Raw genomic sequence first — 54,994 nt, forward strand, 5'->3', positions numbered from 1 at the left:
TTCAGGCGAGCCTGCTCTTGCCGCATTCGGCTGCAGTGGCTACATGTCGGCAACAATCGGAGACCGGTATGTACGCCCTCATTCAAACCATTCTTATGGCGCTGAATATCTACTGGTGGATCATTATCGCCTCGGCCGTCTTTTCCTGGCTCTATGCCTTCAATGTCGTCAACCCGCGCAATCAGTTCGTCGGCACGATCGGCAATGCGCTCTACCGTCTTACCGAGCCGGCCCTGCGGCCCATACGCCGCTTTATACCCGACCTCGGCGGCATCGACATCTCGCCGATCATTCTCCTGCTGATCCTGTTCTTCCTGGAGCAGTTCATCATCTACACTATAGCCCCGGCTCTGCTCGGCTGATTGTGAGGGCACCGTTCCGGCTTCGCAGCGACGGCATCGATCTGTTTGTGCGGCTGACGCCGAAATCCTCGCTCGACAGGCTTGAGGGCGTGGAAGAAACCGCCGACGGCCGCAGTCATCTCAAGGTCCGCGTGCGCGCTGTGCCCGAGAAGGGTCTCGCCAACGCGGCGCTCATCGGGCTTGTCGCCAAGGCGCTCGGAACACCAACGTCGGCGATATCCGTTGTCGCCGGTGACACCGCGCGGCTGAAGACCCTGCATATCGCCGGCGATCCGGCCGTGTTGATTGACCGGATCGCGGGTCTGCCGACACGCTAGCGCCGTCGTCGTTTGAGCGATAATCTGCGAAGCCATTGCGATGGGGATGTCCGCATGCGCTTGCTGATCTTGATCCTTGCCGCAGTCGGTTTTTGCAGCGTCGCCCGGGCGGGCGACATTTCGAGCGCCTATACCGATCTCGACTGGAAGACGGACTGCGCCACTTACGCCCAGGCGGAGGAGGGCGAGGGCGACTGGTCCGACCTCGTCTGCTCGGGCTATCGCGGCTATCCGGTGATGATCGCCTATGACGATGCGCGGGAATCGCTTTACTACGGCTTTCCGGCCGCCGACATGACGGCGGTTTGGGAGAGCTTCGTCGGTTTCAATTCCGGCGGTCCAAGGATCGAATGGCGCATCGAGACCGATGGCGATATCGCCGTGCCCTTTGCCACCATCCATCGCCGTTCCGTCGCCAGCGCCGATGGGTCGGACAAGAAGATCGAGGTGCTGGTGGTCTCGAAAGTCGGCCAGCCGGAGGAGAAGCAGGGCTGCACGGTCGGGCTGGTGCTGGCCAGCGGCGTTCCGGACGCCAACGCGGCGGCGCAGAAGCTGGCGGACGAAAAGGTGCGCGCCTTCACCTGCGGCAAGGACCAGCGCGTGACGATCGGCGCGGTTCCGGCGTTCGGCCGGGTGGACAATTGAGACGGTGTGGCGCCTTCCCTTGAGGGGAGGAATCGCGCCGCTCCCGCAAAAAATCTGTCCACACCCCGAAAACCTCTCCCATACTTCTGCCCAATCGAAACGGAGGATGGGATGGGGACCTGGGAAGCAGATTGGAGCCGCGATGTGCTGGAGCGCATCGCGGCGCTGCTTTTCGTTCTCGCCGATCTCGCCGACCTTGCCGCCTGTGCGCCTTACCGCCGCCGCCGGCAGGTGCTCGAAATCCTGAGCCATGGCGAGGCCGTGGCCCGCCCCTTCGTCATCGCTCTGGCGACCGGAGCGCCGATGCCGGCAGATGGGCCAGCGGAAGCACCGGAAACGGCCGGCGATGCTGTGCGTCTCGCCGGGAGTTTGCGGGCGCTGGCGCTTGCGCTGTGTGTATTGTTGGCGCGGCGGTCGGCGCTTCGCCGAGCGGCCCATCCGCGGGCCGGATGGCACGGGCCTGCCAGGCCGGAAGGCCGTCAGACGTTGTCGTTCGCGCCTGACACCTCATGAAGTCAATCTGGCTGGCGTCGCATTCATGCCTGACAAACAACGGCTTTCCAGAACCTGGCGCACGAAAAACGCGCCGCCGGGAACGCGGGACTGTGCCATTGCCAGCGGCAAAAGGCAGAAAAGGCGCGGTCTACTTGCCCTTGGCCCGCTCGATTGCCTCGACGATCATCTTCTTGGCATAGGTGGCATCGTGCCAACCGGCAATCTTGACCCATTTGCCGGGTTCAAGATCCTTGTAGTGCTCGAAGAAGTGCGTGACCTGGTCCAGTGTGATTTGCGGCAGGTCGGTGTAGTTGAACACCTTCTCGTAACGCTTGGTGAGATGCGGCGACGGGACGGCGATGACCTTCTCGTCCTGGCCGGCATTGTCTTCCATGATGAGAACGCCGATGGGCCGCACATTGACGATGCAGCCGGGGATCAGCTCTCGCGTGTTGCACACCAGCACGTCGATCGGATCACCATCGCCGGACAGGGTGTGCGGCACGAAGCCGTAATTGCCGGGATAGCGCATTGGCGTGTGCAGGAAACGATCGACGAAGAGCGCGCCGGCGGCCTTGTCCATCTCATACTTGATCGGCTCGCCGCCGACAGGAACTTCAACAATGACGTTGACGTCGTCGGGCGGGTTCTTCCCGATGGCTATCGCTTCGATGCGCATGGCTTGCTCCCTCTCTTGTGCAATCGATAGAGGGACAAATGCTGCGGTGCAATGCGGCGAAAGCGCCACCGGTCACCGGCTTGTCTATTCCCAGACGAAAGCGATCTTCTTCAAGGCCCTCTGCTCGAAGATCTCGACCCCCTCGGCGATATCGCGGCCGCCGGCGCCGGTGTAGAAGGCCAGCGCGTTGGCGTTGTCCTCGAGCGCCCATACAACCATGCCCCGCAGGCCGTTATCGGCAAGCGCCCGGCGCGCGGCGGCGAAAAGCCTGCTGCCGAGGCCGATGCCCTGATATTCGGGGCGCAAATAGAGCTCGTAGATCTCGCCCTGCTGCCTGAGTTCGCGGGCGCGGTTGCGGCCTATGGTGGCATAGCCGGCAATGTTGCCGCCGATCTCGACGACCAGAACGGTGGCGGCGCGGCGTATCGCGTTCGCCCACCAGTCGGCGCCCCGGCGGTTGATCATGGAAGACAGCGCCCGGTGCGGAATGATGCCGGCATAGGCGCCGCGCCAGGCCTCCATGTGCACGTCGGCGATCTCCCGCGCGTCACGCGGTTCGGCCTTCCTGATGTCGATCGTCAACGTGTTCATGATTTGTTAACCATAGCCCGACGTTGCGCGCTTGCAAAGAGTCCGGCGTCAATTCGCACAGGGCTATGGGTAGAGATGGCGACGCGCTGCGGCGGAACGCTGCGCAACGCCTTATCGCCGGAGACTAGAGGCTAGATTTCGACCAGATGGTCGTCGAGCTCGTTGGTATCGCCCGGCGATACGGGAAAATGCTCCGCCAGCACCGAACCGACCGTTGCAACTGCCGTGACGAACCCATCGGCCAGACGGTCGCCGCGGGCGTGAGCGATGAGGTCGCGCACGACACCGTCCCAGACATGCTGGCCGACGCGGCCGTCAATCCCATTGTCGGCCACGACCTCGGCGTAGCGCTCGGCCAGCGAGACGAAGATGAGCACGCCGGTGCGCGCGCTCGTGAGATGGACGTTGCGGGCAAGAAACTGCTTGACCGCGTTGGCATGCGCCGCCTGATAGCGGAGCCGCCGCGGCACGAGGTGGATCCTGAGACCTGGGAAAGCCCATAGGAGCGCAAAGACGCACAGGATCGCCAGGCCTTGGGCCGAAACGAAATACGGCAGCCGCACCGACAGCCACCAGGCCTCGATGCCAATCGTCAGCAACAGGGAAACGATCAGCATGGCAAGAGTTGCGGTGAAAGCGGCCGGATAGAAATAATTGTCGCTGGCGCGCGCCACGACGCAGTAGATTTCGCCGTCGGTCTGTTGCTCGGCCGCCCGGATAGCGGCGGTGATGCGCGCATGCTCTTCGGCGGTGATCGGACGTGTCGCCATCGTTCACCAGCTCCCCGAAGATCCGCCGCCGCCGGACGAGCCGCCACCGCCCGAAAAGCCGCCGCCTCCACCACCCGAAGACCAGCCGCCGCCGCCGGACGACCAACCACCGCCGCCTGTGGTCCACGAGCCACCGGAAGAGGAGCGCTTTCTATTGGTGTCGAAGGTCATGCCCAGCCACCTGTACCGGCCCGGTGCGATCTTCGTGCCCAGGATCGGCGGCAGGATGGCCATGGCGAAGCTGCCGAAGAAAATGGTGAGCCAGATGGCGATGAAAATGAAGAAGATGATGGCATCGGGATCGATGGATGTGTCGGGGTTGCGCTTGCCGCGCGCCTCCAGCTCCTCCGGATTGCCTTCCAGCACCATGATCATGTCATCAACGGCCTTCGATATACCGCCGGAGAAGTCACCGGCGCGGAATGCCGGCACCATGTCGTTTTCGATGATCAGCTTCGTATGCAGGTCGGTCAGCGTGCCTTCCAGGCCGTAGCCGACCTCGATGCGCATCTTGCGGTCGTTCTTCGCGACCAGAAGCAGCGCCCCATTGTCCTCGCCCGCCTGGCCGAGACCCCAGTCACGGAACAGGCGGTTGGCGTAGGGCTCGATCTCTTCGCCGTTCAGGCTGTCGACAGTGGCGACGACAATCTGGTCGGATCCTTTCTTTTCGAAGTCGGCCAGCTTCTGGGTAAGCAGTACCTCGGTGGCGGCGTCGATAATGCCGGCATTGTCGACGACCCGCCCTGTCAGCTTCGGCAGGTCCTGCGCGAATGCGACGAGCGGAAAAAGGAGGCAAGCCAGCGCGAACGCCATCAGCCGAATGCCGACGGGCATCCTTCTCCTGCTATGAAGCAAGGGCGAAAATCGCCAGTCGAAGCTATCCGGCATGACTGTCACGCATGCACGCGAATACTCAACCGCCCTGCTTGGCGCCGGTGCCGAAATCGACCTTCGGCGTCTCCATCTTGTCCTGCTCGATCGTGAAGGTCTGGAACGGCTGGTTGCCGCGGAACCACAACGTCGCCCAGATCACCGAGGGGAAGGTCCGCAGGGTCAGATTGTAGTCGCGGACCGCCTGGATGTAGTCGCGGCGCGCAACGGCGATGCGGTTCTCGGTGCCTTCGAGCTGCGCCTGCAGCGCAAGGAAGTTCTGGTTGGCCTTGAGGTCGGGATAGTTCTCGGTGATGGCGAGCAGGCGCGACAGCGCGCTGGTCAGGCCGGATTGGCTGTCCTGGAACTTTTTGAAGGCCTCGGGGTCCGAAAGTGTCTCCGGCGTCACCGTCACCTGCGTTGCCTTGGCGCGCGCTTCGACCACGGCCTGTAGCGTGTCCTGCTCATGCGACGCGTATCCCTTCACCGTCTCGACGAGATTGGGAATGAGATCGGCGCGGCGCTGATACTGGTTCAGCACTTCGCTCCAGGCCGCCTTGGCGTTTTCCTCGGCGGTCGGAATGGTGTTGTAGCCGCAACCGGCGAGCAGCGGCAGCAGAACCGCCAGTGTCAGGAACGACAAAAGACTGCGAAGCGACGGAAGCGAAGAATGACGCGCGGCGAGCATGACTGTTTTCCTCGTGGACTGTAGTGCGAAGCTTTAGCACAAACCACGCGCAAGGAAATGACCCCCGTTGCATCCGGTAGAGCCCACGTGACAGACGCCCGCAACCCTCTACACTGGTTCTTTCAATGAGGATTCGTGATGGCTGGACGCAGCGACGATGAACGGGAATCGCGCCGCATTCTCGAGCGCATTCAGCGCGAGACCGATCCTGGCGGCTCGCTTCTGGGCAAGGCGGCGAAGGGTGCGCACAATCATGTCGCCGCCGCCGATGTCGACCCTGCCGACAAAATAGAATATTGGGGAACGCGCATTGGCAGAGCCCTCGGACTCCTGCTCGCGGTCGCCATGCTGGCGTGGCTGGTCTATTTTATTTTCAACCGGGGATAAGGCTTGAGAATGAGCGCCGAAACCACCGACGCCCCGCGCGCCGTCATTGTTGTTTCCAGTCATGTTGCGCGCGGGTCGGTCGGCAACCGCGCTGCCGTTTTCGCCCTGGAATGTCTCGGTTTTCCGGTATGGGCGGTACCCACGGTGATCCTGCCATGGCACCCCGGACATGGGCGGGCGACAAGGATCGTTCCGCCGGCGGAACAATTTACCGCTTTGATGGCCGACCTTGAACGCGCGCCATGGCTGGGTGAAGTCGGCGCAGTGCTTTCGGGTTACCTCGGCGACGCATCCCAGGCCGACGCCGTGGCGGGTCTGGTCCGGGCAGTGAAGACGAGGAACCCTGCATCCCTCTATATCTGCGATCCGGTCCTCGGAGATTCCGACGGACTTTATGTTCCCGAGCCGACGGCGATCGCGCTCCGCGACAGACTGATCCCGCTCGCCGATATTGCGACGCCGAACCGCTACGAACTGGAATGGCTGACGGGTGTGGAACTGCCGGATCTGAAATCCACCATCGCCGCCGCGCTTCACGCCGGACCACCGACGATGCTGGTCACGTCGGCGCAGTCGATGATGGCTGGCGGCACCGGCAATCTGCTGCTCGATTCCAGCCATGCGCTGCTTGCCGAACACCGGGTGATCGCGCAGCCGCCCAACGGGCTGGGTGACCTGACCGCCGCCATCTACCTGGCGCGTATCATGTCGGGCCAACCGCCGGCCAAGGCGCTGCAAACCACCACCGCCGCCGTGTACGAAATTCTCGCCCGCACCGCCAAGCGCGGCGGCGACGAACTGCAGCTTGAAACGGACGCTCAAAGCCTCTCGCATCCCATGGCCATGGTTCAACTCCGCCATCTGCTGCATCCAGGCCGCAACAAGCTGGCTTAGACTGGCAGGATGGGCATGGCTCCAACGCTGGCTGGTGTGGATGGCTGCAAGGCCGGATGGATAATGGTGCGCCATGAAGGCGACGATCCTCCCACGACTGCCGTGTTTCCCGTCTTCGCCGAATTGATCGCGACGCTGCCGGATGACGCCATCGTCGCGGTCGACATGCCGATCGGTCTTCCGGAAACCTGCGGACGCAGCGGGCGTGGACCCGAAATTCTGGTGCGCCCGCTTCTCGGCGCGCGGCAGTCGAGCGTCTTTGCCATTCCATCGCGCGCGGCAATCTACGCTGAGGCAGATGCCTTCACGGACATCGAAACCTGGTATGCCGCGCATCGGCGAGCAAGCCTCGTCGCCAGGGCGACCTCCGACCCGCCGCGCGGCGTATCCATTCAGGCTTTCGGTTTGTTCGCCAGGATCCGTGAGATCGACGCCCTGCTGATCGCCCGGCCGGACCTGCGGACCCGCATCTTCGAGTCCCACCCGGAAGTTGCGTTCTGGCGGCTCAATGGCGGCAGGGCGATGCAGTTGCCGAAGAAAATCAAAGGCGCCGTCAATCCTTCGGGGATGGAAGAGCGCAAGGCGCTGCTTGGCCGTTGTGGCTATGATCGCGCCTTTCTCGACATGCCGCCGCCACGTGGAGCTGGGACCGATGACTTCCTCGACGCCACGGCGATGGCTGCGATAGCGCGGCGCATCGCCGATGGCGACGCCGTTTCCTTTCCGGATCCGCCCATGAAGGACGGCCTTGGCGTTCCGATCGCCATCTGGGCGTGAGCACGGCTCGATGGTGTCGTCACCGCTTGTCCGGATCAAGGCCTGCACGATTCAGGATTGATCGGCACGCACTTTTCGCCTTAATAGCCGCCGATGCCTCATTTGCCCGAACACCTCCTCACCGGCTACCGCAATTTCATTACCGGTCGCTATGTCACAGAGGGCAGCCGCTACCGGTCGCTGGCCCGCGAGGGACAGACGCCGGAAAGCATGATCATTGCCTGCTGCGATTCCCGTTCGGCGCCCGAAGTCATCTTCGACGCCGGGCCGGGCGAATTGTTCGTCGTCCGCAATGTGGCCAACCTCGTGCCGCCCTATGCACCCGATGGCGAGTTCCATTCCACTTCAGCGGCGCTCGAGTTCGCGGTGCAGGTCCTCAAGGTCAAGAACATCGTCGTCATGGGCCATGGCCGCTGCGGCGGCATAAAGGCGGCGCTCGATCCGGCTTCATCCCCGCTGTCGCCCGGTGACTTCATCGGCAAATGGATGAGCCTGATCGGCCCGGCTGCCGAAACCGTTTCGGCATCGACGATGATGACGGCCGGCGAGCGTCATACCGCGCTCGAGCGTATCTCCATCCGCTATTCGATCGCCAATCTGCGGACGTTTCCCTGCATCTCGATCCTGGAAGGCAAGGGCCGGCTGGCGCTTCACGGCGCCTGGTTCGACATTTCCACCGGCGAATTGTGGGCAATGAACACGCAGACCGGCGATTTCGAAAAGCCGGAAATCGACTGACATCTTCTGTTCGGCGTCGAACCGTCATAGGCTGCGGCTATGGCTCCCGCGTTGCTGCGCCTCCTTTACCTGTCGATCGTGCTGCTTACGGCAGCAGGTCCGGTACGCGCGGATGACGCGGCGGTCATCGGCAAATGGTATGGCGCCCTGCTCACCGCCGATCGCGCGGTCCTTTCCGAGCTTCTTGCCGAGAACGCCCGTATCCGGCTCGACGATCTCGGCATCGAGCAGAGCAAGGACGAATTCATCGCTTCGATGGACGAATGGGAGGGCGCGGTCGCGGGCGCTGCGATACGGCACCGGATAGACAGCCAAGCGGCTGGCGTCACGACCGTGACCGCATGCTACGACTTCCCGGCCAACGACATCATGATGCAGGAAACTTTCACCATCGAAGGCGACCACGTCGCCGCAAGCACCCAGGCGACGGTCGCCGAAAACTGCGACAGCTTCTGATCGGTGAGGTTGCCGAGCGCGGTGCATCATCCTACATCGGTTGCGGCCCGCGATTGCCAAGCCCTGTCACTGAAAGTCCTCCCAATGTCCAAATCTCCCGACCTCGCCTCGCATCCGCTGACCGCATGGAACGGCCCGCTCGGCCTTCCCGATTTCGAACAGATAGGCGATGGCGATTTCGGTCCGGTTTTCGACATGGCCTTGAGAGCGCATGAGGCCGAGATCGAGCAGATCGCCAACAGCAAGGACAAGGCGACCGTCGAAAACACGCTGGCGGCGCTGGAACTAGGCGGCGAGGCGCTGGACCGCGTCTCCGCGATCTTCTGGTGCCGCGCCGGCGCGCACACCAATGAGACGATCCGGGCGCTGGAACGCGAAATCGCGCCGAAGATGTCACGGCATTTCTCCGCCATCTCGATGAACGAACAGCTCTTTGCCCGCATTGACGACCTGTATCAGCGCCGCGCCAGTCTCGGCCTCGACCCCGAAACCCTGCGTGTCCTTGAAAAGACCTGGAAGGGCTTCGTCCGGTCGGGCGCCAGACTGGATGCCGAGGGCAAGAAGCGGCTGGCGGCGATCAACGAGGCGCTTTCTTCGCTCGGCACGGCATTCGGCCAGAACCTGCTGGCCGACGAGAGCGAATGGGCGCTGTACCTCGACGAGGCCGACCTTGCCGGGGTGCCTGACTTCCTGAAAAGCGCCATGGCCGAGGCGGCCGAACTGCGCGGCCAGAAGGGCCGCTATGCGGTGACGCTGTCGCGGTCGATCTACGAGCCGTTTTCGTGTTTCTCGGAGCGGCGCGATCTGCGCGAGGCCGCCTGGCGCGCCTTCACCATGCGCGGCCAGAATGGCGGCGCCACCGACAACACCGCGGTCGTCCGCGACATGCTGGAACGTCGCGCGGAGAAGGCCAAGCTCTTGGGCTATGAAAGCTACGCGGCGCTCAAGCTCGACGACACCATGGCGAAGACGCCGAAAGCAGTCCACGCGCTGCTCGATCCCGTGTGGGAAAAGGCGCTCGGGAAGGCCCGTGGCGACCAGACGCAGATGGAAAAGCTGGCCGCCGACGCCGGCAGCAACGAAAAGTTTTCGGCCTGGGACTGGCGCTACTACCAGGAAAAACTGCGGGCGCAGAAATTTGCCTTCGATGACGCCGAACTGATGCCCTATCTGCAGCTCGACCGGATCATCGACGCCTGCTTCGATGTGGCTCACCGGTTGTTCGGCATCACGATCGAGGAAAAGAAGGGCATCCCGCTCTGGCATCCGGACGCGCGCGCCTTCGTCGTCAGGAACGCCGACGGCTCCGAGCGCGGGCTTTTCCTGGCGGACTATTTCGCCCGGCCCTCGAAACGGTCCGGCGCCTGGATGAGTTCGCTGCGATCCGGCTACAGGCTGGGCCAGGGCTCGACGCCGATCATCTACAACATCATGAATTTCGCCAAGCCGCCGGCCGGTGAGAGGGCGCTGCTCTCGGTCGACGAGGCGCGGACGCTGTTCCACGAATTCGGCCATGCCTTGCATGGGATGCTGACGGACGTCACCTGGCCTTCCGTTGCCGGCACCTCGGTCAGCCGCGATTTCGTCGAGTTGCCGTCACAGCTCTACGAACATTGGCTGACGGTTCCGGCGGTGCTGGAAAAGCACGCGCTGCACGTCAAGACAGGCAAGCCGATGCCGAAGGAACTCCTCGACAAGATGCTGGCGGCGCGCACCTTCGATGCCGGCTTCCTGACCGTGGAATTCACTTCGTCGGCGCTTATGGACATGGCCTACCACGCCAGGGCCGATGCCCCGGCCGAGCCGCTCGCCTTCGAGGCCGAGACTTTGCGCGAACTCGCCATGCCCGACACCATCGCCATGCGCCACCGCACCCCGCAATTCGGCCATGTCTTCGCCGGCGACGGCTATTCGGCCGGTTACTATTCCTACATGTGGTCGGAGGTGCTGGATGCCGATGCATTCTCGGCCTTCGAGGAAACCGGCGATCCGTTCAACCCGATGCTGGCCGAGAGGCTGCGCAAGAATATCTACGCAGCCGGCGGCTCGAAGGACCCCGAAGAACTGTACAAGGCGTTCCGCGGCAAGATGCCCTCGCCCGAGGCGATGCTGGTCAAGCGCGGTCTGGTTTAGCCTTTTTGATCTGACGATCACGCGAAACGGGCCGGGAAAGGCCCGTTTTAAATCAATCTGCCTACGTAAAATATTGCCCGCCGTTGGCGGTGAGCGTCGAACCGGTGATGAAACCAGCTTCCTCGGAAGCGAGGAACACGACGCAGCGTGCGATTTCCTCGGGCTCGCCGAGGCGGCCTATCGGAATCTGGGCGATGATGGATTCGCGCACCTTGTCCGGCACCGCCATCACCATGTCGGTGGCGATGTAGCCGGGGCAGATGACGTTGACGGTAATGCCGGCGCGCGCGCCTTCCTGCGCCAATGCCTTGGTGAAGCCGATGTCGCCGGCCTTGGAAGCCGAATAGTTCGCCTGCCCCATCTGACCCTTCTGGCCATTGATCGAGGAGATGGTGATGACACGACCGAACTTGCGGTCGCGCATGCCGCTCCACAGCGGATGGGTCATGTTGAACACGCCGGTGAGGTTGGTGTCGATCACCTCTTTCCACTGCTGCGGCGTCATCTTGTGGAACATCGCGTCGCGGGTGATGCCGGCATTGTTGACCAGCACGGAGACCTGACCGAGATCCGCCTCGACCCGGCTGATGCCGGCGGCGCATGCCTCATAGTCGGCGACAGACCATTTGTAGGTCTTGATGCCAGTCTCGGCGGTGAATTTCTGCGCCGCCTCGTCATTGCCGGCATAGTTCGCCGCAACGGAATAGCCGGCATTTTTAAGCGCGACCGAGATCGCGGCGCCGATGCCGCGCGACCCGCCCGTGACGATTGCTACCTTGGACATGAGTTCTCCCTCCCTCGTGGTAAGTCGGCAGTTGGCAATCGGCAATGGGCAGTCGTTTTCCGTTCTTTTCCGACTGCCGACTGCCTAATTCCGACTGCCGTTCAGTTCATCGCTTCCACACACATCGCCACGCCCATACCGCCGCCGATGCACAGCGTGGCGAGGCCCTTCTTCGCGCCGCGGCGCTTCATCTCATGCACCAGCGTGTTGAAGACGCGGGCGCCGGAGGCGCCGATCGGGTGGCCGATGGCGATTGCCCCGCCATTGACGTTGACGATATCGGGGTTCCAGCCCATGTCCTTGTTGACGGCGCAAGCCTGCGCGGCGAAGGCCTCGTTGGCTTCGACCAGATCGAGGTCGCCCACCGACCAGCCCGCCTTTTCCAGCGCCTTGCGCGAGGCGGGGATCGGCCCGGTCCCCATGATCGCCGGATCGACGCCGGCGGTCGCCCACGAGGCTATGCGCACCAGCGGGGTGATGCCGCGCCGCACCGCCTCGGCTTCCGTCATCAGCAGGGCGCCGGCGGCGCCGTCATTGATGCCGGAGGCGTTGCCGGCCGTCACCGTGCCGTCCTTGTCGAAGGCGGGCTTCAGCTTGGTCATGGCATCGATGGTTGCGCCATGGCGGATATATTCGTCCTGGTCGATGACCGTATCGCCCTTCCGGCCCTTGAGTGTCACGGCGACGATCTCGTCCTTGAACCGTCCGGCCTTCTGCGCCGCCTCCGCCTTGTTCTGCGAGGCAAGCGCGAACGCGTCCTGATCGTCGCGGGTGATCTGGAACTGCCTGGCGACATTCTCGGCGGTGTTGCCCATGTGATAGCCGTTGAAGGCATCCCACAGCCCGTCCTTGATCATTGTGTCGATCAACTTGGTGTCGCCCATCTTGATCCCGGCGCGCAGGTGCTGGGCATGCGGCGACAGCGACATGGATTCCTGCCCGCCGGCGACGATCATCCTGGCGTCGCCCGCTGCGATCTGCTGCATGCCAAGCGCGATGGCCCGCAGGCCCGAGCCACAGACCTGGTTGAGGCTCCAGGCGGTGGTCTCCTTCGGCAGGCCGGCGTTCATCGATGCCTGGCGCGCCGGGTTCTGGCCCTGCGCGGCCGTCAGCACCTGGCCGAGAATGACTTCGTCCACTTCATGCGGCTCGACCCCGGCCCGCGCCAGAAGCTCGCGGATCACCACCGCGCCGAGTTCATGGGCCGGTGTCGCGGCGAACGACCCGTTGAAAGAGCCGACGGGCGTTCGCGCGGCACTGGCTACGACGATGGCGTTGGAAGCGGGCATATTCTTCTCCAGACTTCTGTCAGTTTCTCGGACTTAACGAGACTTTGCCCGTTCCTGCCCGGCTGTCAAACCGGAAATGGAAGCTGTCCGGCGCCGGCGAGCCGGCCCCGAAAAAATGCTGCGCAGCATTTCGCAGCGCAGAAAACGCTGGAAAAATCCCGCACTGCACAAACCGCTTGGAATTGTGACGGCTTTGCGCATATCCTTTCCTGGATCGTTATATTAGCGACGGCTTACGCGCCGGTGTCCGGGGGAGGATTATGATGGCTGCGAAAGACGAACCGGTGGTGATCAAGAAATACGCCAACCGGCGTCTCTACAACACCGGGACCAGCACTTACGTCACCCTCGAAGACCTGGCCGAAATGGTCAAGAAGGGCGAGGAGTTCACCGTCCAGGACGCCAAGACCGGCGACGACATCACCCATCCGGTGCTGACGCAGATCATTTTCGAACTGGAGAACAAGGAAGGGCAGAACATGCTGCCGATCCCGTTCCTCCGCCAGCTCATTGCCTTCTACGGCGACCAGATGCAGATGATCGTGCCGAGTTTCCTCGAGCAGTCGATGGTCGCCTTCTCCAAGGAGCAGGAGCGGTTTCGCGAGCAGATGAAGTCGGCCATCGGCAAGACGCCGATGGACATGATGAAGATGGCAACGCCGATGAAGGCGCTGGAAGAACAGACGCGCCGCAATGTCGAGATGTTCCAGAACGCCATGCGCATGTTCACGCCGTTTCCGCCGGCCGGGAACACCAATGCCGCGCCCGATGCGCAGGAGCCGGAAGCGCCGGGGAAGGCCGACGATCTTCAGGAGCTGAAAGAGCAGATCGCCGCCATGCAGAAGAAACTGGACAAGATGTCCTGATGCCTGCGGGGCTGGCCTAGCCAGAACGACCAGCCCGGCCTACGCGAAAAGGTCCTTGTAGCGTTCCCTGAGCAGGTTCTTCTGTACCTTGCCCATCGTGTTGCGGGGCAGTTCATCGATGACGAAGATGCGCCGCGGCTGCTTGAAGCGGGCGAGCTGGTCGCGGATGGCGGCGAGTAGCGCCTTCTCTTCCACATGATTATCCCGACGCGCCTTGACGACGCCGACCACCGCCTCGCCGAGATCGGCATGCCGACCACCGCCGATTCCCCGACGCCCGGCAGAGCATCGAGGAGCAGTTCCACCTCTTTCGGATAGATGTTGTAGCCGCCAGAGATGATCAGGTCCTTGGCGCGGCCGACAGTGCGTTGGCAAAGAGGGCGGTCATGCGGATGAAACTGCGCATGGCTGAGCTCGCGCCCGTCCTTCAGCGCCAGGAACGCGCCTCGTACTGTTCATGGGGACGGAAAAGCGCGTCGTAAAGTGTATTGGCCATATTGGTGTTCCCGATTACTGCGCCTTTCAGCACCGAAGCGCGCCAGCCAACAAGCCCAATCGCTGTTCTGGCCTTTGCAGAGCGAGGCATACCCGCCTAGGTTAGCGTAAAATCCTGCGACTCAGCGGCAGCTTGAAGACTGAAAGCCAATAATGTCAGACCAAAAACGGGTTCCCGTCTTCGACGGCCACAACGATACGCTGCTTAAGCTTTACGCAAACCCGCAAGCCGACAAGGTCGGGCTTTTCGTCGATGGCGCGCCGGCCAGCTGGCACATCGACCTGCCGCGGGCACGCAAGGGCGGCCTGGCCGGCGGCATGTTTGCGATCTTCCCGCCGCCGCTGGAACAGCGCCGGGCCACGGCTTCCAGCGCGCTCAGCGTCGATGAACCCCTGCCGCCGGAACTGCCGCTGGAAGCGGCGCGCGGATTTACCTTCGCCATGGCCGCCATCCTGCTCGAATTGGACCGGGCAGGGGCGCTCAAAATCTGCCGCAGCGCCGCTGAGGTAAGCGCCGCGATGCACAACGATATGATGGCGGCGATCTTCCATATCGAAGGCGCGGAGGCGATCGACCCCAGGCTGGATGCGCTGGAAGTGCTGCACGCCGCCGGCCTGCGCTCGCTCGGCATCGTCTGGAGCCGGCCTAACGCCTTCGGCCAGGGCGTCCCCTTCCGCTATCCTTCCTCGCCCGATACCGGCGACGGGCTGACGGACGCCGGCAAGGCGCTGGTCAAGGCCTGCAACGAACTGAAAATCCTGATCGACCTGTCGCATCTCAATGAAAAGGGTTTCCGCGATGTGGCGGCGCTGACGGATGCGCCACTGGTGGCGACGCATTCCAACGTCCATGCCATCTGCGCCCATGCCCGCAATCTGACCGACTGGCAGCTCGGCGCGATCCGGGACACCGGCGGCATGGTCGGGCTGAACTTCGCCACCGGCTTCCTCAACCCGAAAGGTCCCGGCGCTGGCGGGGCAAACATCGAGATGATGGTTCGCCACATCGATGCCCTGCTAGAAGCGCTGGGCGAGGATGGTGTCGGCCTGGGCTCGGATTTCGATGGCGCCCCGATCCCACCGGAGATCGGCGACGCCGCCGGCCTGCCGCGGCTGATCGAGGCGTTCGCCAAGCACGGCTACGGCACTGCTCTGATCGAAAAGATCGCCTGGAAGAACTGGGTGAACATGCTGGAGCGCACGATCGGATAAGTCCAGCCTCGGGGCGGCCTGTCGTCTTGTGTCCGCGCTGTCGGCGTCAGCCTTTGCGCGGTTTCGCCGCCTTAGCTGAAGCCGCGGATTTGCCTGCAGGCTTCGTAGCCGCCTTTGCCCGTGCCGGCGACTTTTTGGAAGAAGCGATGGACTTCGTCTTTTCGGCATCGATCTCGGTGGCGGCCTGGTGCCAGTGGCGTTCGTGGGCGCCGTCGGGCCTGCCTTCATTTTCCCAGATCGCATGAGCGCGTTTGCGGATACGATCCTGCTTGTCGTCGAACATGGAACAACACCTCTCCGTTCAATGCAGAAATGCGATGACTGACAAAGGGGTTCCGGCGCGCCGCCGAAATGTTCGGCCGCGCCGGCTTGTCCTGATGTTGTAGCATGAACGGGGGCAACCATGAATGGCTGCAGCAGCACCGGACCCGTGACAGGTTCAGCACAAGGATTGGAGTAGCGGGCGGAGAGCGACGAACCGGAATGAGACTCAAATCTACGTTCGTCGCCCTCCCTATGTCCGAGGACTCGGCTTTCCTAGGCGGCCGGTTGCTCTCCCCGTGCGGTCCGGACCCATTGTTCGATGTCGGCAAGGTTTGCGGGCACCGGCAGCCCACACTGGGCAAGTTCCGTGTCCAGCTTGAGGGTAATGCCCTGCTTGCCCTGCGCCAAAGCGTCGGCGATGGGGCCGTTCGAAAGCTGGGTCTTGGCATTCTGAAGATCCGACGCCCCCTCGCACAGGTGGACGACGTTACCGCCTGCACTCCACCACACATGGTCCTCGCCGACGAGCTGTGTCACCACCTGGGACTCGACAACTGCCTGTTCCTGCGACAACGGCTTGAAGTCGATGCCGAGCGCGACCGCCGCGAGCGCGACGACAATGCCGGCAGCGCCTGCTATCCCCTTCTGCTGCTGGTTCATATCCTTGTTGGTGAAGATCAGGATGATCAGCGGCAGGAAAGCCAGAAGCGCAATAAAGGCTCCGAGCTGGTTCTGAATGAAGAACCTCACAGGCTCGTTCCTGGAAGCGGGATCGTGACGATTCGCGCTCTTCCAAAGCTGCGAGCCGATGATCGCGAGTAAGCCAATGACGGCGATGAACCCGAGAAGCGTCCACCATCGCCACTGCGGAAAGCCATGACTGGCGGCCAATTCGTCGAACGACGGCCGCAGCAGCCAGAAGATGGCGACCAATTCGAGCGCAATCGCGACCGCCCACAGCACCAAGGCGATGATCCGCGAACGCGTCGCCTGTGCCTTGGCCGCCGGGGCGGGCGTGAAAATCGGCGCCGAGGCCGGCTCGGCGGTTTCTTTGGTTGTCCTGGCCATGAATCCCTCTCTTCTGCTTGACGCTATTGACCGGCTGCGGAGTTTCCACCGAAGCGATCAGTCATCTCTACAATATTGGCGTCAGGGATGCGACAGCTAGCAGATGAGGAATGGAGTTCGAACTCGGAGCCAAGCCGACGACTGTCCGCTGGCCGGTCAGGCCGCAGCATGGGAGCCGTGAGCGAAGCGAACTGGTAGCGATAAGAAAACTGGCGGAGAGGGAGGGATTCGAACCCCCGATGGGCTTGCACCCATGCCGCATTTCGAGTGCGGTGCATTCGACCACTCTGCCACCTCTCCGGGGTCGCTGGTCCGCCGTTGCCGGCGCGGCGACTAGATAACGACTGCAAGGCTGGGACACAAGGCCTAATCTGGGCCCAATCTGCCGTTCCGGATCGCCGAACGGGCGCCTTGCCTTGACTCGGGCATGACCTTCGGTTAGGGACGGCGCGCAATCGGCGTGGGAAGCTTTCCGCGCCGCTTGTTTATTGAACCCGCAGACTGACAAAAAGACGGCCGGACCGCCCTTCTCCCCGTGAGACCAGCGATCCGCAAGGCCGACCGAACAGCGAAAGGCAAAAAATGTTCGCAGTCATCAAAACGGGCGGCAAGCAGTATCGCGTTGCCGCCAACGATCTCCTGAAGATCGAAAAAGTCGAAGGCCAGGTCGGCGATATCGTCGAAATCGGCCAGGTTCTGGCGCATGGCGAAGGCGACAACGTCACCTTTGGCGCGCCTTTCGTCAGCGGCGCGCTTGTCACCGCCGAAGTCGTCGAGCAGGGCAAGAATCGCACCGTCATCGCTTTCAAGAAGCGCCGCCGGCAGAATTCCCGCCGCAAGATCGGCCACCGCCAGCTTCTGACCACCGTCCGTATCTCCGAGATCCTGCTGGATGGCGCCAAGCCGTCGAAGAAGGCGGCGGCGAAGCCGGAAGCCAAGGCGGAGGCGAAGGCCGAGAAGACCGAAGCCGCCCCGAAGAAGGCAAAGGCCGCGGAAGCTGACGACAGCACCAAGGCCGCCGCCGCGGCGCCGCTGTTCAAGGCGCCGAAGGGCAAGGGCGACGATCTCACGGTCATCAAGGGCATCGGCCCGGTTGCCGCCAAGGATCTGAACGAGCAGGGCATCACCACTTTCGCCCAGCTTGCCAAGCTCACCGACGCCGACGCCGAGAAGATCGACGCGTCGATGCCGTTCAGCACCGACCAGATCAAGGATTGGCGCGAACAGGCCAGGGAACTGGCAAAATAATTTGTCAGCAACCCTGACCGACCGGACTTGAAACGGAACGCGAACGCGTTCATAAGCATCGCAGGCGCCCGAAGGGGCGCAAAGGAGCAATAAGATGGCACACAAGAAAGCTGGCGGTTCGTCGCGCAACGGTCGCGATTCCGAATCCAAGCGCCTTGGCGTGAAGAAGTTCGGCGGCGAAGCTGTTCGCGCCGGCAACATTATCGTGCGTCAACGCGGCACCAAGTGGCATCCGGGCACCAATGTCGGGCTTGGCAAGGACCACACCATTTTCGCGCTTGAAGCCGGCGCAGTCGCCTTTTCTAAGAAAGCCAACGGCCGAACCTACGTATCGGTTAACCCGATGCAGAAGGCCGCGGAGTAGCCGGTTCCGCACTACAACACCGGCGCCCCATCTCGGGAACCGGTGTCTGGCGCAGCCAGGAAAAGGATCAGGGGAGATGGGTGGCCATCTCCCTTTTTCTTTGCCTGGAGGACGTCAAATGGTTGCCGAAGCGGAAGACACGGAAGACGAAAGTTACGCGATAGACTGTCCCACGCTCGTCACCGAGCGGCTGGTGATGCGTGCGCCCTGCGAGGCCGACATCGCCGATCTGGTGCAGCTTGCCGACAACCGCCACGTTGCCGAAATGCTGGCGCGGATGCCGCATCCCTACGGTCCTGACGAGGCTCGCGCCTTCCTGGCGGCGGCGCAGGGACGCCGCTCCGGCGTCGCCTACGCGCTGACCCTCAAAAACAGCGGCGCCTTCATCGGCTGCGCAGGGCTCAACACCACAGATCGCGGGCTGGAACTCGGCTACTGGATCGGCGAGCCGTACTGGCGGCAGGGTTATGCGACCGAGGCCGCGCACGCGCTGGTCGATCTCGCCTTCACCCGCGCCAGCATACAGGTGCTGCATGCCTCGACGCGGGTGATCAATCCGTCGTCGCGGCGCGTCATCCACAAATGCGGTTTCCAGTATGCCGGTCAGGGCATGCTGAACTCCATCGTCGCCGGGCAGGTGCCGGTGGAGCGTTACAGGCTCGACCGCAAGACCTGGACGTCACTGCGCAACTGGGTGCATTTTTGAGCGGTATTACTGTGGCAGGGCTACGGAATAGGGATCGCCCCCTCATCCGGCCGCTTCGCGGCCACCTTCTCCCCGCTGGGAAGGTGGCAATCGCCATCGACCCCTACCTCTCCCCTCGGGGAGAGGGCTGCCGAGCGAAGCGGAGGCTGGGTGAGGGGCGCCCCGTATGCCAGGTCGCTTTACGGGTGCGTGGAGCGCTATCCCAGTTCCAACCACACCGGCATATGATCGGAGCCGACCGCCTTGCGATCAACCCAATAGCGCTTGAGCGAAGCGGCAAGCGAGGCGCTGGTGAAGATATAGTCGATGCGCTTGTGACGGCTGGCGTCCTCGGGGCGCAGCGGATCGACCCAGGTGACGAGATCGTCGCCGGTCGCATCGAGGCGGATGGCCGCGTCGACGGCGAGGTCGGCCGTCATCGGCATGCCGAATTCGTGGTCCGGCGTGCCGGCCAGCTCGATATATTCCGGCGCGCCATGCAGCATGTTGAAGTCGCCCGCCAGAACAAAAGCCTCCGGCGTTGGCGGTTCCGGCATGCCGATCTCCGACAGGCCGGAAATGCCGCCCCCTTCGAGCGGATAGCCAAGCACGCGCTCGCGCAGGAAGCGGATCTGCCGCGCACGTTCAAGCGGCCCGCGATGGTCGAGATGAATGGAATAGAAGCGAACATAGCCGAGCTGCGTTTCGACCAGCGCTTCCAGCGCGCCGCGCTGGAAATTCATCGCCTCGAAAGAGCGGCTGCGCGGGAGAAGCAGGTTGCGCGACAACTGGATCGGCGTCTTCGACAGGATCATGTTGCCGAACTGGAACGTTGTGGTGACGGCCCGGCCAGCCTTCAGATACGAACCCATATTGGCTTCGAAATTGGCGCCGTAGACAAAAAAGTAATCAGGCAGCGCTTCACCGAGCTCGGCGACCATGTCGCGGCCGCCATTGTTGGGATTGTTGCGGGAAACCTCCTGCAGCGCGATCACATCGGCGCCGCGCACCGCATCGGCGATGCGGGCGATATCGTAGCGCCCATCGAGGCCGATGCCGTACTGGATGTTGTAACTGACCACCCGCATTGCGATATCTCCACCAAAGCGGCGCCAAATCCGCCGTTTCCGCTCTCGCCCTGTGGCGCGCCATAGGATAGAGCACTTTCACGAAATCCTTAGCAGCGGCAACCGCACAGTCCGATGAAATTCCTCGACCAGGCCAAAGTGTATGTGAGATCCGGCGACGGCGGCGCCGGGTCGGTTTCGTTCCGGCGCGAGAAGTTCATCGAATTCGGCGGGCCGGATGGGGGCGATGGCGGCCGCGGTGGGGATGTCTGGCTCGAAGCGGTCGACGGGCTGAACACGCTGATCGACTACCGCTACCAGCAGCATTTCAAGGCAAAGACCGGCGTCCACGGCATGGGCCGCAACATGACCGGCGCCAAGGGCGCCGACGTGACGCTCAAGGTTCCGGCCGGCACGCAGGTCTTTGCCGAGGACAATGAGACGCTGATCTGTGACCTGACCGTTGTCGGTCAGCGCTTTCTGTTGGCCAAGGGCGGCAATGGCGGCTTCGGCAACCAGCATTTCAAGACCTCGACCAATCAGGCGCCGAGGCGGGCGAACCCCGGACTGCCGGGCGAGGAAATGAACATCTGGCTGCGGCTGAAGCTGATCGCCGATGCCGGGCTGGTCGGCCTGCCCAATGCCGGCAAGTCCACGTTCCTGGCGGCGGTGACGGCGGCCAAGCCGAAGATCGCCGACTATCCGTTCACGACGCTGCATCCCGGCCTCGGCGTCGCCCGCATCGACGCGCGCGAGTTTGTCATCGCCGACATTCCCGGCCTGATCGAGGGCGCGCATGAGGGCGTCGGCATCGGCGACCGCTTCCTCGGTCATGTCGAGCGCACGCGCGTACTTCTGCATCTGGTTTCAGCGCAGGAGGAAAATCCGGGCAAGGCCTACAAGACCGTGCGCGGCGAGCTGGAGGCCTACGGCCATGGCCTCGCCGACAAGGCCGAGATCGTGGCGCTCAGCCAGATCGATACGCTGGATGCCGACGAGCGCAAGAAGAAGATCGCATCGCTCAAACGCGCTTGTGGCAGGGCACCCATGCTGCTCTCCGCGGTGACCCGCGAGGGCGTCGAGGCGGTGTTGAGAGCGTTGATGGCGGTGGTCGAGGAAGCGAGGGTCGAGAAAGTGCCGGTCCAGGATGACCGGTGGGTGAAATAACCGTCATGGATACGCTGTCCGGGGCCCCCCTTTCCCTGCGAGCCTACCGCCGCATCACCGTCAAGATCGGTTCCGCGCTGCTGGTCGATCGGGCCAGCGGCCTGAAGCGCGACTGGCTGCGATCGCTGGCCATGGACGTTGGCGAACTCGCGGCCGGCGGCGCTGAAATCCTCGTCGTCTCGTCCGGCGCCATCGCGCTCGGCCGCACCATTCTCGGCCTCGGCAAGAAGGCGTTGAAGCTGGAGGAAAGCCAGGCGGCCGCGGCCGTCGGGCAGATCGCGCTCGCCGGCGCATGGTCGGACGCACTGGGCAGCCAAAAGCTCAAGTCCGGACAAATCCTGCTGACGCTCGGCGATACCGAGGAACGCCGCCGCTATTTGAATGCGCGCGCCACGATTTCGACCCTGCTGAAGATGAAGGCCGTGCCGGTCATCAACGAGAACGACACGGTCGCCACATCGGAAATCCGCTATGGCGACAACGACCGGCTGGCGGCCCGCGTCGCCACCATGATGGGCGCGGATCTGCTGGTGCTGCTTTCCGACATCGACGGTCTTTACACCGCCCCTCCGGCGCGCGACCCGGAAGCTAAATTCATCCCGGTCGTCGACCGCATCACGCCGGACATCGAGGCGATGGCGGGCGCCGCCGCTTCGGAACTGTCGCGCGGCGGCATGCGCACCAAGCTGGACGCCGGCAAGATCGCAACCGCCGCCGGCACGGCGATGATCATCACCGCCGGCACGCGGCTGTCGCCGCTGATGGCGATCGAGCGCGGCGAGCGCCACACCTGGTTCCGTCCCAGCGAGCAGCCGGTCAAGGGCTACAAGACCTGGATAGCCGGGCAACTCGAACCGGCGGGCCGGCTCACCGTCGATGCAGGCGCCGTGGGCGCGCTGTTGTCGGGCAAATCGCTGCTGCCGGCCGGCGTCAAGCTGGTCAGCGGCAGCTTCGGCCGCGGAGACACGGTGGCCATCCTGTCGCCCGAGGGCCGCGAGATCGCGCGCGGGCTGGTTGCCTACGACGCCGCCGATGCCGTAAGGATCGCAGGCTTGAAGACGGCCGAGATCGAAACCGTGCTCGGCTATGAGGCGCGCTCCGCAATGATCCACCGCGACGATCTCGTGGTGAACCCTGCCGGCCGTGCCGGACAGACAAGCGAAGGATGAGCCATGCTGAAACTGCATGAAAAATCCCCGAACGATACCGCGGCGCTTATGGCCGATCTCGGCCAGCGAGCCCGCGCCGCCGCGCGGCCACTGGCTGTCGCCACCACGCAATCCAAGAACACGGCGCTGGTCGCAATGGCTGACGCTCTGATGCGCAATCAGGCGGAAATCCTTCTGGCGAACGCCATCGACATGAAGAATGGCGAGGAGGCGGGCCTAGCCGGCTCGTTCCTGGACAGGCTGAAGCTCGATCCGGCGCGCATCCGCGCCATGGCGGATGGCGTGCGCGCCGTGGCGGCCCTGCCTGACCCCGTTGGCAACGTGATCGCGGCATGGGACCGGCCGAACGGGCTCCATATCGAGCGTGTGCGCACGCCGCTCGGCGTCATCGGCGTGATCTATGAAAGCCGTCCCAATGTGACGGCGGACGCCGGCGCGCTCTGCCTCAAGGCGGGAAACCCGGTGATCCTGCGCGGCGGCTCGGACTCGATCAATTCGTCCGCCGCCATTCATTCCTGCCTGGTGGAAGGGTTGAAAGCCGCCGGCATTCCCGAGGACGCGATCCAACTGGTGCCGGTGACCGACCGCGCCGCCGTCGGCGAAATGCTGAAGGGCCTTTCCGGCAATATCGACGTCATCGTGCCGCGCGGCGGCCGCAGCCTGGTCGAGCGCGTGCAGACCGAGGCGCGCGTCCCGGTGTTCGCCCATCTCGAAGGCATCTGCCATCTCTATATCGACAAATCCGCGAAGCTGGAGATGGCGAAGGAGATCGCCGTCAACGCCAAGATGCGCCGGACCGGCGTCTGCGGGGCGGCCGAGACACTGCTGGTCGACCGCGCCGTCGCCTCGACGCATCTGGTGCCGATCCTGGAGGCGCTGCGTGAAGCCGGCTGCGAGATCCATGCCGACGCCGAGGTGCTCAGGGCCTTTGCCGATGCAAGCCCGGCGACCGACGCCGACTGGATCACCGAATATCTCGACGCCATCATCGCGGTGAAGCTGGTAGACGGCGTCGGCGAAGCGATCGAGCACATCGAGACCTTCTCCTCGCATCACACCGAGGCGATCGTCGCCGAGGATGAAAACGCCGTGGAGCGCTTCTTCAACGAAATCGATTCGGCGATCCTGCTCGCCAATGCCTCGACGCAGTTCGCCGATGGCGGCGAGTTCGGCATGGGCGCCGAGATCGGCATCGCCACCGGCAAGATGCATGCGCGCGGACCGGTCGGCGTCGAGCAACTCACCTCGTTCAAGTACCGGGTGCGGGGCAGCGGGCAGGTGCGGGCGTAGTTGCCTGTCCGGCCTGTTGTGCTATATTGTGCACATGGGAACACAATCCGAGACCGTCACCGTTCGCCTCGACAGCGCGACCAAGTCCCGCCTCGAGGAACTGGCGCAGCACACACGGCGAACAAAGTCCTTCCTGGCCGGTGAGGCCATAGCCAACTATGTCGAGCGCGAACTTGCGATCGTCCAGGGCATCAAGCGGGGGCTGGCTGATATAGAGGCAGGCAGAACCGTTCCCCATGAAGAGGCAATGAAGCGCCTGCGTGCAACGATCGATCGCGTCCAAAAGCGTTGATGCCGCGCGTGGGCTGGTCGCGCGATGCGTTAGACGACCTCGACGAGGCGATCGCCCATATCGGATTCGATGCGCCCAAGTCGGCGCATCTGGTCCTCGACAGGATAGAGGCAGCTGTCGATCTCTTGGCTGAAACGCCGGCGGGCCGCATGGGGCGGGTAAGCGGAACCCATGAATGGCATGTTCGACAGACACCCTACATCATCGCCTACTCCCTGACGGATGAGACGCTCAATATCTTGCGCGTCATCCACGGTGCACGCGATTGGCCCGAAGGCGAGTGGCGGGCCGAATGATTTCTCATGACGTTCCTGATCACTACCTTCGCATGCCTTATGTCGAGAAGGGCATGCAGGTCGGTCTGTTCGGCGGTTCGTTCAACCCGCCGCATGCCGGTCACGCGCTGGTGGCCGAGATCGCGCTGCGCCGGCTGGCGCTCGACCAGCTCTGGTGGATGGTAACGCCCGGCAATCCGCTGAAATCGACGCGGGAACTGGCGCCGCTCGCGGAGCGTATCGAGGGATCGGAAAAAATCGCCGAGGATCCGCGCATCAAGGTCACGGCCTTCGAGGCGGCGCATCATGTTCGCTTCACCGCCGACACGCTCGAACTGGTGCGCGCGAAGAATCCCGGTGTAGAGTTCGTCTGGATCATGGGGGCGGATTCGCTGCGCGATTTCCATCGCTGGCAACGCTGGCGCCAGATCATGCTGACGTTTCCAATTGCCGTCATAGACCGACCGGGCGCGACATTGTCGTTCCTGTCCTCGGTGGTCGCCAAGACCTTCGACTATGCCCGGGTCGACGAGGGGGACGCTCCGCTGCTTGCTCGCATGAAAGCGCCGGCCTGGACCTTCATCCACGGGCCGCGCTCGTCGCTGTCCTCCACCGCCATCCGGCAAGCGGCAAAGACCTGAACTGCCGGACTAGGCTCCGGGTTTCATTTCCCGATAGACCACTTCCTGCTGCGGGAAGGGTATTGAGATACCTTCCATGTCGAACCGTTCCTTGGCGAGCTTGGTGAGGCTGAGCTTGGTGGCGAAGAAATCCGCCGCCGAGGTCCAGTATCGCAGCGTGATGCCGACCGAGCTGTCGCCCAGCGTCGACACGAAGGCACTGGCCGCTGGATCAGACCTCACCCGCTTGTCCGCCCTGGCCAGGTCAAGCAGCGTCTCCTGGGCGTGGTCGATGTTGTCGCTGTAGGCGATGCCGATGACGATGTCGTTGCGCCGAACGCCGTTGCGATTGAAGTTGCGCACCGGCGTGTTCCACAGCGTTGAATTGGGCGCCAGGATGTAGATGCCGTCCAGCGCCCGCAGCCGGGTGGCGAACAGGCCGATTTCCTCCACCGTTCCCGCCACCGAACCGATCTCGACATATTCGCCGATGCGGATCGGGCGCAGCGCCAGAAGCATGATGCCGGCGGCAATGTTCTGCAGCGTTCCCTGCAGGGCAAGGCCGATGGCAAGCCCGATGGCGCCGACCGCGGCGATGATCGACGCCGTCTGCACGCCGAACTGGCCGAGCACCATGATGAAAACGAGGATCAGGATCGCATAGCGGACCATCTTGGAAAAGAAGTGCCGCAAGGTGGCGTCGAAGCCGCTGATATGGCCGAGCCCGGCGAAAGTTGAGCGTTCGGCGACACCCGCGAGCAGATAGCCGGCAACCATGAGAACAATCGCACCGAGGGCGGAAAACGAATAGGAAACAATGAGCGTGCTCAGTTGAGCGAGGCCGGCTTGGATGGTGACAAGGGCACCTTGAGCATCGATAGCCATGGCGGCGGTCCAGTTAGTCGGTACTTGCATAACCCCGGCGTTTTGCCTCGGTTCCGAACTTTTCCTCCGCCCGGATGCGGGGACCGGAACGGAACGGCGCCATGGGCGTTGCTGGCACAGCGGAAGGTCCGTCTTGAAACTGCCATGCGACTCTGCCTATCTAGGTGACATCACCTGCGTCGCCTGGTGATTTGGTTGTTCTTGCTGCGAAAGGAAAGACACTGAGAACAGCACTGCGGAAGAAGGCCGACATCATGCCTTCGCCGGCCGGGATAAGCGTTGCCGATGCTTCGTCCCGCGCCATTGAAACAGTCCTTGCCAGTCTGGAAGACTCCAAGGCCGAAAACATCGTCTCGATCGACATTCAGGGAAAATCGACCCTCGGTGACTACATGGTCATCGCCTCGGGCCGGTCGCACCGCCATGTCGCGGCTGTCGCCGATCATCTTCTCAAGGCGCTCAAGGATGCCGGTCTCGGCACTGCGCGCGTCGAGGGGCTGGCCAGCGCGGATTGGGTGCTGATCGATTCCGGCGATATCATCGTCCACGTCTTCCGCCCGGAGGTCCGCGAATTCTACAACATCGAGAAGATGTGGCAGGCGCCGGATCTCGACGACGAGACGATCCACTAGTTCGTTCTCGGACGTGCTCGGGCTTCGGCCCGTTGAGGCAGGGATGAAGATTACCGTACATGCCGTGGGCCGCATGAAGACCGGCCCCGAGAGAGAGCTCGCCGATCGCTACTTCGAGCGTTTCGCCAGAAGCGGTCCCGGCATCGGGCTCGAATTTTCCAATATTGTCGAAATTCCGGAAAGCCGCGCGCAGACTGCAAGTGAGCGCCGGCGTGACGAGGGCAGGGCGTTGCAGTCGCATCTCCAGTCCGGGACCGCGCTTGTGCTGCTCGATGAACGCGGGAAGGCTTTCACTTCCGAGGATTTCGCCGGACGGGTCGGCCTGTTGCGGGATGGCGGACGCAAGGAGATGGTCATTGCCATCGGCGGCGCCGACGGACACGACCAGTCGCTGCGCGACCAGGCGGAGATGACCGTCTCCTTCGGCAGCATGACCTGGCCGCACCAGTTGGTGCGGGTGATGCTGGCCGAACAGCTTTATCGCGCCGCGACGATCCTTTCGGGCCATCCCTATCACCGCGGCTAGGGCCTCAATCCGGCTGGTTTCCCGACGACCGATTCCGATTTTTGCCCCATTGATGCACCAGTGTCGGATGGCCACGGCGATATGGTTGATGCTTCGTTAACGAACCCCCGAATAGAATTGGACCGAATGGCTGAACGGGTGAAATCGAGCGCGGGTTTCCGGCATGCCCGCCGTGGAATCGCGGCGGCTTTGCTGTCGTCTTTGCTCGTCGGGGTGGCCCATGGACAGAGCGCCTCTGCCGTCACTCCTGATCCGGACCAGAGCCGGACCGAATATGAGCGCATTTCCAACGAGATCACGCTGTCGGCCGAGCGGCGGGCGAAGCTCGCGGCCGAGATCGCCACCGTCCGCAAGGACCGCACCTCGATCACGGCGGCGCTCATCCAGTCGGCGAAGACCGAACAGAAGCTCGGCCAGGACATCGAGGACATCGGCGCCAAGCTGGAAGGCTTCAAGGGCCAGGAACAGATCATCCGCAAATCCCTGGCCGCCCGGCGCGACGTGCTGGCGGAGGTGCTGGGCGCCCTGCAGCGCATCGGCCTCAATCCGCCGCCGGCGCTGCTGGTCAAACCCGAAGACGCACTTTCATCGGTGCGCAGCGCCATCCTGCTTGGCGCGGTTGTGCCGGAGATGCGCCACCAGACCGAAGTGCTCGCGGCCGATCTGGCCGAACTGTCACGCATAACCGCTTCGATCGAATCGGAGCGCGGCAAGCTGACGGCGGCCATCGGCGAGCAGGCCGCCGAGAAGCAGAAGCTGACGTTGCTGCTGGAAGCCAAGCGCAAGGCGCAGGCGGAAACCGAACAGGCGCTGGCGCAAGAGCAGCAAACGGCGCAGCAACTGGCCGCCAAAGCCGCCAGTCTGAAGGACCTTATCGGCTCGCTGGAGGCGGAGGCCGACAAGACCCGCAAGGCAGCCGACGCCGCGAGGCGCGAGGCCGAAGCCAGGACCAACAGCGAAGCCGAACTGGCCGCCCTGCCGGTGCCGGAAGCCAATCAGCTGGCCGAATCGGTCCCGTTTTCAGCCCTGGTCGGGCAGGTCGCGCTGCCGGCGACGGGCATGATGAAGCGGCGATTCGGCGGCAGTGACGGTAACGGCGGCGTGATGCAAGGCGACACGCTCGCGACACAATCGAACGCCATCGTCACCGCTCCGGCGGATGGAAATGTTCTTTATGCGGGGCCTTTTCGCTCTTATGGTCAACTCTTGATCCTGGATGCCGGGGGCGGCTATCATGTCGTTCTGGCGGGGATGAGCAGATTGAATGTCGCGTCCGGCCAATCCGTGCTTGCAGGCGAGCCGGTCGGAGCGATGGGCGAGGCCAGGGTGGCAAGCACCGCGGCATCGTCGAATGGAAATGTCACGCCGGAACTTTACATAGAGTTCCGCAAGGATGGAAAACCCGTCGATCCGACCCCGTGGTGGGCGGGCCGCTTTTCTGGAAGGACCTGAAATGATGCGGAAAGTGTCGCTCTTGCTTGCCGGTGCGCTGATGGGCGCATCCGCCATGAGCCTTGTCTATGGCGCGCCCGGCTCCACTGCGAACGCCGCGGGCTCGGAAACCTACAAGCAACTGGCGATTTTCGGCGATATCTTCGAGCGCGTCCGGGCCCAGTATGTGACGCCACCCGATGACAAATCGCTCGTCGAGAACGCCATCAACGGTATGCTCACCTCGCTCGATCCGCATTCGTCCTACATGAATGCCGAGGCCGCGCAGGACATGCGCGTGCAGACGAAGGGCGAATTCGGCGGCCTCGGGATCGAGGTCACCATGGAAAACGATCTCGTCAAGGTCATCACCCCGATCGACGATACGCCGGCCGCCAAGGCGGGCGTTCTGGCTGGCGACTACATCGCCAAGATCGAAGGCCAGGAAGTCCGGGGCCTTACCCTCAACGATGCCGTCGAGAAGATGCGCGGACCGGTTTCCACGCCAATCAAGCTTACCATCCTGCGCCAGGGCGCCGACAAGCCGATCGAGATCACCGTGGTGCGCGACATCATCAAGGTCAAGGCGGTGAAGTTCCGGGTCGATAACAATGTCGGCTACATGAAGATCACCTCGTTCACCGAAAAGACCTATGACGATCTGCAGAACGCCATCAGCACCATCAAGAAGCAGGTGCCGAACGACAAGCTGAAGGGCTATGTGCTCGACCTGCGGCTCAATCCGGGCGGTCTGCTCGACCAGGCGGTCAGCGTGTCCGACTCGTTCCTCGACCGTGGCGAGATCGTCTCGACGCGCGGCCGCGACCCGAAGGACGTCACCCGCTTCGACGCCCGCGCCGGAGACGACATAGACGGCAAGCCGCTGGTCGTCCTGGTCAATGGCGGATCGGCGAGCGCTTCCGAGATCGTCGCCGGTGCGTTGCAGGATTTGCGTCGCGCCACCGTTGTCGGCACGCAGTCGTTCGGCAAGGGCTCGGTACAGACCATCATCCCGCTCGGCGAAAATGGCGCGCTCAGGCTGACGACGGCGCTCTACTACACGCCGTCGGGCAAATCGATCCAGGGCAAGGGGATCACGCCCGACATCAAGGTCGACCAGCCGCTGCCGGAAGAGCTCCAGGGCCGCGACCTGACGCGCGGCGAATCCGATCTCAAGGGCCATATCAAGGGCGCCGAAGAGAGCGACAAGGGTTCGGGTTCCGCCGCCTATGTGCCGCCGGAACCGAAGGACGACCTGCAACTGATCTATGCCGAGCAGCTGCTGCGCGGCGAAAAGACCGATCCGGCCTTCCCTCCCAATCCGGACAAGGCCGTCATGAACCAATAGGTCTGGCTGTCAGATCACGAGAATGCCATCCTGCCGGGGCCGCGAGGTTCCGGCAGTTTGATTCGGAAACCGCGGCAGGGGTTGCGGCTTGGCTCAGTCCATCAAGGAAATCGAACGCCCGCTGGGGCAAGACAGGCGGCCCGACGTTCCGGGACGCCGCTTCGGCATGGGCGTGAAGCAGATTGCCGGGCTCGTCGCGATGCTGGTGCTGGTGGGTATTTCCGGCGCCATCGCTCTGCGCGACAAGCCTTTTCGCAAGGCTGAAGAAATCGCCGCGGTGAAGCCGGCGCCATCACCCGCGTTGCAAACGAAGCCCGAGCCCACCGCTTCCAAACCGGCCGATCCGGCGCCCCTCGCCGCGGCCAGGCCGGACGGTCCGCAGATCATTCATGTGCAACCCACCGATACTGGTGGGGCAGCGGGCATCACTGTCCGCGATCCATCGGCTCTCGGCCAGAACCTGGCGACCGCGCATATGCCCGACAGGGCGCTGATCGAAGACAGTGCTACCGGCCCGCTGCCGATCCGCGCCGCTGATGGGCGCAGGCCGTTCGATGTCTATGCGCGGCCATGGTCGGGCGGACGCGGCGCGAGGGTCGCCATCGTGATCGGCGGGCTTGCCGTTTCGCAAACCGGCACCCAGGCGGCCATCGCCAAGCTGCCGGCAGAAGTGACGCTGGCCTTCGCACCACAGGGCAACAGCATCGGGCGCTGGATGCAGGAGGCACGCCGACGCGGCCACGAGATCGTCATGCAGATCCCGCTGGAGCCGTTCGATTATCCAAACGTCAATCCGGGCCGCAACACGCTGACCGTCGATGCCGACGCAGACGAAAACCTGAAGAATTTGCGCTGGGCGCTGTCGCGCACCACCAACTACACCGCTGTTATGAATTACATGGGCGCTCGCTTTGCCACCGACGCCGGCGCCATGGAACCGATCATCGCCGAGCTCGGCAAGCGCGGGCTTGGCTATCTCGATGACGGTTCGACCGCCCGCAGCGTTGCCTCGGAAATTGCGCTCAAGGAAGGCGTGCCGCTGGCGATCGGCGATACGACCATCGACGCCGTTCAGGATCGCGGGTCGATCCTGAAGAAGCTCGACCAGCTGGAAGCGACGGCCCGCGCCAAGGGCTTCGCCATCGGCATTGGCTCGGCTTTCAATGTCACGGTCGACGCCGTAGACGCTTGGGCCGACGAGGCGAAAAAACGCGGCATCGAGATCGTGCCGATCTCGGCGGTCGCGACCGACCCTCAGCGCCGATAGACTTCCCTTCGCACGGAACCGTGAATGCCGATGCAGGGGCCGCCACGCCGCTGCCCTGTGCATCCTTGCAACAAAGCCCTATGTTTAGGCGGAACCAGACCTGCAACAGCCGAGACGGCAGGAGACCGACATGGACACTCATACCTATCCCGTGACCCGCAGCGACGCCGAATGGCGGGCAAAGCTTTCGCCGGAGCAATATGCCGTCATGCGCGGCCATGGCACGGAACGGCCGGGAAGCTGTGCCCTGCTCCACGAAAAGCGCGCCGGCACCTTCAAATGCGCCGGTTGCGATCAGCCGCTGTTCGAATCCAAGCTGAAATTCGAAAGCGGCACCGGCTGGCCGAGCTTCAACGATCCGGTCCCCGGCTCGATCGAAACCACCGTCGACCGTTCATATGGGATGACGCGCACCGAGGTTCACTGTGCCACCTGTGGCAGCCATCTCGGCCATGTGTTCGAGGATGGCCCGCCGCCCACCGGCCTGCGCTATTGCATCAACGGCGTGGCGCTGGAGTTCGATCCGGCGGCCTGACCTGAGGCAAGTTGAAGCGCCGGTTTCGTCGGCGCTCGATGCCCTCCACTATAAACCGACTGTCCGGTGGGAGCCCGCCGCCGTCCACCGGCGGAGCTGTCCTGCGATCGATCCAGGCCTTGGAATGCAAAAGAGCGACTATTGTATGTTGACATAAAGATGTCTTTATATGACTTAGAGTCGTTTGCAGAACAATGGGTGTCGCGATGTCGGCTATGGATGAACTCTTTGGCGAGACGGCCCTCCGGCAGGACGGAGAGGTTTTTGCCGCTCTGGCTGCGGCTGCGCGCGAACGCATCCTTATCCTCGACGGCGCCATGGGCACGCAGATCCAGGGTCTCGGTTTTGATGAAGATCATTTCCGGGGCGACAAGTTCGCCGGGTGCGCCTGCCATCAGCAGGGCAACAACGACCTTCTGATCCTGTCGCAACCCAAGGCGATCGAGGACATCCACTACGCCTATGCCAGGGCGGGCGCCGACATCGTCGAGACCAACACCTTCTCCTCCACCTCCATTGCCCAGGCCGATTACGCGATGGAGGACATGGTTTATGAGCTGAACCGCGATGGCGCCCGGCTCGCCAAGCGCGCGATCCGCCGGGCCGAGCAGGAAGACGGCCGCCGCCGGTTCGTCGCCGGCGCGCTGGGGCCGACCAACCGCACCGCCTCCATCTCGCCCGATGTCAACAATCCGGGCTACCGCGCGACCTCCTTCGACGATCTGCGCCTCGCCTATGGCGAGCAGCTGCGCGGTCTGATCGATGGCGGTTCGGACCTGATCCTGATCGAGACGATCTTCGACACGCTGAACGCCAAGGCGGCGATCTTTGCCTGCGAGGAGATTTTCGCCGAGAAAGGCGTTCGCCTGCCAGTGATGATCTCCGGCACCATCACCGATCTGTCCGGCCGTACGCTGTCAGGTCAGACGCCGACGGCGTTCTGGCATTCCGTGCGCCATGCCAAACCCTTCACCATAGGCCTCAACTGCGCGCTCGGCGCCGCCGCCATGCGGCCGCATCTGGCGGAGCTTTCGGGCGTCGCCGACACCCTTGTCTGCGCCTATCCGAACGCCGGCCTGCCCAACGCCTTCGGCCAGTATGACGAGACACCGGATTTCATGGCGCGTCAGGTCGAGGATTTCGCACGAGAAGGCCTGGTCAACATCGTCGGCGGCTGCTGCGGCTCGACCCCCGAGCACATCGCCGCCATTGCGCAGGCGGTGTCGAAGCACGAGCCACGCAAGCCGGCTGCCCGAACGCCGCTGATGAAGCTTTCCGGCCTTGAGCCGTTCACGCTCACCGAGGACATTCCCTTCGTCAATGTCGGCGAGCGTACCAACGTCACCGGCTCGGCGAAGTTCAGGAAGCTGATCACCGCAGGCGACTATGCGGCCGCGCTCGACGTCGCACGCGACCAGGTCGCCAATGGCGCGCAGATCATCGACATCAACATGGACGAGGGTCTGATCGACTCGCAAAAGGCGATGGTCGAATATCTGAATCTCGTTGCTGCCGAGCCCGACATCGCCACCGTTCCGGTGATGATCGACAGTTCCAAATGGGAGGTCATCGAAGCCGGCCTCAAATGTGTGCAGGGCAAGCCGATCGTCAATTCGATCTCCATGAAGGAGGGCGAGGAGGCCTTCCTGCATCATGCAAGGCTTTGCCGGATGTACGGTGCGGCCGTCGTCGTCATGGCGTTCGATGAGCAGGGCCAGGCGGATACGAAGGCGCGCAAGGTGGAAATCTGCACCCGCGCCTACAAGCTGCTGACCGAGCAGGCGGGCTTCGCGCCGGAAGACATCATCTTCGACCCGAACGTGTTCGCCGTCGCCACGGGCATCGAGGAACATGACAATTACGGCGTCGATTTCATCGAGGCCACCGGCGAGATCACCGCCACGCTTCCGCACGTCCACATCTCGGGCGGCGTCTCCAATCTTTCGTTCTCGTTCAGGGGCAACGAACCGGTGCGGGAGGCGATGCACGCCGTGTTCCTCTACCATGCCATCCAGCGCGGCATGGATATGGGCATCGTCAATGCCGGCCAGCTCGCCGTCTACGACACGATCGAGCCGGATCTGCGCGAGGCCTGCGAGGACGTGGTGCTCAACCGCACGCCGAAAGCCGGGGGCACCGCGACCGAGCGCCTGCTGGAAATCGCCGAGCGCTTCAAGGGCACGGCCGGCAAGGAAGCCAAGGAACGCGACCTCGCCTGGCGCGAATGGCCGGTCGAGCAGCGGATTTCTCATGCCCTCGTCAACGGCATCACCGAGTTCATCGACGCCGATACCGATGAGGCGCGACTTGCCGCCGAGCGCCCGCTGCATGTCATCGAAGGCCCGCTGATGGCCGGCATGAATGTCGTCGGCGATCTGTTCGGCGCCGGCAAGATGTTCCTGCCGCAGGTGGTGAAGTCGGCCCGTGTGATGAAACAGGCGGTGGCCGGGCTGCTGCCGCACATGGAGGCCGAGAAGCTCGCCAACGCCGCCGCCGGCATCGAAAATGGCGAGCGCAAGACTGCCGGCAAGATTCTGATGGCGACCGTGAAAGGCGATGTCCACGACATCGGCAAGAACATCGTCGGCGTCGTGCTGGCCTGCAACAATTACGAGATCATCGACCTCGGCGTCATGGTGCCGGCCACCAAAATCCTGCAGACCGCCAGGGACGAGAAGGTCGACATCATCGGCCTGTCCGGCCTGATCACGCCATCGCTCGACGAAATGGTGCATATGGCGTCGGAGATGGAACGGGAAGGGTTCGACATCCCGCTGCTGATCGGCGGAGCGACGACCAGCCGCGTTCACACGGCGGTCAAGATCCATCCTCGGTATTCGAAAGGCCAGACTGTCTATGTGACGGACGCCAGCCGTGCGGTCGGCGTCGTTTCCAACCTTTTGTCGCAGGATGTGAAGCCCGGTTACGTCGAGACGATTCAGGCCGAATACCAGAAGGTCGCCGACGCCCATCACCGGTCGGAAGCCGACAAACAACGTCTGCCGCTGGCTAAGGCGCGGGCGAATTCCCACAAGGTCGACTGGCCGGACTATACACCGCCCAAGCCATCCTTCCTTGGGACACGCGTGTTCGAGACCTGGGACCTGGCCGAACTCGCCCGCTACATCGACTGGACGCCGTTCTTCCAGACCTGGGAACTGAAGGGCCGCTATCCGAAAATCCTCGACGACGAGAAGCAGGGGCAGGCGGCACGTCAGCTCTTCGAGGATGCGCAGGCGATGCTTGCGAAGATCATCGAGGAGAAATGGTTCGCGCCCAAGGCGGTAATCGGCTTCTGGCCTGCCAATGCCGTCGGCGACGACATCCGCCTGTTCACCGACGAAAGCCGGTCCGAGGAACTGGCGACCTTCTTCACCTTGCGCCAGCAGCTGACCAAGCGCGACGGCAAGCCGAATGTCGCGCTCGCCGATTTCGTCGCGCCGATGGACAGCGGCAAGCCGGACTATATCGGCGGCTTCGTCGTGACGGCCGGCATCGAGGAAGTCGCCATCGCCGAACGCTTCGAGCGCGCCAACGACGATTATTCCTCGATCATGGTCAAGGCGCTCGCCGACCGCTTCGCCGAGGCCTTTGCCGAGCGCATGCACGAGCAGGTCCGCAAGGAGTTGTGGGGCTATGCTCCGGACGAAAGCTTGACGCCTGACGAACTGATTGGCGAACCCTACCAGGGCATCCGCCCGGCGCCCGGCTATCCGGCGCAGCCCGACCACACCGAGAAGGTGACGCTGTTCAAGCTGCTCGACGCTGAGAACAAGGCCGGCGTCACCCTGACCGAGAGCATGGCCATGTGGCCCGGTTCTTCGGTATCCGGCGTCTACCTGTCGCACCCGGAGAGCTATTATTTCGGCGTCGCCAAGGTCGAACGCGACCAGGTCGAAGACTATGCGGCGCGCAAGGATATGCGCATCGCCGATGTCGAACGCTGGCTCGGCCCTATCCTCAACTACGTGCCTGTTCCCTTGGTAGAAGCGGCGGAATAGTCGCCGGGGCGCTCTATTTGACGAACGCCTTGCCAAGCCCCATGGCGCGCTCGACGATCATGATGACGCCGAGCGTCAAGAGGATCAGCAGGACGGATGCGGCGGCGACCAGCGGATCGGCCTGGTTGAACACGTAATTGTACAGTTCCACGGGCAGCGTGCTGATGCGCGGGCCGGTCAGGAACAGCGTAATCACCACTTCGTCGAAACTGACGAGGAAGCAGAGCGCGGATGCCGCGACAATGCCGGGCGTCAGCATCGGCAACGTGACGCGGAAGAAGACCGTCAGCGGTTTCGCGCCCAATGTCCGGGCGGCTTCCTCGCAGGCGCGGTCCTGCGTGCCCAGCGAAACAGCCAGCACGCGCAGCGCATAGGGCAGTGTCACCACCAGATGGGCGAGCACCAGCCCTTGCATCGTCGCCAGCAGGCCGAAGGAAGCAAAGACGATCAGGATCGCCAGGCCGAGCACGATCGTCGGCAGAAGCAGTGGCGCGGTGAACAGGTTGAACAGGAACTCCTTGCCGAAGAAACTGGTCCGCGTCATCGTCCAGGCAGCGGGCACCGCGATCACGATGGACAGGATGGTGACGACGACAGCCAGCGTCAGGCTGGTCCAGAACGCCTTCAGCATGACGGTGTTCTGGAACAGGGCCGTATACCAGCGGGTCGACCAGAAGCTGGGCGGAAACTGCAGCACCTGATCGCCGGAGAAGGAGATCGGGAAGACCAGGATCACCGGCGCCAGGAGATAGAGGAACAGCACCAGCACGAGGACGCGCATCGGCCACGAGGTCTTGTGGATTTCCATCATGACCTCCTCAATCCAGCCGCCGCAGCACGACGGAATAAGCCCAGAGCGCCGCGCCGAAGACGATCAGGACCAGGATCGACAGGGTCGAGGCCAGCGGCCAGTTCAGGGTGACGATGGCCTGGTCGTAGATTTCCGTGGCCAGCAGGAAGACGCGGCCGCCGCCCATCAGCTTGGGCGTGATGAAGGACGAAACGGCCAGCACGAAGCAAAGGAGGCAGCCAAGCGCGATGCCGGGCAGCGTCAATGGCAGGATGATCTTCCAGAATGTCCGCGAAGGGGTCGCCCCAAGCGTGCGCGCTGCCTCCTCGACGCGCGGATCGAGCCGTCCGAAGCCGGCCATCAGCGCCAGGATCATATAGGGCATGAGGATCTCGGTCAGGCCGATGAAAACGCCCTTGATGTTGAACATCAGGCTCGGCGCCGGCAGTCCGACATACCTCAGGAAGCTCAGCACCGGCCCGTTGTCGGTCAAAAGCGCGATCCAGCCATAGGTGCGCACGACCGCCGAAGTCAGCAGTGGCGAGATCACCAGTACGGTCAGGAAAGTCTTCCACGACCCGGTCGATCGATGAAGATAGAGCGCGATCGGATAGGAGACGACGAGCGTCGTCAGCGTGATCGCCAGGCTGATCCATACCGAATTGAAGATGAGTTCGAGGTAGAACGGATCGCGCAGCAGACCGGTCCAGTTCTCCCAGGTGAAGACATCGGCGATGCCGCCGCCGGCGGTCGACTGGTTGAAGGAATAGCGCGCCAGGTTAAGCACCGGCAGGATGAAGCCGATCGCGTTGATCAGCGCGATCGGAAGAAGCAGCACGATGGCCAGCTCGCCGGAGCGCCATGTGCGCGGAGCCGTCTCGGCCGCGGCGTTCATTGGTCTTTGTCCGGATAGATCAGCGTGTCCCCGGCCGACCAGGCGAGGCTGACGGTGTCGCCGGCCGCGAAGGGGGGTGCGCAGCGCCGCGTCGCTTCCTCGATCATGATCTCATCGCCGCCGACGCGCACGCCATATTGGACAAGATCGCCGATGAAGGTCACGCTGGCGATCTCGCCTTGCACGAGGTTGCCGCCTTCAGCTGCCTTGCCTGCGCCGGCAGGCTGCATGGCGATGCGATGCGGCCTGACCAGAACCTCCACCTTGCCCGGTTCAAGCTTTGCGGAACTGGTCAGTTGCTGCCCGGCCGCGCTCAGGTTCCCCTGCGCATCGACAGTGCCTTTCAGCCGGTTGGTCCGCCCGACGAAATTGGCGACGAAGGCGGTCGCCGGCTTTTCGTAGATTTCGGTCGGCGTGCCGAACTGCTCCACCCGTCCGTTGCGCATGACGACGATCCGATCGCACATCGATAAGGCCTCGACCTGGTCGTGGGTGACGAAGACGGCGGTGATGCCGCTCGCCTGCTGCAACGCCCTGATCTGCACGCGCATCTCGTCGCGCAGCTTGGCGTCGAGATTGGACAGCGGCTCGTCGAGAAGCAGGATGGAGGGCTGGATGACCAGCGCCCGCGCCAGCGCCACCCGCTGCTGCTGGCCGCCCGACAATTCCTTCGGCTTGCGCCCGGCCAGATGGCCGAGCTGGACCATGTCGAGCGCCGCCTTGGTGCGGGCGGCAATCTCGCCGGCGGCGAGATTCCGCATCTTGAGGCCGAACTGGACGTTGCGGCTTACATCCATGTGCGGGAACAGGGCATAGCTCTGGAAAACCATGCCCATGTCGCGGTCGTGGATTGGCAGCGCTGTGATGTCACGGCCGCCGACATGGATGCGGCCGTGCGAAGGCGTGATCAGGCCCGCGATCATCCTGAGCGTGGTGGTCTTGCCGCAGCCCGAAGGGCCGAGGAAGGCGACCATCTCGCCCTTGCGGACCGACAGGTCGAGCGAGGGGATGACATTGACGGAGCCGAAGCTCACGCCAATGTTCTCCAGTCTGAGATGATCTTCCTTGGCGGTCGAAACGGTCACGGCAATCTCCCTTTGCCCGGATCGTGAACCAACCGGAATCAACGGCTGAGCGGAATAATGCGCCGGCGCCACTGCTCGGTGATGGCATCCCGGATCTTTGCCACCTCAAGCCAGTTGATGTCGATCATCTGGTCCATCGAGCCCGCCGCCGTCCGCTCGATCGCTTCCTTGGAGATCAGCGGCGCTGCCTTCGAATTGGTCGGCGCGTAGAACATCGCCTGGGTAAAGGCAGCCTGGGCTTCCGGGCTCAGCGCATAGTCGACGAACTTCTTGGCGCTTTCGCTGGCAGGGCCGCCCTTGACCAGACCGATGACGTTGATCTGGAAGCCGCTGCCTTCCTTCGGCAAAACCACGCCGAGCTTGCCGCCGGACAGGTCGGCATAGACCTGGGCGCGGGCATTCCAGCCGATGCCGATCGAGGCCGTGCCGCTGGAGATCGGCTGGTAGACATCGGGACGCGGGTCCCAGGTCTGGACATTGGGCGCCAGTGCTTCGAGCTTCTTGAGGCCGGGTTCCACCGTCTCGGTATAGTTGGTTCCGCCGGCCATCTTGTTGGCGATGATGGTAAGCGTCGTGCCCTGGATGTCCGGCACCGCCGGTATCGAAACCTGCTTGGCGTAGGTCTTGTCCCACAGGGCTTCCCATGAATCAGGCGCCTGCTTGATCTTGCCGGTGTTGTAGAGAAGCACGAGGTTGTCAAAGGTGACGCCGACTGCGTTGACGCCGGCAATTCTGGCCTGCGGGTAAAGGTCGGCGATATGCTTGGAAACGCTTTCGTCCATCGGCGCGAACAGGCCTTCGCCGGTGGCAGCCTTGGCGACCGAAACGTCAAGGATGGCTGCATCGATCTGCGGGGCGCTGGCCTGCGCGCGCAGTGTGCCAAGCGTCTGCGCGGAATTGGGCATCGGGTAGAATTCGACGGTGATGTCGGGATTGGCCTTCATGAAAGGCTCGACCACGGCCTTCACGTAATTTTCCTGGAAGATACCGGCATAGCCGGCGACGACCACATTGTCGGCCATGGCGGTTCCGGCCGTCAGCATCGACAGCGACAGGGCGACGATGCCTGCCCCGAAGGCGCGTTTCATTTTAGTCATTGATCTTCTCCTCTTGAATGAACGTTCCCTGTTCTTGTTTTTATGCGTCTTATGCCGCCCGGGATGCCTCCACCAACCGGGTAGCGCCGGAAATGTCCGGCAGTTTCTCGCCATTGCGCAGGCGCTCGAGCAAAACGAGTTCGTTCTGCTGCATGCCGATGGCCTTGTCGGCGGCCCACTCGGCCTGGTCGGGAGCCAGCACCACGATGCCGCTTTCGTCGGCGATGATGGCGTCGCCCGGATTGACGATCTGGCCGCCGACGGAGACCGGAACGTTGATGGCGCCTTCGAGCCCGAGGATCTTGGTGGTGATGGGGGAAGGACCACGGCACCACATCGGCAGGTCGACCCGGCGGATTTCGGAGAAATCGGTCGCCGGCCCGTCGATGACGGCGCCGACTATGCCGCCGAGCTTCATCGAATGGGTGACGACGCCGCCCCAGCAGGCGTGCTTGTCGTCGCCGCAGCGGTCGACGACGACGAAATCGCCGGGCCGCACCAGCTTGGTCAGATAGTGCAGGATGGTCGAGTCCGCATGGGGCAGGCGCACGGTGACGGCGGTGCCGCCGATGCGCTTTTCAGGCAGCACGGCGCGCAATTCGCGGTCCATGAAGCCGGAATGCAGGAAGTGGCCGACCGTCGCGGTCTCGACCTGTTCCATCTTCTTGATCAGTTCCGGAGCGATCTGCTTCGGCATTGGATTGACGACGAACATTCGACCGCTCCTCAGATGACGTGATGCTGCGCGACGGGCACATCGGCGCGGACCTTGGAGATGCGGTCCATGTCGAGCTTCGCCGTCGTCGTTCCGACGCCATCGGAACATTGCGCGACCATGTGGCCCCATGGATCGATGACCATCGAATGGCCCCAGCACCATTTCTTGCCGTCTGCATGCGCGCCGGTCTGGCCGACTGCGACGAAATAAGTCTGCGTTTCGATGGCGCGTGCGCGCGCCAGGACTTCCCAGTGATCCTTGCCGGTCATCAGCGTGAAGGCGGCGGGAAGCACGATAACGTCGGCGCCCTTGTCGCGCAGCGCGCGGAACAGCTCCGGGAAACGGATATCGTAGCAGATGGCGCAACCGACCGTGGCGTCGCCCACCTTGTAGGTCACCACGTCTTCGCCGCGGCTGATCGTGTCGGACTCGCGGTAGGAGACGCCGCCGGGCGTATCGACGTCGAACAGATGCATCTTGCGATACTTGGCGATTTCCGTGCCGTCGGGGCTGAAGACGACCGATGCGTTGAAATGGTTGTTGCCCTGCTTTTCGACCATCGAGCCGGCATGCAGGGTGACGTTGAGTTCCTTGGCCAGCGCCGCCATGCGCTGATAGACGGGGCCGTCGGGGAAGCTTTCACCGCTGCCGTGGACGGCGTCGCGGCCCTCGCCGAGGAAAGCGAAATATTCGGGCAGCACCACGAGGTCCGGCTGCTCCTCGGCCACCACTTCGCGCACCATCCGCTCCGCCTCGTCGAGGTTTTTGGCCTTGTCCGAATCGGAATTCATCTGAACGACACTGATCTTCATCGACATCCTCCGCGTCTCGTGTTGACGCATCGTCATGGGGAAGACGCGATCTGACAAACGACAAAGAATTATCGTTCGCGATAAGAAAAACTTGTGATCTACGCGAAGGGCAAAACGGTCCTGGGCGGCTGATAGGAGGCTTCACGCGCGATGACCGAAAGGATTGAAGGCACGAGGTTTTCCGGGTCGTCGGCGTAGACGGCGTGGAGCTTCAGCGCCGGGAAACGGGGCGTGATCGACAGCACTTCCAGTGCTCCACGCTGGATCAACGGCTGGATCATCGGTGACGGCAGCAGGGCGATGCCGACGCCGTCGCAGGCCAGGCGCGACATCGCCGACAGCGAGTTCGAGTTGGAAATGACCGGCGGCGCGATGCCTCGTTCCTCGAACTGGCGCAGCAGCCAGATATGCGGCACGCTGTTGCGGGAGAAGGTGAGCACCGGATAGGGCGCCAGATCCTCCAGCGTCAGCCGCTTGTCCGAGAGCCCGAAGGACGGCGCCGCCACCCACACGCATTCCATGGCGTTCAGATCGATGTTCTTCAACCCGGCGCGCAGCACCGGACCCATGACCAGCGCGAGGTCCAGCCGACGCTCGCCGATCTCGCGGGCGATGGCCAGAGAAGTATCGACGTTCAGATCGATGCTGAGCGACGGGAAGCGCTCCTTGGTCATCTCGATGAAGCGCGGCAGCCAGGCGTGAACGATGGAATCGATCGTCCCGATGGACACGGTCGCCCGCAGCTGCTCGGGATTTCCGATCGACACCTTGAAATTGGTCGCGGCCCGCAAAAGCTCTTCCGCCGGCTGGATGGCGCGCTGGCCGATGCTCGACAGCCTCACGCCGCCGGCGACGCGCTCGAACAGTTCGCAGCCCATTTCCGCCTCGAGGCTGGCGATGCGGTTGGAGACCGCGGCCTGTGTCGCATTCAGCCGCTCCGCCGCCGCGCGAAAACTTCCCAGGCGCGCCACCCAGACGAATGTTTCGACGAAACGGATATTCATGGCGGCAGTGCCCCAGATTTTCGCCTCCAGCGTAACAGCCGAGCAGCACGGTCCTCAAGCACAGGGCAATGGCGAAACGGCGCATTGTAACGATCTTTGGAAAAGTCATCGCCTGTGCGGCCGGTTGCCGAAGCTAATTTCTACAAGATTAGTAGAGTTCGCAATCAAATGCGCTCGCAACACCGCCCCGACGATGGCTTCATTCAAACCAGCGAAACAAGGAGCGAGACACGCATCGTGAGTAAAAGTTATAACATGCTTGACATGTCAGAACATATTAGCCATTTTTCGCCAGTCACGTCGTGAGAAGGGAGGCTCTGATGGACACTTTCAAGCTGAATAGACGCCGCGTTCTGGCCGGCATTGCCGGCTCGGCAACTGGCATCCTGGCGATGCCGTATCTCACCCGTTCTGCCTTTGCTCAGGACGCCGATCTGGCGCCATACCAGTCGGCAAAGCTGGATTGGCGCCAGGCCGAAGGGCAGAACATCACCGTGGCGGTCATCCCCGCCGGCTATTTCGACAATCTGGTCGCGCTGGCCCCGCAGTTCCAGGCGCTGACCGGCATCAATGTCCGCTTCGAGAAGGTGCCGCCTGCCCAGATCCGGCAGAAGGCCGTTCTCGATCTTACATCCGGCACCGGTACCTATGCGACCCATGCCGCCGATCCGATGTACTACCCGCTCTACGCCGCCAATGGCTGGGTCGAGGACCTGACGCCATACCTTGAAGACCCGAACCTCACCGACAAGGCCTGGTTCAAGCCTGAGGACATCGTTCCGGCCTGGACAGCCGCCAACACCATCGACGGCAAGCTCTATGGCGTTCCTTACGATGGCGAGGTCACGCTCCAGGTCTTGCGCAAGGATCTGCTGGATTCCAAGGGTCTGAAGCCGGCTGACGATATGGAAACCTTCATCGCCAACGCCAAGGCGTTGCACGATCCGAACAACCGTCTATGGGGTACGGCGCTGCGCGGTCTGGCTGGCGCAGGGCAGAACATCTACATCTATTCGTCGATCTTCCGCGAGTTCGGCGGCGACTGGCTGCCGGGCGGCAAGCTGACCGTCAACAGCCCCGAGGCGGAGGCCGCGCTCGCCTGGTATGTCGACACCATGAAGACCTACGCACCGTCCGCCGCGCAGAACTGGAACTGGCCGGATATCGCCGACGCCTTCTCGCAAGGCACGCTGGCGAGCTACATCGATGCGCATTCCTCGGCCTCCGTGGTCAACAATCCGGAGAAGTCGCAGGTCATCGGCAAGGTCACCTATGCCCGCTGGCCGAAAGGGCCGTCCGGCAAGCGGGTCTCCTCGATCTGGAACTGGGGCTTCCCCATCAATGCCAAGTTGACCGACGAGCAGAAGAAGGCGACCTGGCTGTTCATCCAGTGGGCCGCCAGCCCGGAGACGCAGATCCGTACGTCCTACAAGTTCACCGGGCCTTCGAAGCGCTCCGGCGTCAACCGGCTCTCGCTGTGGGAGGACAAGGGCTACATCGATACGGTCAGCAAGTTCGGCGACAATTTCGTCGAGGCGACGCTGACCGCGCTCAAGGAAGATACCGATGTCGACTGGCGGCCGCGCGTTCCGCAATGGCCCGGCATCGGCGATGTCGTCGCGACGGCCGTGGCCTCTGCACTGGCCGGCCAATCGACGCCCAAGGCGGCGCTCGACGCGGCGCAGGAGCGCGTTGCCTCGATGATGCAGTGATGCCCGAGGCAGGCGCTTTTTCGAGCGGGGAGCCGGACGGGCTCTCCGCTCAAAACCTCGACCGCCTCGAGCGGCTGCGGGAGAAGCGCTTTGCCGGTGCGCTTCTGGCGCCGGCCTTGCTCGCTCTGCTGGCGACAACGACCTTTCCGCTGTTTTTCCTGGTCTGGATCAGCGCCCAGCGCAAAGACCTGGCCATGCCCTTCATGGACGGCTTCGTCGGCCTCGAGAATTACCGCCAGTTGCTCGGTGATCCGCGCTTCTGGGAATCGCTCGGCCTCAGCATGATCTACACGGTTTCCACCGTCGTGCTGCAGGTGGCGATCGGACTGGCGCTGGCGCTGCTGCTGATGAAGATGAAGCGCGGCCAGACGCTGTTCCGCATCATCGCCATCCTGCCGGTGGTGCTGTCGCCCGCGGTGGTCGGCATGGTCTGGCGCTCCTTCATGCTGACGCCGGAGTTCGGCGTCATTGACTATCTTTCGATCACCGCCGGTTTCGGCAGCAGGAACTGGCTGGGCGATCCGACGCTGGCGATGATCTCGGTCATCGTCATCCACACCTGGCAATGGACGCCCTTCGCCTTCATGGTGCTGCTGGCGAGCCTCGCAGCACTGCCGGAAGACATTTACGAGGCCGCGCGCATCGACCGTGCCAATTCATGGCAGCGCTTCACCCGCATCACCCTGCCGCTGCTACGGCCGGCCATCGTCATGGTCGTCATCATGCGCACCATGGTGGCTCTGACGGCCTTCGCCGCGATCTATGTCGTCACCGCCGGCGGGCCGGGGACCGCGACCGAAATCCTCAACCTCTATGCCTACAGGAAGTCGTTCACCGAGCTTTCGCTCGGCTACGGTTCGGCGCTGGCGGTCGCGCTGCTGATCGTGACGGTGCTCATTTCCTTCGTGCTGTTCCTGCTCAGAAGGGAGCGCACGGCATGAGGCATCTGCGCTCCGCCGCCATCCTGATCGGCGCCCTCGTCTTCACCTTCGCCTGGGTATTCCCGATCCTGTGGAGCGTGCTCAACTCGTTCAAGACGGAGCAGGATATTCTCGCCTATCCGCCGAAGCTGTTCTTCGAACCGACGCTCGCAGCCTACCGGCAGGTCCTGTTCGGCGCGCAGTCGATCCTGCCCAATGTCTGGAGCAGCATCGTCATCTCGGTCGGCACCACGGTCATCACCATGATCCTGGCGGTTCCGGCGGCCTATGCGCTGGCGCGGCTGCAGGTGCCGGGAAAGAAAAGCGCCGGCTTCTACATCCTCGTCACCCAGATGCTGCCGCCGGTGGGAATCATCATCCCCTACTTCCTGGCGCTCCGGAACATCGGCTGGATGGATACCTATCACGGCATCATCATCATCTATCTGTCCTTCTCGCTGCCTTTCGCGATCTGGCTGATGGTCTCCTATTTCGAGGACGTTCCGTGGGAGATGGAGGAAGCCGCCGCCGTCGACGGCGCCGGCCGGCTGACCACGCTATGGCGCATCATCATCCCGCAAGTGAAGGGCGGCATCGCCGTCACCGTCGTCTTCGTGTTCCTGAATGCCTGGAACGAGTTCCTGTTCGCCGTCGTGCTCAGCGGCAATACGGTGAGGCCGGTCACCATCGCCATGTTCAATTTCGTTTCGGTCGAGCAGACGCTGTGGGCCCAGCTAGCGGCGGTCTCGGTCGTCGCCATGCTGCCTGTGGTCATACTCGGCATTGTCGCGCAGCAGCACATCGTCAAGGGCCTCACCGTTGGCGCCGTGAAGGGAGGGGGTCGGCGATGACGACACAAGGTCAGGTCAGGCTCGAAAACGTCGCCAAGTATCACGGGCAGGTGGCGGCATTGAAGAATGTCGAGCTGGACATCCGGCCGGGCGAGTTCTTTGCCCTGCTCGGGCCGTCCGGCTCCGGCAAGAGCACCACGCTGCGGCTGCTGGCCGGTCTCGACAAGCCGACGCGCGGCCGCATCCTGTTCGACGGCGCCGATGTCACCGCGAAAGGCGCGCAGGACCGCGACGTCGCCATGGTGTTCCAGAGCTACGCGCTCTACCCGCATATGACGGTTGCGCAGAATATTTCCTTTCCGCTGGAAATGGAAAAGACTCCGAAGGCCGAAATCGCCGGCCGCGTCCAGGAGGCTGCCCGCAAGGTGCGGATCGAACACCTGCTGGACCGGCGGCCGGGACAGCTTTCGGGCGGCCAGCAGCAGCGCTGCGCGCTGGCGCGCGCGATAGTGCGCCGGTCCGGCCTGTTCCTGCTCGACGAGCCGCTGTCCAACCTCGACGCCAAGCTGCGACTCGAAACGCGAACCGAGTTGAAACGCCTTCAGCGCAGCCTTGGCGTCACTACGGTCTATGTCACCCACGACCAGGAAGAAGCCCTGACGCTGGCCGACCGCATGGCGGTGTTCATGGATGGGGAAATCCGCCAGATCGGCAGTCCGGCCGAGGTGTTCGCCTGGCCGAATTCCATCGAGGTGGCGGCTTTCATCGGCAGCCCGCCGATGAATTTGATGAAGGCGGCCTTGAAGGACGGCGTGCCGTCCATTGACGGCCGGCCGCTCGATGTGAAGCCGGTCTCCGGCTCCCCGGAGGTGATTGTCGGTGTGCGCCCGTCCGCGGTGCGGATCGGCGGCGACGGCATCCGCGCGACGGTCGATCTCGTCGAGAACCTCGGCGACAACGCGATCCTCGATCTGAGCTATGAAGGCGGCACGGCGCGGGCCCGCGTCGACGATGCGGCGGACTATGCCGAAGGGCAGACCGTCGCCATGTCGTTCGATGCAAAGAACATCCATCTGTTCGATGCCGCAAGCGGCCGGCGCCTGGAGGTCCAGTGACCGTGAAGGACAATCCGGCGATCTTCGCTTCCGAAATCGACAGCGCCAGCCGCGTTCCGCTGCATGTGCAGGTGCGCCGGCTGATCCGCGAGAAGACGATAGACGGCGCTCTGGTCAACGGCGAAGGCCGGCTCAAGACCGAGGCGGAACTCGGCGAGATCTTCGGCGTCAGCCGCATCACCATCCGCAACGCCATCCAGCCGCTGGTCGATCAGGGCATGTTCTCGCGCACCCGCGGCAAGGGCACCTTCCTGCGCAGTTCCGAGATCGAGAACTGGGGCGGCACGCTGATCGGTTTCGTCGAAAGCGGCGACGAAGCCGGGTTCGAACCGGTCGGCGAAATCCTGCATCAGGGCATGACCAATCGCCATGACAGCGACGTCGCAACCCTTCTGAAGGAGCGCGCCGTCTTTGAACTGCGCCGGCTGCGCTCGGCCGACGGCACGCCGGTGGCGATCGAGCAAGCCTTCTATCCGCCCGACATCGGCGTCGAGCTTGCCGCACGCGACCTGACCGACGCGGCGATCTACCGGATTTTTGAAGAGGAACTCGGCTTCGAGATCAAGGAAGCCCGGCAGACGATCGGCGCAACGCTTGCTGATGCCCAACAGGCGGCGCGGCTCGGCGTCAGGCAGGGCCATGCGCTGATTTCTGTCGAACGCCTGACCATCGACCGCGAAGGCCGCCCGCTGGAGTTGCTGCGCGCCGTCTACGTGCCGGAGCGCCATCAGTTTTCCATCACGCTGACGCGCCGAAACGCCAAGCCCAGCGCCTAACGACCCAAGTGCCCAGCCGGAGAAAAATCATGGAAAAGACAAGACCCGACATCGTCATCATCCTGAATGACGACATGGGTTTCTCCGACATCGGCTGCTACGGCGGCGAGGTCCAGACGCCCAACCTCGACCGGCTGGCGATGGATGGACTGCGCTACTCGCAATTCTACAACACCGCGCGCTGCTCGCCTTCCCGCGCATCGCTGATGACGGGCCTGCATCCGCACCAGACGGGGATTGGCATCCTGACTTACGACACCGGCCCGGAAGGCTATGCCGGGGACCTCAACCGCAACTGCGTCACCATGGCGGAGGTTCTGCGCTCGGCCGGCTACGGCACCTATCTCAGCGGCAAGTGGCATGTCGCCAAGAACCTGACGGAGCCAACGGATTCGTGGCCCATGCAGCGCGGCTTCGACAAATTCTACGGCACGATCATCGGCGCCGGCAGCTTCTATTACCCGAACACGCTGACGCGCGGGAACGACAATATCGACCATGAGGCGGCAAACGATCCGGAGTTCTTCTACACCGACGCCATCAGCGATCAGGCCGCCGCCTTTATCCGCCAGCACCATGAGGCGACGCCGGACAAGCCGCTTTTCCAGTATGTGACCTACACCGCGCCGCACTGGCCACTGCATGCGCATGACGAGGACATCGCCAAATACAAGGGTCGTTTCGACGCCGGCTGGGACAGGCTGCGCGAGCAGCGGTTGGAACGGTTGGTGCGCGCCGGCATCATTGATGCGTCGTGGACGCTGACCGATCGCGACCCGACGCAGCCGCCATGGGAAACCGCCGAGCAGAAGGAATGGCTGCTGCGCTGCATGGAAGTTTACGCGGCCCAGATCGACCGCATGGACCAGGGCATAGGGCGCATCATCGCCGCGCTTGAGGAAACCGGCCGGCTGGACAACACGCTGGTCATCTTCCTGTCCGACAATGGCGCCTGCGCCGAGGACATCCCCGAAGGCGTCAATGTCCAATCGCTTGTCGACGATCTTATGATTGCGCGCGCCGAAACCCGCGACGGACGGCCGGTTCTGCTTGGCAATGATCCAACGGTCATGCCGGGAGCGGAGGATACGTACCAGAGCTATGGTGTCGCCTGGGCCAATCTCTCCAATACGCCCTTCCGGCTCTACAAGCACTGGATCCACGAGGGCGGCATCGCCACGCCACTGATCGCCCACTGGCCGAACGGCATCGCCGAAAAGGGCGGCTTGCGGCATACACCCGGCCAGTTGCCCGACCTGATGGCGACGGTGCTGGAAGTGAGCGGGGCGCAGTATCCGCGGACATTTGAAGGCCATGAGATTCAACCGCTGGAGGGCATCAGCCTGGCGCGTTCGTTCCCGTCCGACCAGGAACGGACCGAGCCGCTATTCTGGGAGCATGAGGGCAATGCCGCGGTGCGCGTCGGCAAATGGAAGCTGGTGCGCGAATACCCGAAGGACTGGGAACTCTACGACATGGAGACCGACCGCACGGAGATGCGCGATCTCGCCTCGGCCCATTCTGAACGTGTCAGCGCCATGAAAGCGCAGTACCACGAATGGGCCAGACGCTGCGGCGTCATTCCGCGGGAAAAGATTCTCGAAGAGATGAAGAAGCTGGGCGGCACGGCATTCTGGGAAAAGGAGGACGAAAGCGCCGGTTGACGGGGCTCTCGTCCTAAGTTTCTTCTTCGAAAATTTCGCCACGCCGTTGCCGCATCGCCGGCAGCAGAACCAGGATCAACAGCGCCCCGGCAGCGATCAGCATCGCCGCCGAGAGCGGACTGGTGAAGAAGGTCGAAACGTTGCCATGCGAGAGTTGCATGGAACGGCGCAAATTCTCTTCCATCATCGGGCCCAGGATGAAGCCGAGAAGCATGGGCGCTGCTTCGCAACGCCAGCGGTAAAAGAAATACCCCAGCACGCCGAACGCCGCCCCGAGATAAATCTGGAAGACGCTGTTCTTGATGCCGAACAGGCCTATGCAGCAGAAGAGCAGGATGGCCGGAAACAGCACGTTGTAGCGCACCCTGAGCAGCCACACCCAGATCGAGATCAGTGGCAGGTTGAACACCAGAAGCATCAGATTGCCGAACCACATCGACACGATGAGGCCCCAGAACAGCGCCGGCTCCGTCGTCATCACCTGCGGTCCGGGCTGGATGCCGTGGATCATCATGGCGCCGATCATCAGCGCCATGGTGCCGTTGCTGGGAATGCCGAGCGTCAGCATGGGAATGAACGCGGTCTGCGCTCCGGCATTGTTGGCCGATTCCGGTCCTGCGACGCCTTCGATCGCCCCTTTTCCGAAACGTTCCGGATGCTTGGAAATCCGCTTCTCGATCATGTAGGAGGCGAAGGATGCGAGCATGCCGCCGCCGCCTGGCAGGATGCCGAGCAGCGAGCCGGCAATCGTTCCGCGCGCGATGGCGGGAACCGACGCCTTCACCTCGTCCTTCGTCAGCCACAGGCCCTTGACCTTTTCGGTGACGAGTTGGCGGTTGGAATTCTTGTTGGCGCCGACGATCACGTCGGTGAAGGCGAAGAAGCCCATCGCCAGCGCGACGAACTCGATGCCGTCGGATAGCCGCAGCACGCCGAAGGTGAAGCGCTGCGCCCCGCTTCCCGGATCGGTTCCGACAAGTCCGAGCAGCAGCCCGAGAACGATCATGGCGAGGGCTTTCAGGATCGATCCCTGGGCCAGGATGATCGAAGCAATGAGCCCGAGCACCATCAAGGAGAAATATTCCGTTGGTCCGAATGTAAGCGCTACCCGGGCCAGTACGGGCGCGAAGGCGGCCACGATCAAGGTGGCCACTGAGCCGGCGACGAAAGAGCCGATGGCGGAGATCGCCAGGGCCGCGCCGGCGCGGCCCTGTTTCGCCATCTGGTGACCGTCCAGGCAGGTGACGACGGAGGCGACCTCGCCGGGTATATTCACCAGGATCGAAGTGGTCGAGCCGCCATAGCTCGCGCCGTAATAAATGCCGGAAAGCATGATGAGTGCCGACACCGGTTCGAGCTGGAACGTTATGGGCAGAAGCATGGCGATCGTCGCCAGCGGCCCCAGCCCGGGCAGCACGCCAATGGCGGTACCGAGCACCGCCCCGATCAGGCAATAGAAAAGGTTTGCCGGCGAAACCGCCGTCATGAAACCGAGGCTGAGATGTGCGATCAGATCCATGACGGCAAATCCGGCCACAGAGGAATGAACAGGTTTAGGCCGTAGATGAAGATGGCCACGCACATGGCCAGCAGCACCACCGTCAGCACCGCCACGCGTTTCAGACTGAAACTGTCCGATGCCGCCGATGCCACGAACACAAGAAGCAGAACCGCGACCGCCAGACCAAACTTCATCAAGGCGACCGCAAAACCGACGACGGCAAGTGTGATCAGGAAAAGCGACTTGGCTTCGAACTTCTCCTGTGGCTCCGCATCATCGGAAGCAACAAGGCTGCGTCCGAAAATGACCACGCCGAGCAGTGCGAGAATCCCGCCCAGAACGACCGGGAAATATCCGGGACCCATACGGGACGCGGTTCCCATATCGTAGTCGAGACCCCGCCAGACGGCGAATGCCCCGACCACGAGAAAGAACAGGCCGGACTTCATGTCAGCGCTGAAGTGCTTGCCGGTCACGGCCTGCTCCTCGGGATATCAGCCAACAGATCAGCTGAGCGATTCAACGATCGGCTTCCATTTGGCCAGCTCGTTCTCGATATGCATGGTCATCGCGTCCGGTGTCGTTTCTGTAACCGGATTGGTCGCCACGGCCTGCAGCTCTTCCATGAACTTCTTGTCGGAAATGGCGGCGCCGGCCGCTTCAAAGAGTTTTGCCCTGATATCGTCCTGCAGGCCCTTGGGCGCGGAAATGCCGAGGAACGTTTCCGACACCAGGCCAGGAACGGTGTCCGCGGCTACCGCCAAATCGGGATGGGAAGCGAGCTTCTTCTCGGAGCAGACCGCAAGGATCTTCAGCTGTCCTGATTTCTGGTACGGCAACACCGCGCCGATCACTTCGACCATCATTTGCAGACGGCCGGCGACAATATCCTGAAGCGCCGGCGCGCCTCCCTGATAGCCGACATGTTCGATCTGCAGCCCGCCGGCCAGCTTCTTGAAAAGCTCGCCGGTCAGATGCGCCAGCCCGCCGACGCCGCCGCTGCCGTAGAACAATTCGTTAGGCTTCGCCTTGATCAGGTCGATCATCTCGGCGAGCGTGTTCGCCGGGACCTGCGGGTTGACCACGATCGCCCAGGGCTGCAGCGTCAACAGCCTGATGTGGGTGAAATCCTTGATCGGATCGAAGGAAACATCCTTGCCGGTCAGCGGCGCGGTGACATGTGTCGAGGCGCTGGCGAGCTGAAGCGTGTGGCCGTCGGCCGACGCTCTCGCCACCTCGCCGCTGGCGATCGCGCCACCGGCGCCGGGCGTGTTGTCGACGACAACCGGCTGGCCAAGCTGCTTGCTCAAAAGGTCGGCGAAGCGACGGGCGATGACATCCGAATTGCCTCCCGGCGCAAAGCCGACGACGAACTGGACGGGCCGGCTTGGATAGGCGCCCTGCGCCAAAGCCATGCCCGGAACTGTCATCGTGTAGGCGACGGCTGCGCCGCCCGCTGCAAGGAACTGCCTCCGATTCATGATATTTCCCCTTTGTTTTTGTTGAATGGTTTCGGTCTCAGGCTTGGCGGCTGTCGCCATCTCCAATGACTTGCGTCGAGCGGTAGGCGCTGGAGAAGGTGATGGCGAGTTCGGCCATGGTGCTGCCGACGTTGCGTGCGTTGTGGACGACATTGGGCGGGATGACGATGACATCGCCCTCCTGCATTTCGACTTCCAGATCGTTCCAGCTATGGACGATGTGCCCGCGGATAACGGTGAGGACCTCCTCGCAATCGGGATGAAGATGGCGGTCGTTCATCTGGCCGGGGTTGATAAAGCACAGCCCAGTGGTGAGTTCTTCCGAATTGCCTTGGCTTGCCGAGACGTGCCAGACGAGACGACCCCAGTCTGTGCGCACTTCGTCATGGTCGCCGACGCGCGCCACGATTGGATTTTGATTAGACGCCATCAGGCTCTCCTATGCGTACTTTTTCACCGTTCGAAAGCAGCGCGGCCTCGTAGACCCGCGTTACTTCCAGTGCCATTTCGAGCGTCCCGTTGCTGGCTGGAACGCCATCCAGGACCGAGGTGCAGAAATGGTCGAGTTCGCCCCACACGCCCTGCGTGAACACGGCCTTGTTTTCGAGTGTGTTGAGCCCGTCCTGCGCTTCCCAGACGATGGCCCCGCCTTCGAGGCCAGCCGGCGCAAACGACGTGCCGGTGGCGTACTGGAACTGGATGCCGCGCTGGTAGACGAGCCGTCGCGCGTTCTCGATCTCGATGCAGCGCTCGCCGGCATAGATGTGGTAGCGCTCGAAGGGCTGGAATTTCGGACCGCCCTGGGCGAGGTGCAGGTTGCTCACCACGCCGTTGCGGTGCTCCAGTACGCACGTCCCACCCAGACCGTCCGGGCCCCGAAATACCGTCACCGAGGCGACAGGTCCGCCCAAGGCCAGCAGCGCCGAAAGCGGATGGCAGCCATTGGCGAGCCAGTCGCTGGACAGGCCTTGCTCAAGCACCTCGCGCCCGTTCGCCGGGATGGACATCGGGTAGATGCCGAGCATGCTCCTCAGCGGCGAGGTCTTGTCTTCGCCCAGGAGTTCCCTGGCCTTGAGCAAAGCCGGCATGAACGCCTTCTTGTAGCCGACGACGGAAACGAGGCTGCCGCGCGCGGCGATCATCCGTTCCACATCCGCGGCGCGCATCGCCGCCGGCTTTTCGACCCATACATGCAGCCCCGCGGCGAACGCCTCGCAGGCGAGGTTCGGATGCATCTGCGGCGACACGCAGATCAGCACGGCGTCGAGGGATTCTGCACGGTACATGTCCGTACTCGTGCGGTAGGCGCCGCAGCCATACTGCTTTGCCGTCGCAGCGCATTTGTCGTCGTCGGGGTCGGCCACCGCCACCAGTTCGACCGGAAGGTAGGTCAGCGTCGGCAGGATGTTGCGGTAGGAATGCGACCCAACCCCGATGACGCCAAGTCGAATGCGCCGTACCGCATCGCGCTGGTATTCCATCAGTTCACCCCCGCAATTTCGGAGCGCAGGAAATCGATGTCGCGTCCGGTTACCTGTTCATAGTCATAATTGGGCCGTGGCTGGCCGTGCTGCGGCGGGTTGAGACAGATGACCGGCGAGACGCCGTCCGCCACCACCCGGCGCGCTATCTCGACGACGGGCCAGCTCGCTTCCTCCAGCGCGACGTTCCAGGCCAGCGCATCGCCGCCCGGCTCCGCCGCGCCGCCCTTGAAATGGCAGTATTCGATCAGCGGCTTCAGCCGATCATAGACGGCGACGGTCGGGAACTCACCGGTCGACCACTGGTTCTGGACGTCCCAGGTCAGGCCGACCTTCCCCTGGCGGTCCAGCGCCTCGAAGAAATCGAGAAACTCACCCGTCCGCGCAAGGAAGCACTGCCGGACCTCGTTCTCGATGGTGGGGCGAAAGCCTGCTTCATGGAAGCGGTCGACGGCCTCGCGATAGACATCGAACACCCAGTTATGTTTTCGCTGCAGGCTTTTGACGGCATTGCCGCTGTCACGCTCGAGGAATTGCGCCGCCGTCATCCGGATCAGCTTTGGCTTGAACACTTTCGCCAACGCGATGACATGGTCGATCTTGCCGAGCTGTTCGTGGCCGAAAGTCTCAAGCCCTTTGTCGATGGAGTCGAAGAAGATCGACGTGGACAGGCAGTAGACCTTCTGGCCGGACCGCTCGATTTCCGCCTGCGCCCGGGCGGCAAGATCGAGCGGGATATCAACGGTCCAGTGGCCGTAGATCTGGTTCTTGATGTCCATCCAGGTGAGCTTCCTGGCGCGGTGATAGGCAAGCTGCGCGTCGAGATCGTCCCCGCCCATGGAATTCAGGATCGTGAGATCGGCACCTGGCATGGGGTTCAAGCCGTCCCGATCCTGATATTCTTGAACCGGCGCATGTTTTCGGTCATCGCCGTTTCGGTCGGCAGGCGCTCCATGCTCGACGCGCCGAAGAAACCGGCCACGCCCTTGGTGCGGCTGAGAACCTTCGCGGCATCCTCGGCCGTTGCGATCGGCCCGCCATGGCAGATGACGATGACATCGTCGCGTGCGGCCCGCGCTGCATCATGGATTTCCTGCACCCGCACGATGGCGTCGTCCAGGCTGAGTGTGGTGCGCGCGCCGATGGCGCCGGAACTGGTGAGCCCGACATGGGCGACGATCAGGTCGGCACCGGCACGGGCCATCGCGTCGGCCTGTTCGGCGTCGAACACATAGGGGGAAGTCAGCAGGTCGAGCTCGTGGGCCGCCGCGATCATGTCGACTTCGAGCTGGAAGCCCATGCCGGTTTCCTCGATGTTCTGGCGGAACATTCCATCGTAAAGGCCGACGGTCGGGAAATTCTGCACCCCGGTAAAGCCCATGTCGGCAAGCTGGCGCAGGAACAGCGGCATGCGGCGGAACGGATCGGTCCCGCACACGCCGGCCAAAACCGGCGTGGATTCGACGATCGGCAGCACTTCGCGTGCCATGTCGACGACGACCGCGTTGGCGTCGCCATAGGGAAGCAGGCCGGCGAGCGATCCGCGCCCGGCCATGCGGTAGCGGCCGGA

The 54,994-nt window shown here is 63.2% G+C and carries 59 protein-coding genes, 1 tRNA gene and 1 pseudogene (1 of these 61 cut by a window edge); 34 read left to right on the plus strand and 27 right to left on the minus strand.

The features are described 5' to 3' along the window. The first annotated feature begins 68 nt into the window (after positions 1 to 68). From ASD44_RS14840 to ASD44_RS14855, 4 genes are all read left to right on the plus strand, one after another. Positions 69 to 362: a YggT family protein gene (locus ASD44_RS14840; RefSeq protein WP_056113517.1), complete on the plus strand. Its 294-nt coding sequence runs from the start codon at positions 69 to 71 to the stop codon at positions 360 to 362. A gap of 2 nt (positions 363 to 364) precedes the next feature. Then, positions 365 to 679, plus strand: coding sequence for a DUF167 family protein (locus tag ASD44_RS14845; protein ID WP_056113521.1), 315 nt, complete (start codon positions 365 to 367; stop codon positions 677 to 679). 54 nt (positions 680 to 733) lie between these two features. Continuing rightward, on the plus strand, positions 734 to 1,324 hold the full coding sequence (locus tag ASD44_RS14850; protein WP_056113524.1) for a hypothetical protein: 591 nt from the start codon (positions 734 to 736) through the stop codon (positions 1,322 to 1,324). Positions 1,325 to 1,435: 111 nt separating this feature from the next. Beyond that, a complete protein-coding gene (locus ASD44_RS14855; protein ID WP_056113527.1) occupies positions 1,436 to 1,837 on the plus strand; it encodes a hypothetical protein in 402 nt (133 codons plus the stop codon). 130 nt (positions 1,838 to 1,967) lie between these two features. Here the strand turns inward: ASD44_RS14855 and ppa are convergent, their stop codons facing one another. From ppa to ASD44_RS14880, 5 genes are all read right to left on the minus strand, one after another. Next, a complete protein-coding gene (gene ppa / locus ASD44_RS14860) occupies positions 1,968 to 2,498 on the minus strand; it encodes an inorganic diphosphatase (protein ID WP_056113530.1) in 531 nt (176 codons plus the stop codon). A gap of 84 nt (positions 2,499 to 2,582) precedes the next feature. Then, entirely contained in the window at positions 2,583 to 3,089 is a 507-nt protein-coding gene (locus tag ASD44_RS14865) for a GNAT family N-acetyltransferase (protein ID WP_056113534.1), read from the minus strand. A gap of 131 nt (positions 3,090 to 3,220) precedes the next feature. Continuing rightward, positions 3,221 to 3,859, minus strand: a complete 639-nt coding sequence (locus tag ASD44_RS14870; RefSeq protein WP_056113537.1) for a TPM domain-containing protein — start codon at positions 3,857 to 3,859, stop codon at positions 3,221 to 3,223. Between the two features lie 3 nt (positions 3,860 to 3,862). After that, positions 3,863 to 4,693: a YgcG family protein gene (locus ASD44_RS14875; RefSeq protein WP_056113540.1), complete on the minus strand. Its 831-nt coding sequence runs from the start codon at positions 4,691 to 4,693 to the stop codon at positions 3,863 to 3,865. Between the two features lie 79 nt (positions 4,694 to 4,772). Next, on the minus strand, positions 4,773 to 5,417 hold the full coding sequence (locus ASD44_RS14880) for a LemA family protein (RefSeq protein ID WP_056113542.1): 645 nt from the start codon (positions 5,415 to 5,417) through the stop codon (positions 4,773 to 4,775). Between the two features lie 138 nt (positions 5,418 to 5,555). Here ASD44_RS14880 and ASD44_RS14885 point away from each other — a divergent pair, with 138 nt between their 5' ends. The 6 genes from ASD44_RS14885 (at position 5,556) to ASD44_RS14910 (ending at position 10,802) form a co-directional block, all read left to right on the plus strand. Beyond that, complete coding sequence (locus ASD44_RS14885; protein ID WP_056113544.1) at positions 5,556 to 5,804, plus strand: hypothetical protein; 249 nt, start codon at positions 5,556 to 5,558, stop codon at positions 5,802 to 5,804. Between the two features lie 9 nt (positions 5,805 to 5,813). Continuing rightward, the gene (gene pdxY, locus ASD44_RS14890) at positions 5,814 to 6,698 is read left to right on the plus strand and encodes a pyridoxal kinase PdxY (RefSeq protein ID WP_056113547.1); all 885 of its coding nucleotides are present in this window, start codon (positions 5,814 to 5,816) and stop codon (positions 6,696 to 6,698) included. 9 nt (positions 6,699 to 6,707) lie between these two features. Then, positions 6,708 to 7,475 (plus strand): DUF429 domain-containing protein, encoded by a 768-nt coding sequence (locus ASD44_RS14895; protein ID WP_156459858.1) that lies wholly within the window; start codon positions 6,708 to 6,710, stop codon positions 7,473 to 7,475. A 93-nt stretch (positions 7,476 to 7,568) separates the two neighbouring features. Beyond that, entirely contained in the window at positions 7,569 to 8,213 is a 645-nt protein-coding gene (locus ASD44_RS14900; protein ID WP_056113552.1) for a carbonic anhydrase, read from the plus strand. Positions 8,214 to 8,252: 39 nt separating this feature from the next. Continuing rightward, complete coding sequence (locus tag ASD44_RS14905; RefSeq protein ID WP_056113555.1) at positions 8,253 to 8,669, plus strand: hypothetical protein; 417 nt, start codon at positions 8,253 to 8,255, stop codon at positions 8,667 to 8,669. A gap of 84 nt (positions 8,670 to 8,753) precedes the next feature. Then, entirely contained in the window at positions 8,754 to 10,802 is a 2,049-nt protein-coding gene (locus ASD44_RS14910) for a M3 family metallopeptidase (protein ID WP_056113558.1), read from the plus strand. 61 nt (positions 10,803 to 10,863) lie between these two features. On the opposite strand, the gene ASD44_RS14915 is transcribed toward ASD44_RS14910, so the two are convergent. After that, on the minus strand, positions 10,864 to 11,586 hold the full coding sequence (locus ASD44_RS14915) for a beta-ketoacyl-ACP reductase (protein ID WP_056113562.1): 723 nt from the start codon (positions 11,584 to 11,586) through the stop codon (positions 10,864 to 10,866). Between the two features lie 101 nt (positions 11,587 to 11,687). After that, positions 11,688 to 12,875 (minus strand): acetyl-CoA C-acetyltransferase, encoded by a 1,188-nt coding sequence (locus ASD44_RS14920; RefSeq protein ID WP_056113565.1) that lies wholly within the window; start codon positions 12,873 to 12,875, stop codon positions 11,688 to 11,690. Between the two features lie 263 nt (positions 12,876 to 13,138). Here ASD44_RS14920 and phaR point away from each other — a divergent pair, with 263 nt between their 5' ends. Then, positions 13,139 to 13,741 (plus strand): polyhydroxyalkanoate synthesis repressor PhaR, encoded by a 603-nt coding sequence (gene phaR / locus ASD44_RS14925; protein ID WP_056113568.1) that lies wholly within the window; start codon positions 13,139 to 13,141, stop codon positions 13,739 to 13,741. 39 nt (positions 13,742 to 13,780) lie between these two features. Here the strand turns inward: phaR and ASD44_RS18230 are convergent. After that, positions 13,781 to 14,103 (minus strand): annotated as a pseudogene (locus tag ASD44_RS18230) (malonyl-CoA synthase); the annotation flags it as partial. A gap of 286 nt (positions 14,104 to 14,389) precedes the next feature. On the opposite strand from ASD44_RS18230, the gene ASD44_RS14935 reads away from it, so the two are divergent. Beyond that, entirely contained in the window at positions 14,390 to 15,448 is a 1,059-nt protein-coding gene (locus ASD44_RS14935; RefSeq protein ID WP_056113573.1) for a dipeptidase, read from the plus strand. A gap of 46 nt (positions 15,449 to 15,494) precedes the next feature. Here the strand turns inward: ASD44_RS14935 and ASD44_RS14940 are convergent, their stop codons facing one another. The 3 genes from ASD44_RS14940 to ASD44_RS14950 form a co-directional block, all read right to left on the minus strand. Next, positions 15,495 to 15,731 (minus strand): DUF2934 domain-containing protein, encoded by a 237-nt coding sequence (locus ASD44_RS14940; RefSeq protein ID WP_056113576.1) that lies wholly within the window; start codon positions 15,729 to 15,731, stop codon positions 15,495 to 15,497. Positions 15,732 to 15,985: 254 nt separating this feature from the next. Continuing rightward, positions 15,986 to 16,780 (minus strand): hypothetical protein, encoded by a 795-nt coding sequence (locus tag ASD44_RS14945; protein WP_056113579.1) that lies wholly within the window; start codon positions 16,778 to 16,780, stop codon positions 15,986 to 15,988. Between the two features lie 210 nt (positions 16,781 to 16,990). Then, positions 16,991 to 17,080 (minus strand) — tRNA-Ser (locus tag ASD44_RS14950). Positions 17,081 to 17,362: 282 nt separating this feature from the next. On the opposite strand from ASD44_RS14950, the gene ASD44_RS14955 reads away from it, so the two are divergent. From ASD44_RS14955 to ASD44_RS14965, 3 genes are all read left to right on the plus strand, one after another. Beyond that, entirely contained in the window at positions 17,363 to 18,028 is a 666-nt protein-coding gene (locus tag ASD44_RS14955; RefSeq protein ID WP_056113582.1) for a 50S ribosomal protein L21, read from the plus strand. Positions 18,029 to 18,122: 94 nt separating this feature from the next. Continuing rightward, entirely contained in the window at positions 18,123 to 18,392 is a 270-nt protein-coding gene (gene rpmA, locus ASD44_RS14960; protein WP_056113584.1) for a 50S ribosomal protein L27, read from the plus strand. A 118-nt stretch (positions 18,393 to 18,510) separates the two neighbouring features. Then, complete coding sequence (locus ASD44_RS14965) at positions 18,511 to 19,098, plus strand: GNAT family N-acetyltransferase (RefSeq protein WP_056113587.1); 588 nt, start codon at positions 18,511 to 18,513, stop codon at positions 19,096 to 19,098. 197 nt (positions 19,099 to 19,295) lie between these two features. Here ASD44_RS14965 and ASD44_RS14970 read toward each other — a convergent pair whose 3' ends face one another. Next, on the minus strand, positions 19,296 to 20,165 hold the full coding sequence (locus ASD44_RS14970) for an endonuclease/exonuclease/phosphatase family protein (RefSeq protein WP_056113590.1): 870 nt from the start codon (positions 20,163 to 20,165) through the stop codon (positions 19,296 to 19,298). A gap of 114 nt (positions 20,166 to 20,279) precedes the next feature. Here ASD44_RS14970 and obgE point away from each other — a divergent pair, with 114 nt between their 5' ends. The 6 genes from obgE to ASD44_RS15000 are packed head-to-tail and all read left to right on the plus strand — an operon-like array spanning position 20,280 to position 24,978. Further along, positions 20,280 to 21,311: a GTPase ObgE gene (gene obgE, locus ASD44_RS14975; RefSeq protein WP_056113592.1), complete on the plus strand. Its 1,032-nt coding sequence runs from the start codon at positions 20,280 to 20,282 to the stop codon at positions 21,309 to 21,311. A 5-nt stretch (positions 21,312 to 21,316) separates the two neighbouring features. Further along, positions 21,317 to 22,480 (plus strand): glutamate 5-kinase, encoded by a 1,164-nt coding sequence (gene proB / locus ASD44_RS14980; protein ID WP_056113595.1) that lies wholly within the window; start codon positions 21,317 to 21,319, stop codon positions 22,478 to 22,480. Between the two features lie 3 nt (positions 22,481 to 22,483). Then, positions 22,484 to 23,770: a glutamate-5-semialdehyde dehydrogenase gene (locus tag ASD44_RS14985; RefSeq protein ID WP_056113598.1), complete on the plus strand. Its 1,287-nt coding sequence runs from the start codon at positions 22,484 to 22,486 to the stop codon at positions 23,768 to 23,770. A gap of 34 nt (positions 23,771 to 23,804) precedes the next feature. Beyond that, the gene (locus ASD44_RS14990) at positions 23,805 to 24,062 is read left to right on the plus strand and encodes a CopG family ribbon-helix-helix protein (RefSeq protein ID WP_056113601.1); all 258 of its coding nucleotides are present in this window, start codon (positions 23,805 to 23,807) and stop codon (positions 24,060 to 24,062) included. After that, positions 24,062 to 24,358 carry a type II toxin-antitoxin system RelE/ParE family toxin gene (locus ASD44_RS14995; RefSeq protein WP_056113604.1) on the plus strand — a complete coding sequence of 99 codons (297 nt, stop codon included), beginning with the start codon at positions 24,062 to 24,064 and terminating at the stop codon, positions 24,356 to 24,358. Before ASD44_RS14990 ends, ASD44_RS14995 begins: the two co-directional genes overlap by 1 nt. Positions 24,359 to 24,390: 32 nt before the next feature. Beyond that, on the plus strand, positions 24,391 to 24,978 hold the full coding sequence (locus ASD44_RS15000; RefSeq protein WP_056113609.1) for a nicotinate-nucleotide adenylyltransferase: 588 nt from the start codon (positions 24,391 to 24,393) through the stop codon (positions 24,976 to 24,978). A gap of 9 nt (positions 24,979 to 24,987) precedes the next feature. On the opposite strand, the gene ASD44_RS15005 is transcribed toward ASD44_RS15000, so the two are convergent. After that, on the minus strand, positions 24,988 to 25,842 hold the full coding sequence (locus tag ASD44_RS15005) for a mechanosensitive ion channel domain-containing protein (RefSeq protein ID WP_056113612.1): 855 nt from the start codon (positions 25,840 to 25,842) through the stop codon (positions 24,988 to 24,990). A gap of 254 nt (positions 25,843 to 26,096) precedes the next feature. Here ASD44_RS15005 and rsfS point away from each other — a divergent pair, with 254 nt between their 5' ends. The 7 genes from rsfS to metH all read left to right on the plus strand — a co-directional run bounded on the left by rsfS (position 26,097) and on the right by metH (position 35,582). Then, positions 26,097 to 26,474 carry a ribosome silencing factor gene (gene rsfS / locus ASD44_RS15010; RefSeq protein ID WP_056116291.1) on the plus strand — a complete coding sequence of 126 codons (378 nt, stop codon included), beginning with the start codon at positions 26,097 to 26,099 and terminating at the stop codon, positions 26,472 to 26,474. 43 nt (positions 26,475 to 26,517) lie between these two features. Beyond that, complete coding sequence (rlmH, locus tag ASD44_RS15015; RefSeq protein WP_056113614.1) at positions 26,518 to 27,000, plus strand: 23S rRNA (pseudouridine(1915)-N(3))-methyltransferase RlmH; 483 nt, start codon at positions 26,518 to 26,520, stop codon at positions 26,998 to 27,000. 126 nt (positions 27,001 to 27,126) lie between these two features. After that, positions 27,127 to 28,452 (plus strand): murein hydrolase activator EnvC, encoded by a 1,326-nt coding sequence (locus tag ASD44_RS15020; RefSeq protein ID WP_056113617.1) that lies wholly within the window; start codon positions 27,127 to 27,129, stop codon positions 28,450 to 28,452. 1 nt (position 28,453) lies between these two features. Beyond that, positions 28,454 to 29,779 carry a S41 family peptidase gene (locus ASD44_RS15025; RefSeq protein ID WP_056113618.1) on the plus strand — a complete coding sequence of 442 codons (1,326 nt, stop codon included), beginning with the start codon at positions 28,454 to 28,456 and terminating at the stop codon, positions 29,777 to 29,779. A gap of 88 nt (positions 29,780 to 29,867) precedes the next feature. After that, entirely contained in the window at positions 29,868 to 31,046 is a 1,179-nt protein-coding gene (locus ASD44_RS15030; protein ID WP_056113622.1) for a divergent polysaccharide deacetylase family protein, read from the plus strand. A 130-nt stretch (positions 31,047 to 31,176) separates the two neighbouring features. Next, a complete protein-coding gene (msrB, locus tag ASD44_RS15035) occupies positions 31,177 to 31,581 on the plus strand; it encodes a peptide-methionine (R)-S-oxide reductase MsrB (protein WP_056113625.1) in 405 nt (134 codons plus the stop codon). Between the two features lie 206 nt (positions 31,582 to 31,787). Beyond that, positions 31,788 to 35,582, plus strand: coding sequence for a methionine synthase (gene metH, locus ASD44_RS15040; protein WP_162246427.1), 3,795 nt, complete (start codon positions 31,788 to 31,790; stop codon positions 35,580 to 35,582). Between the two features lie 13 nt (positions 35,583 to 35,595). Here metH and ASD44_RS15045 read toward each other — a convergent pair whose 3' ends face one another. The 7 genes from ASD44_RS15045 to ASD44_RS15075 form a co-directional block, all read right to left on the minus strand. Continuing rightward, complete coding sequence (locus ASD44_RS15045) at positions 35,596 to 36,390, minus strand: ABC transporter permease (RefSeq protein ID WP_056116294.1); 795 nt, start codon at positions 36,388 to 36,390, stop codon at positions 35,596 to 35,598. Between the two features lie 10 nt (positions 36,391 to 36,400). Further along, positions 36,401 to 37,267 carry an ABC transporter permease gene (locus ASD44_RS15050; RefSeq protein ID WP_056113632.1) on the minus strand — a complete coding sequence of 289 codons (867 nt, stop codon included), beginning with the start codon at positions 37,265 to 37,267 and terminating at the stop codon, positions 36,401 to 36,403. Then, the gene (locus ASD44_RS15055) at positions 37,264 to 38,352 is read right to left on the minus strand and encodes an ABC transporter ATP-binding protein (protein ID WP_056113634.1); all 1,089 of its coding nucleotides are present in this window, start codon (positions 38,350 to 38,352) and stop codon (positions 37,264 to 37,266) included. The genes ASD44_RS15050 and ASD44_RS15055 overlap by 4 nt, the downstream gene beginning before the upstream one ends. Positions 38,353 to 38,390: 38 nt before the next feature. Further along, positions 38,391 to 39,449 (minus strand): ABC transporter substrate-binding protein, encoded by a 1,059-nt coding sequence (locus ASD44_RS15060; protein WP_056113636.1) that lies wholly within the window; start codon positions 39,447 to 39,449, stop codon positions 38,391 to 38,393. Positions 39,450 to 39,498: 49 nt separating this feature from the next. Next, the gene (locus ASD44_RS15065) at positions 39,499 to 40,164 is read right to left on the minus strand and encodes an RraA family protein (RefSeq protein ID WP_056113639.1); all 666 of its coding nucleotides are present in this window, start codon (positions 40,162 to 40,164) and stop codon (positions 39,499 to 39,501) included. Between the two features lie 11 nt (positions 40,165 to 40,175). Beyond that, on the minus strand, positions 40,176 to 40,979 hold the full coding sequence (locus ASD44_RS15070; protein WP_082542491.1) for a carbon-nitrogen hydrolase family protein: 804 nt from the start codon (positions 40,977 to 40,979) through the stop codon (positions 40,176 to 40,178). Between the two features lie 98 nt (positions 40,980 to 41,077). Next, complete coding sequence (locus ASD44_RS15075; RefSeq protein ID WP_056113642.1) at positions 41,078 to 41,983, minus strand: LysR family transcriptional regulator; 906 nt, start codon at positions 41,981 to 41,983, stop codon at positions 41,078 to 41,080. Positions 41,984 to 42,303: 320 nt separating this feature from the next. Between ASD44_RS15075 and ASD44_RS15080 the strand changes: the two genes are divergently transcribed. From ASD44_RS15080 to ASD44_RS15105, 6 genes are read left to right on the plus strand one after another with little or no spacing between them, the layout of a single operon-like run. Next, positions 42,304 to 43,695, plus strand: coding sequence for a sugar ABC transporter substrate-binding protein (locus ASD44_RS15080; RefSeq protein WP_056113645.1), 1,392 nt, complete (start codon positions 42,304 to 42,306; stop codon positions 43,693 to 43,695). After that, positions 43,695 to 44,636 carry a sugar ABC transporter permease gene (locus ASD44_RS15085; protein ID WP_056113647.1) on the plus strand — a complete coding sequence of 314 codons (942 nt, stop codon included), beginning with the start codon at positions 43,695 to 43,697 and terminating at the stop codon, positions 44,634 to 44,636. The genes ASD44_RS15080 and ASD44_RS15085 overlap by 1 nt, the downstream gene beginning before the upstream one ends. Then, complete coding sequence (locus ASD44_RS15090; protein WP_056113650.1) at positions 44,633 to 45,466, plus strand: carbohydrate ABC transporter permease; 834 nt, start codon at positions 44,633 to 44,635, stop codon at positions 45,464 to 45,466. The genes ASD44_RS15085 and ASD44_RS15090 overlap by 4 nt, the downstream gene beginning before the upstream one ends. Beyond that, entirely contained in the window at positions 45,463 to 46,521 is a 1,059-nt protein-coding gene (locus ASD44_RS15095) for an ABC transporter ATP-binding protein (RefSeq protein WP_056113652.1), read from the plus strand. The genes ASD44_RS15090 and ASD44_RS15095 overlap by 4 nt, the downstream gene beginning before the upstream one ends. Beyond that, positions 46,518 to 47,297 carry a GntR family transcriptional regulator gene (locus ASD44_RS15100; protein WP_056113656.1) on the plus strand — a complete coding sequence of 260 codons (780 nt, stop codon included), beginning with the start codon at positions 46,518 to 46,520 and terminating at the stop codon, positions 47,295 to 47,297. The genes ASD44_RS15095 and ASD44_RS15100 overlap by 4 nt, the downstream gene beginning before the upstream one ends. A gap of 29 nt (positions 47,298 to 47,326) precedes the next feature. Further along, entirely contained in the window at positions 47,327 to 48,961 is a 1,635-nt protein-coding gene (locus ASD44_RS15105; RefSeq protein ID WP_056113658.1) for an arylsulfatase, read from the plus strand. A 13-nt stretch (positions 48,962 to 48,974) separates the two neighbouring features. On the opposite strand, the gene ASD44_RS15110 is transcribed toward ASD44_RS15105, so the two are convergent. The 7 genes in view from ASD44_RS15110 to ASD44_RS15140 are tightly spaced (at most 37 nt apart) and all read right to left on the minus strand, a layout consistent with a single transcriptional unit that may run on beyond the window. Next, the gene (locus tag ASD44_RS15110; protein WP_056113661.1) at positions 48,975 to 50,480 is read right to left on the minus strand and encodes a tripartite tricarboxylate transporter permease; all 1,506 of its coding nucleotides are present in this window, start codon (positions 50,478 to 50,480) and stop codon (positions 48,975 to 48,977) included. Then, positions 50,471 to 50,938, minus strand: a complete 468-nt coding sequence (locus ASD44_RS15115) for a tripartite tricarboxylate transporter TctB family protein (protein ID WP_056113666.1) — start codon at positions 50,936 to 50,938, stop codon at positions 50,471 to 50,473. Before ASD44_RS15115 ends, ASD44_RS15110 begins: the two co-directional genes overlap by 10 nt. 30 nt (positions 50,939 to 50,968) lie before the next feature. After that, entirely contained in the window at positions 50,969 to 51,943 is a 975-nt protein-coding gene (locus ASD44_RS15120; RefSeq protein WP_056206839.1) for a tripartite tricarboxylate transporter substrate binding protein, read from the minus strand. A gap of 37 nt (positions 51,944 to 51,980) precedes the next feature. After that, complete coding sequence (locus ASD44_RS15125; RefSeq protein WP_056113672.1) at positions 51,981 to 52,373, minus strand: cupin domain-containing protein; 393 nt, start codon at positions 52,371 to 52,373, stop codon at positions 51,981 to 51,983. Beyond that, on the minus strand, positions 52,363 to 53,424 hold the full coding sequence (locus tag ASD44_RS15130; RefSeq protein WP_056113675.1) for a Gfo/Idh/MocA family oxidoreductase: 1,062 nt from the start codon (positions 53,422 to 53,424) through the stop codon (positions 52,363 to 52,365). Before ASD44_RS15130 ends, ASD44_RS15125 begins: the two co-directional genes overlap by 11 nt. Then, positions 53,424 to 54,305 (minus strand): TIM barrel protein, encoded by an 882-nt coding sequence (locus tag ASD44_RS15135; RefSeq protein WP_156459860.1) that lies wholly within the window; start codon positions 54,303 to 54,305, stop codon positions 53,424 to 53,426. Before ASD44_RS15135 ends, ASD44_RS15130 begins: the two co-directional genes overlap by 1 nt. Further along, positions 54,302 to 54,994 carry the 3' portion of a phosphoenolpyruvate hydrolase family protein gene (locus ASD44_RS15140; RefSeq protein WP_056113681.1) on the minus strand. Its footprint extends 138 nt past the window's final position, so only the last 693 of its 831 coding nucleotides appear in the window; the start codon falls outside the window, past its right edge — the gene reads right to left on this strand; its stop codon occupies positions 54,302 to 54,304. Before ASD44_RS15140 ends, ASD44_RS15135 begins: the two co-directional genes overlap by 4 nt.

The organism is Mesorhizobium sp. Root554, assembly GCF_001427025.1.
Classification (GTDB): Bacteria; Pseudomonadota; Alphaproteobacteria; order Rhizobiales; family Rhizobiaceae; genus Mesorhizobium.

Bases quoted from the DNA above. Each gene is read 5' to 3' on its own strand.
- ASD44_RS14840 (WP_056113517.1), top strand. From the start codon at position 69: ATGTACGCCCTCATTCAAACCATTCTTATGGCGCTGAATATCTACTGG.
- ASD44_RS14850 (WP_056113524.1), top strand. From the start codon at position 734: ATGCGCTTGCTGATCTTGATCCTTGCCGCAGTCGGTTTTTGCAGCGTC.
- ASD44_RS14855 (WP_056113527.1), top strand. From the start codon at position 1,436: ATGGGGACCTGGGAAGCAGATTGGAGCCGCGATGTGCTGGAGCGCATC.
- ppa (WP_056113530.1), bottom strand. From the start codon at position 2,498: ATGCGCATCGAAGCGATAGCCATCGGGAAGAACCCGCCCGACGACGTC.
- ASD44_RS14865 (WP_056113534.1), bottom strand. From the start codon at position 3,089: ATGAACACGTTGACGATCGACATCAGGAAGGCCGAACCGCGTGACGCG.
- ASD44_RS14870 (WP_056113537.1), bottom strand. From the start codon at position 3,859: ATGGCGACACGTCCGATCACCGCCGAAGAGCATGCGCGCATCACCGCC.
- ASD44_RS14875 (WP_056113540.1), bottom strand. From the start codon at position 4,693: ATGCCCGTCGGCATTCGGCTGATGGCGTTCGCGCTGGCTTGCCTCCTT.
- ASD44_RS14880 (WP_056113542.1), bottom strand. From the start codon at position 5,417: ATGCTCGCCGCGCGTCATTCTTCGCTTCCGTCGCTTCGCAGTCTTTTG.
- ASD44_RS14885 (WP_056113544.1), top strand. From the start codon at position 5,556: ATGGCTGGACGCAGCGACGATGAACGGGAATCGCGCCGCATTCTCGAG.
- pdxY (WP_056113547.1), top strand. From the start codon at position 5,814: ATGAGCGCCGAAACCACCGACGCCCCGCGCGCCGTCATTGTTGTTTCC.
- ASD44_RS14895 (WP_156459858.1), top strand. From the start codon at position 6,708: ATGGGCATGGCTCCAACGCTGGCTGGTGTGGATGGCTGCAAGGCCGGA.
- ASD44_RS14900 (WP_056113552.1), top strand. From the start codon at position 7,569: ATGCCTCATTTGCCCGAACACCTCCTCACCGGCTACCGCAATTTCATT.
- ASD44_RS14905 (WP_056113555.1), top strand. From the start codon at position 8,253: ATGGCTCCCGCGTTGCTGCGCCTCCTTTACCTGTCGATCGTGCTGCTT.
- ASD44_RS14910 (WP_056113558.1), top strand. From the start codon at position 8,754: ATGTCCAAATCTCCCGACCTCGCCTCGCATCCGCTGACCGCATGGAAC.
- ASD44_RS14915 (WP_056113562.1), bottom strand. From the start codon at position 11,586: ATGTCCAAGGTAGCAATCGTCACGGGCGGGTCGCGCGGCATCGGCGCC.
- ASD44_RS14920 (WP_056113565.1), bottom strand. From the start codon at position 12,875: ATGCCCGCTTCCAACGCCATCGTCGTAGCCAGTGCCGCGCGAACGCCC.
- phaR (WP_056113568.1), top strand. From the start codon at position 13,139: ATGGCTGCGAAAGACGAACCGGTGGTGATCAAGAAATACGCCAACCGG.
- ASD44_RS14935 (WP_056113573.1), top strand. From the start codon at position 14,390: ATGTCAGACCAAAAACGGGTTCCCGTCTTCGACGGCCACAACGATACG.
- ASD44_RS14940 (WP_056113576.1), bottom strand. From the start codon at position 15,731: ATGTTCGACGACAAGCAGGATCGTATCCGCAAACGCGCTCATGCGATC.
- ASD44_RS14945 (WP_056113579.1), bottom strand. From the start codon at position 16,780: ATGGCCAGGACAACCAAAGAAACCGCCGAGCCGGCCTCGGCGCCGATT.
- ASD44_RS14955 (WP_056113582.1), top strand. From the start codon at position 17,363: ATGTTCGCAGTCATCAAAACGGGCGGCAAGCAGTATCGCGTTGCCGCC.
- rpmA (WP_056113584.1), top strand. From the start codon at position 18,123: ATGGCACACAAGAAAGCTGGCGGTTCGTCGCGCAACGGTCGCGATTCC.
- ASD44_RS14965 (WP_056113587.1), top strand. From the start codon at position 18,511: ATGGTTGCCGAAGCGGAAGACACGGAAGACGAAAGTTACGCGATAGAC.
- ASD44_RS14970 (WP_056113590.1), bottom strand. From the start codon at position 20,165: ATGCGGGTGGTCAGTTACAACATCCAGTACGGCATCGGCCTCGATGGG.
- obgE (WP_056113592.1), top strand. From the start codon at position 20,280: ATGAAATTCCTCGACCAGGCCAAAGTGTATGTGAGATCCGGCGACGGC.
- proB (WP_056113595.1), top strand. From the start codon at position 21,317: ATGGATACGCTGTCCGGGGCCCCCCTTTCCCTGCGAGCCTACCGCCGC.
- ASD44_RS14985 (WP_056113598.1), top strand. From the start codon at position 22,484: ATGCTGAAACTGCATGAAAAATCCCCGAACGATACCGCGGCGCTTATG.
- ASD44_RS14990 (WP_056113601.1), top strand. From the start codon at position 23,805: ATGGGAACACAATCCGAGACCGTCACCGTTCGCCTCGACAGCGCGACC.
- ASD44_RS14995 (WP_056113604.1), top strand. From the start codon at position 24,062: ATGCCGCGCGTGGGCTGGTCGCGCGATGCGTTAGACGACCTCGACGAG.
- ASD44_RS15000 (WP_056113609.1), top strand. From the start codon at position 24,391: ATGCCTTATGTCGAGAAGGGCATGCAGGTCGGTCTGTTCGGCGGTTCG.
- ASD44_RS15005 (WP_056113612.1), bottom strand. From the start codon at position 25,842: ATGGCTATCGATGCTCAAGGTGCCCTTGTCACCATCCAAGCCGGCCTC.
- rsfS (WP_056116291.1), top strand. From the start codon at position 26,097: ATGCCTTCGCCGGCCGGGATAAGCGTTGCCGATGCTTCGTCCCGCGCC.
- rlmH (WP_056113614.1), top strand. From the start codon at position 26,518: ATGAAGATTACCGTACATGCCGTGGGCCGCATGAAGACCGGCCCCGAG.
- ASD44_RS15020 (WP_056113617.1), top strand. From the start codon at position 27,127: ATGGCTGAACGGGTGAAATCGAGCGCGGGTTTCCGGCATGCCCGCCGT.
- ASD44_RS15025 (WP_056113618.1), top strand. From the start codon at position 28,454: ATGATGCGGAAAGTGTCGCTCTTGCTTGCCGGTGCGCTGATGGGCGCA.
- msrB (WP_056113625.1), top strand. From the start codon at position 31,177: ATGGACACTCATACCTATCCCGTGACCCGCAGCGACGCCGAATGGCGG.
- metH (WP_162246427.1), top strand. From the start codon at position 31,788: ATGTCGGCTATGGATGAACTCTTTGGCGAGACGGCCCTCCGGCAGGAC.
- ASD44_RS15045 (WP_056116294.1), bottom strand. From the start codon at position 36,390: ATGGAAATCCACAAGACCTCGTGGCCGATGCGCGTCCTCGTGCTGGTG.
- ASD44_RS15050 (WP_056113632.1), bottom strand. From the start codon at position 37,267: ATGAACGCCGCGGCCGAGACGGCTCCGCGCACATGGCGCTCCGGCGAG.
- ASD44_RS15060 (WP_056113636.1), bottom strand. From the start codon at position 39,449: ATGACTAAAATGAAACGCGCCTTCGGGGCAGGCATCGTCGCCCTGTCG.
- ASD44_RS15065 (WP_056113639.1), bottom strand. From the start codon at position 40,164: ATGTTCGTCGTCAATCCAATGCCGAAGCAGATCGCTCCGGAACTGATC.
- ASD44_RS15070 (WP_082542491.1), bottom strand. From the start codon at position 40,979: ATGAAGATCAGTGTCGTTCAGATGAATTCCGATTCGGACAAGGCCAAA.
- ASD44_RS15075 (WP_056113642.1), bottom strand. From the start codon at position 41,983: ATGAATATCCGTTTCGTCGAAACATTCGTCTGGGTGGCGCGCCTGGGA.
- ASD44_RS15080 (WP_056113645.1), top strand. From the start codon at position 42,304: ATGGACACTTTCAAGCTGAATAGACGCCGCGTTCTGGCCGGCATTGCC.
- ASD44_RS15085 (WP_056113647.1), top strand. From the start codon at position 43,695: ATGCCCGAGGCAGGCGCTTTTTCGAGCGGGGAGCCGGACGGGCTCTCC.
- ASD44_RS15090 (WP_056113650.1), top strand. From the start codon at position 44,633: ATGAGGCATCTGCGCTCCGCCGCCATCCTGATCGGCGCCCTCGTCTTC.
- ASD44_RS15095 (WP_056113652.1), top strand. From the start codon at position 45,463: ATGACGACACAAGGTCAGGTCAGGCTCGAAAACGTCGCCAAGTATCAC.
- ASD44_RS15105 (WP_056113658.1), top strand. From the start codon at position 47,327: ATGGAAAAGACAAGACCCGACATCGTCATCATCCTGAATGACGACATG.
- ASD44_RS15110 (WP_056113661.1), bottom strand. From the start codon at position 50,480: ATGGATCTGATCGCACATCTCAGCCTCGGTTTCATGACGGCGGTTTCG.
- ASD44_RS15120 (WP_056206839.1), bottom strand. From the start codon at position 51,943: ATGAATCGGAGGCAGTTCCTTGCAGCGGGCGGCGCAGCCGTCGCCTAC.
- ASD44_RS15125 (WP_056113672.1), bottom strand. From the start codon at position 52,373: ATGGCGTCTAATCAAAATCCAATCGTGGCGCGCGTCGGCGACCATGAC.
- ASD44_RS15130 (WP_056113675.1), bottom strand. From the start codon at position 53,424: ATGGAATACCAGCGCGATGCGGTACGGCGCATTCGACTTGGCGTCATC.